This is a genomic window from Ornithinibacillus contaminans (genome assembly GCF_001038425.2).
Classification (GTDB): domain Bacteria; phylum Bacillota; class Bacilli; order Bacillales; family Amphibacillaceae; genus Ornithinibacillus; species Ornithinibacillus contaminans.
This window is the reverse complement of the sequence record NZ_LDPV02000018.1, coordinates 57,672-108,589: the sequence shown is the minus strand read 5'-3', so window position 1 is coordinate 108,589 and position 50,918 is coordinate 57,672. Positions and strand designations below refer to the sequence as shown.

Below are 50,918 nucleotides of genomic sequence, written 5' to 3'. Positions count from 1 at the left end.
AAAAGCTACTTATGTAATATAATATATTTTTAATAGGAGCCATTAGCTCAGTCGGTAGAGAGCCGCCAACATCTTGAATTACTACTATGTGCAGGCTTGCGAGGAGCATTGCTTCAATGGTTTGCAGAAGCGACGAGCACTTTGGAGCGAGACAGCTTCGAATATGCTACGTGAATCACTTAGCTGAATTTTAAAAGCTACTTATGTAATATAATATATTTTTAATAGGAGCCATTAGCTCAGTCGGTAGAGCATCTGACTTTTAATCAGAGGGTCGAAGGTTCGAATCCTTCATGGCTCATCATATTTGATGCAAATGAAAAACAAGGTTGTTAATCGTAGCAACCTTGTTTTATTTGCATTTTGCGCTTTTTTTTAACATAATAGATAGAGTAATTCATTTTATTGGCAATGAAATTGGAACATTTTTTTGTTCATAACAATGTGTTTAATCATAGATACTATAAAGGGATGGTTGGTATGAAATCTTCTAGGATTCCTGGATTTTATAAGAAGACAGTAGAAGAACGAAGAGAGTTATTGAATGAGACAATTGGTCTCACAGAGGATGACTTAGCGGTATTATCTTCGCGACAAGCATTGCCAATCGAAACTGCAGATAAGATGATTGAGAATGTGGTGGGAACATTTCCACTACCTTTAGGTTTAGGATTGAACTTCTTAATTAATGGGAAAGAATATATTATACCAATGGCGGTTGAGGAGCCATCTGTGGTAGCCTCTGCCAGCCATATTGCGAAACTTGTTCGTGATGCTGGAGGATTTACAACTGAAGCAACGGAAAGAGTTATGATTGGGCAAATCCAGGTTGTTGGATGCGCTGATTATGATGTTGCAAAACAAGCAGTATTGGAAATGAAGAATGAACTAATGGAGGCTGCCAATCAAGCATACCCAAGTATCGTTCAAAGAGGTGGCGGAGCGAAGGATTTGGATGTGCGGATTCTTAATGATTCTCCTGAATCCAATTACGGAAAAATGCTTGTGGTTCACTTATACATTAATACGTGTGATGCAATGGGTGCCAACATTATCAATACGATGGTGGAATCATTGGCACCTACCATTGAAGAAATTACATCTGGAAAAGTTTATTTGCGTATCTTATCGAACTATGCTGATCGATGTGTTGCACGAGCAAAATGTGTTATACCCCCAGAATTATTAGTTACTGGCGAATATTCTGGTGAGGCGGTTCGTGATGGTGTCGTGCATGCATTTGAATTTGCAGATTCAGATCCTTACCGAGCTGTTACACATAATAAAGGGATTATGAATGGGATAGACCCAGTGGTAATCGCCACAGGGAATGACTGGCGTGCTGTGGAAGCAGGCGCACATGCCTACGCATCCCGTTATGGAAGCTATCGCTCAATGACGAAATGGTCTGTAGATAAGGAAGGAAATCTGGTTGGTGAATTGGAATTGCCAATGTCCATTGGGACGGTAGGTGGTGCGATTCGTGTTCATCCGATTTCACAAATTGCGCATAAAATATTAGCAATAGAATCTGCGTCGGAGCTAGCGCAAGTGATTGTAGCTGTAGGTTTGGCTCAAAATCTTGGTGCATTGAAGGCGTTAGTGACAGATGGAATACAAAAGGGGCATATGGCTCTGCATTCCCGTTCTGTCGCAATAGCTGCAGGCGCAACTGGGGAGATGATCGATATTATAGCTGAGAAATTAATAAGCGAAAAAGAGATCCGTGTAGGTAAAGCTAAAGAACTGGTGGAACAATATACAAAATGAGTGCAGAAAAAGTAACAATAACCGATAAATTAATAACAGCAGAAAAAAATGGAATAGGTATTGCCCATAGCAAATTAATCTTAATTGGCGAGCATGCAGTTGTACACGGACAACCTGCAATTGCAATCCCTTTTCCGTTAGTAGGTGTCGAGTCAGTAATCGAGCATAAGCCAGGTTCGATTACCTTTGATAGTACCTTTTATCAAGGGCCAATGGACTCAGCACCACTTGCATTAGAAGGAATTGTGAATAGTATTCATGCCACATTACAGTATTTAGGACTACCAAAGCGAGATATGCTTATTCGCGTGACTTCTTCTATCCCACCAGGAAAAGGGTTAGGTTCTAGTGCGTCAGTAGCGATCGCCATTATCCGATCACTATTTTCCTATGCACAAGTAGACTATACAGAACAAGAGTTATTGCAATTTGCTAATATAGCGGAGAAGTTTGCCCATGGTTCACCGAGTGGAATTGATACACTAACCATTACTTCAGAATCACCGGTTTGGTTTGAAAAAGAGCAAGCGATTAGCTACATCCGACCGAATGAAGATTTTCATTTTATTGTGGCTGATTCAGGTCGTATTGGTGATACTCGTTCAGCGGTGGAATCTGTTGCACACTTACTGAAAAAAGCACCGAAAAAAATCCATTCGAAAATGGAGCGGATTGGTGAGCTTACGCATCTTGCCAAACATGCATTAGAAAAGGCAGGCAAGAATCTCTTGGGTCAAATGCTTAATGAGGCACAAAAGGAATTATCGGCACTTGGTGTAAGTGATGACGGGTTAGACCGATTAATTAATTTTGCCCGAAAAGAAGGTGCCTTAGGTGCCAAGCTAACAGGCGGTGGAAATGGTGGTTGTATCATTGCCCTAGCAAAGAATGAACTTCACTCAAGTCAGTTAGCAGAGAAGCTAAAAGAGTTTGGTGCGCATGCTGTTTGGCCGTTTGTATTGAGAAAACAGGATTAAAGAAAAACGGCATCGCAAAAAGGGGAACAGGAATGAAAGCGACAGCGAAAGCGAAAGCACATACGAATATTGCCCTAATTAAGTATTGGGGTAAGCGAAATGAGTCATTAATTTTACCAACAAATAATAGTCTATCTGTTACATTAGATGGGTTTTATACAACAACAAATGTTTCGTTCGATGAAGGTCTTACGCATGATACGTTCTATTTAAATGATGAGGTAGTAGAGGGAGAACAGTATCATCGTGTCACTCAATTCTTAGATTTAGTCCGTCAGCTTGCTGGAAAACCTATTCATGCCCAGGTTCGTTCGATAAACGCAGTGCCAACAGCTGCTGGCTTTGCATCATCTGCCTCAGGCTTTGCTGCACTTGCTGCTGCATCCAGTCGTGCAATCGGGCTGGATTTATCTGATTCTGAATTATCACGATTGACTCGTCAAGGCTCAGGATCTGCTTGTCGTTCGATATTCGGAGGCTTTGCTGAATGGGAAAAAGGGGAGAAGGAGGATGGTTCAGATTCATTTGCCATCCAAATAGCGCCTAAGGACCATTGGGATATTCGTGTAGCAGCAGTTGTTTTATCGTCGAAAATGAAAAAGGTTTCCAGTAGAGCAGGAATGCGAAGAACGGTTGAAACATCACCATTTTTTAATGGCTGGATTGAAAGCATACCAAGTGATCTGGAAGCGATCAAACAAGGGATTGCTAATCGAGATATCGAACAGGTTGGTGCAATTGCAGAGGCCAATTGTTTAAAAATGCATGCAACAACACTAGGTGCTAGCCCGCCATTTACGTATTGGTTGGATACCACTGTTACTGTCATGCAAACCGTCCAGCAATTACGAGAACAGGGAATACCAGCATACTTCACTATTGATGCTGGCCCAAATGTAAAAGTCTTATATTTGCCAGAACACGAGCAGCTAGTACAAACGACACTACGGGAAGTTCCAGGTGTAACCGATGTGAAATTAAGTCGCGTTGGACAGGGGATAACCTATTTAGGGGATGAGACGATTGTCTAATTCCATGCTGACCATTCAGGTTCCAGGTAAGCTGATGATTGCTGGGGAGTTTGCTGTCCTAGAACCACATCATAATTTAGCTGTTATGGCCGTTAACCGATTTATTGAGGTGACAATTGCTAAAAGCGAGCGGAATCTCATTTCCTTGGAGAAATTTCAACTGACAGATTTACAGTGGGACTTTGAAGAAAATCAAGTAACGATCCGTTCTGCTGATAATCGGGTGAATTTTGTTCAGGAAGCCATGACAGTAGCGTGTATGTACCTAGAGGAAAATGCTATTCCGTTAACACACTTTTCGATGCAGGTAAACAGTGACTTAGATGATAAAGGAACAGGCAAAAAATACGGACTTGGTTCCAGTGCGGCTGTAGTAGTCGGAGTTATCACCGCTATTCTACAGCACCATCTATATGATAAGCCAGATCCGTCACTAGTATTTCAGCTAGCTGCTATTTCCCATGTGAAGGCACAGGGAAATGGGTCGGGTGCAGATGTTGCTGCCTCAACCTTTGGTGGAATCTTAAATTATGCCTCATTCCAGGCAGAATGGCTACGAACGCAATATAAGCAAGCGAATTCCATTATGGAATTACTACATATGGATTGGCCTTATTATCAAGTAAAACCGATTGCGTTATCAGAAGATGTACACCTCTGTATCGGGTGGACAGGTAGTCCGGCCTCAACCGGTAATTTGGTAGAGCGTATTTTACGCTTGCGAACGAGTAAACCAACAGCCTATCAGGCATTTCTGCAGTCTAGTGAAGCGGCTGTGATGATGTTTCTAAACGGTTTAGAAAATAATGATTTTACGGCAATTAAGCAAGGTATCAAACAAAATAGAGCAGCATTAGTAACGGTTGGAAAAGAAGCGCACACGGAACTAGAAACAACCGTTATTAAAACATTATGTGATTTAGCTGAAGAATTTGGTGGAGCAGCCAAACAATCAGGAGCCGGCGGCGGAGACTGTGGCATTGCTTTTATGCCTTCAGCAGAAAGTGCCAAGAAATTAGCAGAAGCATGGCGCCAACAAGGAATCATCCCGTTAGATCTACTTCCATACCCTAATGGAGCAAAAGCCATATAGAGTAGAAAGCAGGTATCGTCCAGGATGACGATACCTATTTTTTTATGTGTAGATGCATACACCATGAAATGAATAGAACGCTAAATCAGTGAAGTCTATTCCCGAAGCGGGTAAAAAGCTTCTTAATTCCATTTTTCACATGTATAAATATTCAAAAAAATGTCGAGTTGAGTCGTTCAACTATTTTAAGTAAAATAAACTTGGAGGTGGCAGTAAAATGAAACGCAATATTTCTTTAATAGGTGTCCCAATGGATCTCGGCCAAAGCCGTCGAGGAGTAGACATGGGGCCAAGTGCACTCCGGTATGCTGGCGCTATCGAAAAATTAGAAAGCCTAACATATAACGTACATGATTTAGGGGATATCCCAATTAATCGTCCTGCGCAAGTAGACGATCAAAGTAAACTAAAAAACGTAGAACAAGTAATAGAAGCTAACGAAAAATTAGCACAGATGGTCGATGATGAAATACAAAAGGATCAATTTCCAGTAATTTTAGGTGGAGACCACAGTATTGCAATTGGTAGTTTAGCGGGAATCGCGAAACACTATACAAATCTCGGGGTTATTTGGTATGACGCACACGGTGATTTAAATACTAGTGAGACCTCGCCATCTGGTAATATTCATGGCATGCCACTAGCGGCAAGTCTTGGTATTGGTCACGAAAAACTAACCAATCTATTTGGCTATGCACCAAAAATTAAGCCTGAGAACATTGTCATTGTTGGTGCGCGTTCCTTAGATCCGGGTGAGCGGGAATTAATTCGCGAAAAAGGAATTAAAGTGTATACCATGCATGAAATCGATCGCATGGGCATGTCTGCTGTGATGGAAGAAACGATTTCCTATTTAAAAGAAAGAACGGATGGAGTACATCTCAGCCTTGACCTTGATGGATTGGATCCTAGTGAGGCACCTGGTGTTGGGACTCCAGTGTTAGGTGGAATGACATATCGAGAAAGTCATTTAGCAATGGAAATGCTAGCCGAATCTGAATTAATCACTTCATTAGAAGTTGTAGAAGTAAATCCAATTCTTGATGAAAAAAATAAAACAGCTACATTAGCTGTTGGATTAATGGGCTCGTTATTTGGTGAAAAGCTGAAATAAGCCTATAAAAACGAAAAGGCATTAATTTTATATTGATGTCTTTTCTTTCTTTAATTATTGGTAATGTTACGGACGCGATATTCGTTAAGCAGTTTATCCAATTTCCTGCTAGCTTCCACCATGACATCTGACGTCAAATGGTGCGATACACTTAGTGCAATCAGTTCTTTTCGGCACTGTTCTATTTTTTGCAGTAAATGCTTATCCATTATATATTCCCCCTATTTCTATACACTAAACTATATTACCCGAATAAATTGTTGCATTGCAACTGTAAATTTAGAAAAATCGATATTTTTTACGAGAAAATACGTTATAATGGAATGGAAAATGTTTCTATTTATGAGTAACCATATATTTTAAAAATTTTTCTAGAAAAAAACGAAACCTTTTTCTCACTAAATCGTAAGGTTAAATACCGCATCAGGCGGAGGTACATGTGATGGAATTAATAAGAGAGAAAATTAAACAGGTTAAAAAAGGGGATCAGGCTGCATTTGAAGATGTGGTAATGTTTTATCAGGATAGGATTTTTCAACATTGCCTACGAATGCTGGGGAATGTGCATGAAGCAGAGGATATTGCACAGGAGGCATTTATCCGTGCGTATGTCAATATCCACTCCTATGATGAACACAGAAAGTTTTCAACCTGGTTGTATCGGATTGCGACGAATTTGACGATTGACCGACTGCGTAAACGTAAACCGGACTATTATCTCGATGCTGAGGTAAAAGGTACCGATGGGCTAGACATGTATTCACAATTAGCTGCAGATGAAAAGCTTCCAGAGGATGAAGTGGAAGGGATTGAGCTACAGTCCTATATTCAACAGCAAATCGCACAGCTTCCACCAAAATATCGTAGTATCATTATGCTGCGTTATTTAGAAGACTTTTCTCTTCAGGAGATAAGTGATATATTAGATATCCCACTTGGGACGGTAAAAACAAGAATTCACCGCGGTAGGGAAGCTTTGCGTAAAAAGCTTCGTCATGTGTAAAAGGAGTGAATCCAGTTGGATTGTAATAAAGAAGCATTGCAGTTAATGCATGGTCATCTAGATGGCGATATTACACGAGAAGAAGAGTCTCGTTTAAAAACGCATCTTGAAGGTTGTTTGGATTGCCAAAGACATCTCCAGGAATTAAAACGAGCAATTACCTTAATTCAAAGCACAGAAAGAGTCAAGGCACCAGATGATTTTGCGAAGAAGGTCATGCAGCATTTACCAGTTGAGAAGAAAGCAATGAGATATTTGCGATGGTTTAAAATGCATCCTGCACTTACTGCAGCGGCAATCTTTTTCATCTTCATGTTTACAGGGTTATTCTCCGCATGGGAGCAAGATACGAAATTAACCGTATCAAACCCTGAGAATCTAATTATTAAAGGTGATACGGTAATCGTTCCAGAAGGTGTGACCGTCGATGGCGATCTGGTTGTGCATAATGGAAACTTAAAAATAGAAGGTACGGTCAATGGGAATGTGACGTTAATCAATGGTCAATTAGTAGAAGACAAAGGTCTGGATAGTGAGGGACTGATGGCTTCGGTAGGAGAAGTGAATGGAGAACTGAAGGAAGTAGACCGCATATTTGAGTGGGTTTGGTACCATATTCAAAACTTGTTCGAAGGGATATTTTCATTTGGTGATTAAAAAACCTGGTTACTGACCAGGTTTTTTGTTCATCTTAAGAATAGAAAGATGGACTCATTTTAAGTAAAATACAATCGTGCGACTAACGTATTACGATACAAAATGTGATATAATAATTACGGTATTTTGTATAGACGGGAAGAGAAATCGATGTATAAAAGGAAGTGCAGACATGCCTAATGGGGATTTCGGGATTTTAGACCTACTAAGAATTGGCGTAGATATAGGTCTCGTCTGGTATGTTTTATATAAATTAATCATGTTAATACGAGGAACAAAGGCAATTCAATTATTAAAAGGTATTGTCGTTGTTTTTGTTGTTCGTATGTTTGCGATGTTATTCAATTTGAAGATCTTAATCTGGGCGACCGATCAGATTATTGATTGGGCATTTTTAGTGATTATTATTTTATTCCAACCAGAGCTGAGAAGGGCACTAGAGCAGATTGGTCGGGGTAATTTATTTGCAAGAGGCACGAGGTCAGAAGAAGAGAAGTTTGATAAGCTTATCACCGACATCGTACATTCTTGTAACTATATGGCCAAACGTCGTATTGGTGCGCTCATCACGATTGAACGTGAGACGGGAATCGGCGAATACATCGAAACAGGTATCCCAATTAACGGGAAATTAACACACCAGCTACTTACAAATATTTTTACGCCAAACACACCACTGCATGATGGTGCAGTTATTATAAAGGAAGATGAGATTGTTGCAGCTGCTTGTTACCTGCCATTATCCGAAAGCCCTTTTATCTCAAAAGAGCTTGGAACGAGGCACCGTGCTGCAATGGGAATCAGTGAGGTTACCGATGCGTTAACCATCGTAGTATCCGAGGAAACAGGTAGCATCTCAGGGACGAAAAACGGTGAGCTTCGCCGGGATTTAGATCAAGACGGGTTACGAGACTTTTTGCTGGAAAATTTATCGCCAGGTCATAAAACTTCCGAAAAGAAACCTTGGAAACTAAGGGGGAAACGACATGGATAATTGGTTTAAAAGCAAATGGTTTATCCGAGGACTCTCCTTAGGGATTGCAATATTATTATATGTGTTTGTTTCGATTGAGGAGGCTGACACGTCCAATGATAGCAACATTCCGTTTGGTGGAACGAGTCAAGCAGAGACAATTGAGGATGTTCCACTAGGAATTCGAATAGATAGTGAAAAATATGTGGTTAGTGGTGTTCCCGAGACGGTTACGGTTTCTTTAGAAGGGCGTACAAGTGACATAACACCAGTTGCGAAACAGAAGAATTTTGAAGTCTTTGTTGATTTAACCGGTTTAGGTGAAGGTGAGCATGAGGTTGAAATCCAATACGAGGATATTTCCGATGAGATAGCCGTCTATATTGAACCGAAAACAATCAATGTCATTATTGAGGAACGCGCTTCTAATGAATTCGAGGTTAGTGTCGATTTCATTAACGAAGACAAGCTACCAGAAGGGTATCAAATTGGTGATTATGAACTAAATACCGATACAGTCACCATTACAAGCTCTAAAGAAGTTATTGATCGAATTGCGATTGTAAAAGTTTACGTGGATGTGGCGGGATTAACCGAATCAATTAACAATCGGGAACTTCCTGTTAATGTTTACGATAGCCAAGGAAATGAACTTGGAGTACGAGTAGATCCGGCTACGGTTGTGATTTCAGCGGAGATTGAAAATCCAAGTAAGACTGTTCCGGTCAGTGTGGCTACCACAGGTACATTGCCAGAAGGCTACTCCATTATTTCCATGGAAGCAAATGTGGAAGAGGTAGAAGTATTCGCTGTGTCGGAGGTTTTAGAATCGATTGAAGAGGTTGCGACAGAGCCAATTAATTTGAATAATTTAACCGAGTCTGGCACGTTGGAGTTGAGTTTGGCTTTGCCAGATGGGGTACAAGCTCCAGGTGTTGATCAAATTGAGGTAGCTGTTCAGCTCGAGAGAACGAGAGACGTTGATAGTGATACAATTGAAGTTGATAATTTAGAGGATGGTCTCTCGGTTAATTTTTTGGAACCAAACGACCAGAAGATAAGTATAACAGTTAATGGAAATGAACAAGATGTTAGTGACTTAACTGCTAACGATTTTCGTATATATATTAATGTAGATGGACTTGATACGGGGGAGCATCAAGTCCCTCTCATTATTGAAGGACCAGACAATGTAACATACAGTTCAGATACAGAAGAGGTAACTATTCACATAGAAGAAGCGTAGAGAAACGACAGGATCGTTTCACGTACTTAAATAACGTCCAGTCAGGATGTAAAGGAGAGGTACAAATGGGTAAATATTTTGGTACTGACGGTGTAAGAGGAGTAGCAAATACAGAGTTAACACCAGAATTAGCATTTAAACTAGGAAGATTCGGTGGCTATGTGTTAACGAAGGAAACAACGAAACCAAGAGTGTTAATCGGACGTGACACACGTATATCAGGAAATATGTTAGAGAGTGCTTTAGTAGCTGGATTGTTATCAATCGGTGCAGAAGTCATGCGCCTTGGCGTCATTTCAACACCAGGAGTTGCCTATTTAACGAAAGCAACCAGTGCACAGGCTGGGGTTATGATTTCAGCATCCCATAATCCAGTAGCGGACAATGGCATTAAATTCTTTGGTCCGGATGGCTTTAAATTACTGGATGCACAAGAAGAAGAAATCGAAAAGCTGTTAGATGAGGAAGAAGATAACCTACCACGCCCATCTGGCGCTGATATTGGTGTTGTAGCGGATTATTTTGAAGCCGGTCATAAGTACCTCTCTTTCCTAAAAGAATCCATTGACAATGATTTTGATGGTATACGAATTGCACTGGACTGTGCACATGGTGCGACATCTGGTTTAGCCATGCATTTATTTGCCGACTTAGAAGCGGATATTTATACAATCGGAGCATCCCCAGACGGGTTGAATATTAATGAAGGTGTAGGATCAACACATCCGGAGACCCTACAAGCGTACGTCTTAGAAAAAGGTGCGGACATTGGTCTTGCATTTGATGGTGATGGTGATCGACTAATTGCGGTTGATGAAAAAGGAAATATCGTGGACGGCGACCAAATCATGTTCATTTGTGCGAAATACATGAATGAAAAAGGATTCCTACGCCACAGCACCGTTGTTTCAACGGTTATGAGTAATATCGGTTTTTATAAAGCACTTGAAGAAAACGGCATGCGCAGTGATAAAACGGCAGTAGGTGACCGTTATGTGATGGAAGAAATGCGCAAAGGCGGCTATAATCTTGGTGGTGAGCAATCAGGACATATTATTTTCCTAGATTACAGCACAACTGGTGATGGCATGCTGTCAGCCATTCAATTAGTAAACGTGATGAAGGAAACAGGCAAAACCTTGTCTGAATTAGCGAGTGAAATGACTGTCTTCCCGCAAGTCTTAAAGAATATTAAAGTAACCGATAAGGAAAAAGCATTAAATGACCCAACCATCAACCAAGAAATCGAAAAGGTTGAACAGCAATTAGGAAGCAACGGCCGCGTACTCGTACGCCCATCCGGCACAGAGCCACTCGTTCGTGTCATGGTCGAAGCACCAACCAAAGAAGAATGTGAACAATACACCGAACAAATCGCGAAAGTAATTGAAGATTTATTAGGCGTGTAATAATTGCGGAAGCCGCTCTCTGTGGAGGGTGGCTTTTTTTGTCTTTGAGCACCGTAAGAGCCCCTGTCACTTAAAGCCAAACCGAAACAATCACAATCAGCCTCGGGACCTAGATAAAACCCAACCTCCGCCCTTCGCGTTTCCCGGCTCAAAAAGGTATGCTAAATGTAAGTAATTGAAGCTGTCAGAAAATAATAAATTACGCTATACTATGTAACAAGTATCATTTTTCAAACAGCTTATAAATTCGAGGGGGAGTATGATGTTAAATTTTTCGAAACCAACAGTTGAGCAATTCTTGCGTACGTATGTCATTTCTGATTTTGCGGTGAGCCGTGATGAGAAGCGGCTAGTATTTAATACCAATTTAAATGGGAAAATGAATCTTTGGGCAATGGATCTTCCGGGTACATTTCCGTATTTATTTGCGCAAAAGGATCAAGGGACGAATTTTATTAAAATTGATCCGAAAAATCGTTATGTGTTAACTGGTTACGATAATGATGGTGATGAGAACTACCAAATTTATGCTGTCCCGACTGAGGGTGGGATTCCGCAAGAATTAATCACCGGTGATGCATCGGAGAAGTACTATTTCGCGCATTTAAGTGAGGATGGAAATCGCGTCTATTATTTAACGTCTGAAGGCAATCCGAACTTCTTAAATACTCGTGTTCGTAATTTGGAGGATAACTCCGACACCCTACTTAATGAAGGGGAAACTGGCCCTACTTATTTGGCTGCTGTGTCAGATAAGGAAGATGTGTTTGTTTATATGCGATTGCTTGCCAATACATATATCCAGCTGTTTGTAAAAGACGGGGAGGAACTGGTTAGTTTAACGCCGGATCCAGAAAAAGTGCATGTTGCAAGCAGCCCTGTGTTTGTTGGGGAAAATGACATCTATTTTACAACAAACTATGAGAGCGAATATAGCTATGTCGCAAAGTATGATCTAAAGGCGAAGAGCTTCACGAAGGTCGTTGAAATTGCGAATGAAAGTATTGAATCAGTACAGTACAATAAAGAAACTAATGTGCTTTATGTTGTAACGGAAAAAGGTGTAGAGGATGTCCTTTATCGTTATGAACTAGCTACAGAAAAGCTTGAAAAATTAACTCCTCCTGTGGATGTCATTGAAAAGCTAGTCGTGACAAAAGCGGGCAACCTCTATCTATTAGGGAGAAGTGCAACGATTCCATTTAACATTTTCAAATCTACAGATGGTGCGGAGTGGCAATCGTTAACAAATAACCGAGTGCTTGGGGTTAGTCAGGAGGAAATGGTCGAGCCGGAAGTGGTGACGTACAAGTCGTTTGATGGGATGAAAATTGAGGCACTGCTCTTTAAAGCAAATCCGGAAAGCGACAACGGCCACACGATTTTCTGGCCGCATGGTGGACCACAAGCATCAGAACGTAAAATGTTCCGTGCCATGTTCCAAAGTGCGTTAAACCGTGGGTACACGATCTTTGCTCCGAACTTCCGGGGTAGTACTGGATACGGTTCATCATTTGTAAAATTAGTGGAGCAGGATTGGGGACATGGCCCACGTCTAGATTGTGTGGCAGGTATCGAATGGCTGTTTGAAAATAACATTACTAATCGTGAAAAGTTATTCCTCGTCGGTGGTAGCTATGGTGGCTATATGGCGCTATTATTACACGGACGCCATCCAGAATACTTTAAAGCCGTTGTAGATATTTTCGGTCCATCTGATTTATTTACTTTTGTAAACTCGGTTCCTCCACATTGGAAGCCGATGATGGAACGTTGGGTTGGCGATCCCGAGCGTGAAAAAGAACGATTTATCAAGGATTCACCGATTACGTATTTAGATACGATGGTAAAACCAATGCTCGTTATCCAAGGGGCAAAGGATCCACGTGTTGTAAAAGAAGAGTCAGACCAAATTGTTGCCAAGTTGAAAGAAAAAGGCCGCAATGTGGAATATCTGGTTCTGGAAGATGAAGGACATGGATTCTCGAAGAAAGATAATGAAATTAAAGTATATAATTTAATGCTTGATTTCCTAGAGAAGCATCAGGGTTAATTTAATTGCTAGTTACGGAGCACACGAGAAACAATCGTGTGCTCATTTTTTTATGAAAAATTGCCAAGGCAGTCTTATACAGAATAGAATTTTCGAATGTATATATGCCGAATTAATGATGGCATCAATGTAGCGGAAAAGCAGGCTAACCAAGCGGTTTAAAGCCAAAAGACACGAATGAAATCAACACGCCATATACTATTTACATCCCCTCCATTTATTTAATGATTGCCAGAATAATTAACTTCGGTTAAAATAAGTTGGTATCCTTTTCGGCGGATAAAATGTTACAGTATTTTCCAAATGTAATGGTGTAATGAAATTTGATTGCATGATTTTTACTGCCAGAAATAGGGTAACAGCGGGATATAAAGGAGGATAGCAGCTAATACTACTAAAAGCGCCAGGACTATTTTCTGAACGGAAAAGGAAAATAGTTGACGAGGTGAAGGTTATCGAAGTTTTCGGCGGATACCTTCCGATTGCACACTCCAATCGTCATGCTTTTTCTTTAAAACAATAGGGTGACCTATTGCACAAAGGGAAAAAGATGAGTGTTACCATAAACACGAGAAAGGGGCTATGAACGCCCCTGAAGAATATTTATTTCAATAGGTCGTTTGTGGCCCCTTCAAACGAGGAGGAACACAACGAAATGTGTGGAATTGTAGGTTATATTGGACAACAGGATTCAAAGGAAGTTTTATTAACTGGACTAGAAAAATTAGAATATCGCGGCTATGACTCCGCAGGTATTGCGTTATTGAATCAAGATGGTGTAAATCTTTTCAAGGTTAAGGGTCGTATTGCGGCACTAAAAGAAGAAGTTGATCAAGATGTTCATGCAACAATGGGTATCGGTCATACTCGTTGGGCAACACATGGGGAGCCAAGTGTAGATAATGCACATCCACATCAAAGTACTTCTGGAAGATTTACCCTTGTTCATAACGGGGTTATCGAGAACTACCAAGATCTTAAACGCGAATATCTTCAAGATGTTACGTTCAAAAGTGAAACAGATACCGAGGTAGTCGTTCAGTTAATTGAAAAGTTTTACCAAACGAATCAGGATACGTTAGCGAGCTTCCGTCAAACAATGGAGCTTCTTAAAGGGTCTTATGCGATCGCTATGATCGATAATGAAGATTCGGATACGCTTTATGTGTCTAAAAATAAGAGCCCATTATTAGTTGGCTTAGGTAATGACTTTAATGTCGTCGCAAGTGATGCAATGGCAACGTTAAAAGTTACCGATCAATACCTTGAAATTCATGACAAGGAAATTGTTATCGTTAACCGCGAGTCTGTTACCATTCAAAAGCTTGACGGTACCGTTTTAGAACGTAGTCCTTACACAGCACAAATTGATGCAAGTGATATAGAAAAAGGCACATACCCACACTTTATGCTAAAAGAGATTGATGAACAACCAATCGTTATGCGTAAAATCATCAAGGAATATCAAAACGATAATAACGAATTGAAGCTTGATGAAAATATTCGTACGGCCATGAAAGCTGCCGACCGCATTTATATCATTGCGGCTGGAACGAGCTATCATGCTGGCTTGGTTGGAAAAGAATTCATTGAAAAATTAGCGAAGATTCCAGTGGAAGTTCACGTTGCCAGTGAATTTTCCTACAATATGCCACTGCTTTCCGAAAAGCCATTGTTTATTTTCATTTCACAAAGTGGTGAAACAGCGGATAGCCGTGCCGTATTAGTAAGTATTAAAGAAATGGGACATCCAGCACTAACGATTACAAACGTGCCAGGATCCACCCTTTCTCGTGAAGCGGATTACACCTTGCACCTATATGCAGGTCCAGAAATTGCCGTAGCTTCAACCAAAGCATACACAGCACAAATTGCTGTACTTGCGATTCTAGCTGTTGATACGGCAAGAGCGAAAGGATTAGAACTAGACTTCGATCCAATGCAAGAGCTTGCCATTGTCGCAAACGCAATGGATGTATTAACCGCACAAAAAGAAGAAATTGAACAGCTAGCTACTGATTATTTAGCGACGTCACGCAATGCGTTCTTTATCGGACGTAGTGCAGACTACAATGTAGCCCTTGAAGGTTCATTGAAGCTAAAAGAAATTTCTTATATCCAAGCAGAAGGATTTGCTGGTGGGGAATTAAAACACGGAACCATTGCCTTAATTGAAAAAGGAACACCTGTTATTGCCCTTGCAACACAGGAAAATGTAAACTATTCAATTCGCGGTAATGTTCAAGAAGTAGTAGCACGCGGCGCAAATGCCATGATCGTCAGCATGAAAGGCTTAGAGCAAGATGACGATGCATTTGTGTTACCTAAAGTACACGAGTTACTAACACCACTTGCAAGTGTCGTACCATTACAATTACTGGCATACTACGCAGCATTACACCGTGGTTGTGATGTTGATAAGCCAAGGAACTTGGCGAAGAGTGTGACGGTGGAATAAGTTTAGTTTTGATATGTCTGAAGTGTTTTTTTGAAAGTAAGTTGTTTTTTGTTGGAAGTAAGTTGTTTGTTTTGAAAGTAAGTATTTCATTTTAAAAGTAAGTTGTTCGTTTGTGAACAAAGAGATACTAATTCGAAATTAATATTGGGCAAAAACACTCTAGAGACTGCCCAGTAACATTGTAGTTAGTAAATTTCAATTGAAAGCTTAATATTACTTTTCACCCTCTGTTCTAAAATAGGAACAGAGGGTTTTTATATGGTTAAGCTGTTGCGATATATTATCTTAAGATTTTTGGAGTCAATTGTTGATGAAGCTAAGAATTAGACATTGATTTTAAAATGCATATAGGATTCTAAATATTAAGTACTTCAACTAACGGGACAGTATTGTGAAATAAGAAAATCATATTTTTTTATGCATAGTTGAAATAAGTTGTGTATAAATGCTTAGTATGAAAAGATTACAATCATTAGCACAATTGATGGAGATTAAACAAGACGACTTCCGTCTGAAACGAGGTGCCCTGAGATCCCTTCATAAGGTTGTCCATTTTAGGGTTATGGATCACTTTTCTTCGGTCCTTTCATCTTATACCGATTTTACAAGGATTTAAAACTCGGAACCAAAAGAAAAATGAATCCCGTTTTATTCTACAACACGGCATTTTTTAGGCGGCAATATTATTTGAGCTCTCTATTATTTCTTCGAATAGAATTTGGCAACATAACGTCTATTTCATGTTCTGAGAAGGTTTGCTCTTCTTCAGTTTTTAATGCTTTTTGAGCTTGGGCGTAGCTTTTGGCATCTGTCCTTGGTGAATTACTGTACACTTCAGCTGTCCTATCCTGTAATTCATCGCGTTTCTTCATTATTTCCTCCATTTCAAGCACCTCAAAATCAATGAGTAAAGAAACATATTCTTCTCTGATTTTCCATAGTAGGTCAGAGGATTTTTGATGCTCCTGAACGGATTCAATCAGATTGAAATTTTTTGCATATGTGTTTAAAATCAACAAAAACAATGAAAGAATTCCACCCACTATCCCAGTGACTTTGTCAGAAGAAATGATTGTTACTAAGAAGCCGCCACTTAAAAGGGCTGATAAGACAATTTGAGCAATTTTAATCCAATCATTTTTTCTTTTTAACCTATGGATTATTTTATTATGACATGTTTGAGTATAGGTAATTCTTCCATACGCTTCCCTTATTTGTGATTCTAGTTTATATCCTTGACTAGCTTGGGAATTTCGTTCCATAAATTTCTCTCCATTTTTGTTTAGCTGAATATGAATTACCTTTATCTTCACTATTAATAGCTTCCAATGACGTATTGTATGCTTGTTTTGCTTTATATTGAAAGCTTCTATCTTTCCATACATAGCGATTACTACCTGGTGCAAGCCAGTAAAGCTTATCTGAATCTATATCCTTTAAGTATTTAAAAAAGTCTCTACTTAGCCAGTCAAAATATACTAATGATTTATCTTTATACTCCCAGTCTTTTAAAAATTTATAGGCAAGAGTATCAATTAATATTCCACTCATAGGAACATTACATGTGTTTTTCCACGCTCTAGCCATTCTACATAATTTTTTAAGGTTTTTATTTGTATCTTTATTTAGCTTATTTATGGCTTCAATCTCTTTTCTAGGGTCAGTTGTTTTCCAGGAGCCACCGCTGTTGGTGTCAGGGTATGTGAAACTATTATTATCATTTAAAAAGGCTGGAACAATTTCAAAATTAATATCATCTGTAAAGTTAATACCAATTACCTGACCATCTCCCTTTAAAAAAGACTTGCTATATGTTTTTTGTAAAACACCTTTTACCTCATTTAATAAGGAATGAATCGGCTACACTTAACTGGACAATAAAAATAAGGTCAAGTAGACTAACCACCAAATTTGGGCATACTGCTTACTGTCATAAGAGATCCATTCTAGAAACTTTACGTGGAGAAGCGGGTATGCTAGCCTTGTCGGCGGGGCCAGGTGTACTTATCAGCTGGCTTCCTGGTCGGGAAAGCATGTCCGCAGAGGCTCCATGTCAAGTTTCGGCATTATTCCACTGTTGTTGCAGTCTACGTTACCCCTATTTAGTTAAGGAGAGACTTACATGAGAGAAAGAAGAACTTTTACTTCCGAATTTAAAGCTCAAATGGTCAAGTTATACGAAAGCGGAAAGCCCAGAAAAGATATCATTAGTGAATACGATTTAACGCCTTCGGCATTGGACAAATGGATTAAACAAAGCAAAACATCTGGTTCGTTTAAAGAGAAGGATAATAGGACACCAGAACAAACAGAGTTGATCAAACTTCGTAAAGAAAACCAACGTTTATTGATGGAAAATGATATTTTAAAGCAAGCTGCGCTGATACTAGGACGAAAGTAAATGTGATCAAAAATAACCGACACAAATACTCGATATCAGCAATGTGTGACGTCCTACAACTCCCAAGAAGTACCTATTATTACGAAGCAAAAGAGCAATCAAAATCAGAAGATGAACTCGCATTTGCCATAATTGATATATTCAATAAAAGTCGCCAAAACTATGGCACACGCAAAATTAAACATGAATTAAAAAAGCTTGGCATAGTTGCATCCAGACGACGTATTGGCAGAATTATGAAAAAGAATGGGCTAGTATCTAAATATACAGTCGCTCAATTTAAGCCTCATGTAGATAAATGTAATGAATCAAAAGCTAAAAACGAGTTAAATAGGGAATTCAATCAACAAAATGAATTATCTGTGGTAGTGAGTGATTTAACATACGTAAGAGTCGAAAATCGATGGCATTACATATGTTTATTTGTTGATCTTTATAATCGTGAAATTATTGGTCACAGTGCTGGGCCTCATAAAAACGCAGGCCTAGTATATCAAGCCTTATCGACTATAAAAGCTGATTTACGGCAAATTCAATTGTTTCACACGGACCGAGGAAATGAGTTTAAAAACAGGATGATTGATGAAGCATTAGAAACATTTAAAATAAAGCGTTCATTGAGTATGAAAGGTTGTCCGTATGATAATGCGGTAGCTGAAGCCACCTTTAAAATTATTAAGACAGAGTTTGTCAAAGGGAAACATTTTGAAAATTTAGAACGGTTGAAATTAGAATTAGATGATTATGTTCATTGGTTTAATCATATCAGAATTCACGGAACACTTGGGTATTTAAGCCCTATTGAATATAAAAATGAACACCTTAAAAAAGTTGTCTAGTTTAGTGTTGACATACCAGAAGATTGACCATTACCTATATAATTATTAAACTTATTATAAGTCGCTAGAGGTAACCTTACAATTATATCTATATCGCTAGAGAAAATTTCTGTTCCTCTTCCATAGGAACCGACATAAAGACTGTGGTTCGTTTCAGATGTACTATTCCAATAATCTAAATTAATTCTTTTTGTGATTTGGCGATACCTTCTTTGTATAGCTTCAATAGTTTCATCACGCATTCTTAAATTACTACAGAAGGTTTCGAAATTTGTACTTACAGACATTGACTCTCCCCCTTAATTTCTGTGAATTACAAAAACATACTTATCTATAATCATATCATACCAATATTATAGATTATAAGATACTCTCTAAAAATATTGTCTTATTCAACTAACGGGTGCAATAGTGAAACTAGGGTGGACCAATTGTGATCGCCTTTTTCTATGGCTAAAATTATGGTTTTATTTTCTGAATATTATGTTATTGTTTAATTAGATGCTATTATGCTAACGGGGCAGGATAGTTGTGCGAAATGTTTCTAGCTTAAATTGAGAATGGATACATTACTCTGGTAAAGGCTAGACGGTTCCATTTCGGAACCGAAGGATTATATCAAAGAATCAAATGAAGAGGTAACGCTCGGAAGGGTTCTCTCTTAGTCGATTAGCACTGGAGTTAGTAAGAATGACACTGTTAAAAGCTCGGTGAAAAGGCGTAAGAATTTACCGTAATAGCGTAGTCTAGCTGTCGAAAGCCTACCCGATGGGGTGGTGTAAATCATGATGCTTGAGTTGAATGAATATGGTGAGTATGCAAATAAACCTACAAGAAAAAGGTTAAGCTGACAAACTTCTGAATGTACGGGTCTAGACCTGCAATACATAGAAATGTGTATATCACCAAATTGTGAGGTTAGATGTGGGTGAGTAAGACTAACTAATATGAAAATCCATGATACGTTACAGGCGTATGAATGCTAACAGGCTTACAGGAAGCACCTAAGTTCATTCTATAATAGATATAATTCAACGTTGTAAGCTGATAACGTGGAGGGCTTACTCCCAATGAAACGGTGACAAGGAAAACAATAATGACAATAGTTATTGTATAACTTCCCTTTATGTCAGTGAAAGTGGTGGTACAGTACCACTGAAATGTCTAATCAACATGGAGGGATAGCCACTAGACTAATGAAGAATCATTCAACCATGTAAGGCAGATCTTTATCGGTTAATAAGGTTCTCGTGAGACTAAAAGAGGTTAACTCCGAAAGGGGTTACCGACTTATTGAAACGGAAGAAGCTGAGACATAATGAGTATTATAATTTACAAGAGTGTTTCGACAATCTCTATGCTCGTAGTGTCGATGGTGAAAAGTTTTATGGATTAATAGAATTGATGAGTTCTAATGAAAATATACGTCTTGCCTATCGAAATATCAAAAGAAATACCGGAAGTAGAACGGCAGGAACAGATAAATTAACAATTAAAGATATTAGTCATTTATCGGTGGAAGATGTAATAGTTACAATTCAAAATATGTTTAAATGGTATGAGCCACAAGCAGTAAGGCGTGTGTTCATAGAAAAGGTAAATGGAAAATTAAGACCTTTGGGAATACCAACCATTTGGGATAGGATTTTTCAACAGTGCGTTTTACAAGTTTTAGAGCCAATCTTTGAGGCAAAGTTTCATAAGCATAGTTATGGATTTAGACCTAACCGAAATACTCATCATGCGAAAGCACGATTTGAATTTCTAATCAATCAATCTGGACTTCATCACTGTATTGATGTCGATATTAAAGGCTTCTTTGATAACGTCAACCACAGTAAACTTTTAAAACAGATTTGGTCGCTAGGGATTAGAGATAAGTCATTAATAGCCATTATTTCTAAACTATTAAAAGCTGAAATTCATGTTGAAGGCATACCGACAAAAGGAACACCGCAAGGCGGTATCCTATCTCCATTATTATCAAACATTGTATTAAATGAACTGGATTGGTGGATAAGTAATCAGTGGGAAACATTCGATAGTGACTTTAAATATAAGACCAGCGGCATTAAATATCAAGCGTTGAAAAAGTCTGGGTTAAAAGAGTGCTTTATAGTCCGCTACGCGGATGATTTCAAAGTCCTATGTCGAACACGTACACAAGCAATCAGAATGAATTATGCCATTAAAGACTTCTTGATGAATAGACTACACCTTGAAACTAGTGAAGAAAAGTCTAAAGTAATAAACCTAAAGAAAAACTCTTCGGAGTTTCTAGGCTTCACCTTCAAAGCAGTGAGAAAAGGAAAGACTAGGTTTGGTTATGTAGCGAAATCGAATATGTCAAATAAAGCAAAAGTTAATGCTTTCAACAAAATCAAGAAGGCTGTTAAAACTATACAGAAGAATCCTAGTAATAAGACCGTTTGGAATTTTAATACGGTAGTCATGGGAATTCAGAATTACTATTCAGCAGCCACTAGAATTACAGTAAATCTTAATGAGTTAAACTCTTATCTGCGAAGAATCATGTATAATCGCCTAAAATTTCTTAGAACAGATGCCAATTTTCATGATATGACCAGAACTTTACAGAAGAGGTATAAAGGATATAAATGCAAATTGTATAAAATAAAAAACATGGTATTTGTACCTATTCATGCCCAAAGACATAAAACAAATTTATGTTTTTCCCAAGATACGTGTAACTATACTCCCGAAGGGAGAGAGAAGATACACAAAGGGTTAAAAGCCATAAGTAAAGAAATTCTATCCTATATCATGAATAGTTTTATTCCAAATCGAACCATTGAATATAATGACAATCGAATAAGTAAATTCATCGCCCAATATGGCAAGTGTGCTATTTCTGGAATGGAGCTAGGTAAAAGCGATTGGCACTGCCATCATAAGAATCCTTACCATCTCTCAAAGGACGATTCATTTTCAAACCTAGTAATACTACATGAATCGGTCCACAGACTTGTACACATGAAAAATAACGATAAGATAACAGCATTAATAAAAATCTTAAATCTATCAAGAATGCAAAAAGATAAGCTTAACGAACTTCGATTACAATGTCATAATCACACAATATGATTTCGGAAGAAAGCAAAATCAAATCTAGAGATACATAAGATTGAATGAATTGGATTAGTTGGAACGCCGTATGCGGTGAAAGTCGCACGTACGGTGTGAACAGGGGGAAAAGGGAGCGATAACTTCAAACCCTTACCTATCTGTATGAGTAAGGAATTTCTAGTTTACCTATATATAGTGTTAAATCATATGATTAACATAGAATATGTGACGGAATTAATTTCGAAGGATATATCATTGAAAAATACTTACACATCAATGAGTGAATGGTTACAAATGCTAATTGTTTTTCTTTTTATTTATTCTCTTTTCTAAGTGTCTTTGTCCTAATATGGATATAAGAATACTAAAGAGATTTAATATATGAAATAATGTTGTATTGCCCTTAGCAATTATAAGCATAACAATTACTAAAGGGACGTATATTTTTATGCCGGTTAAAAATCTTTTTGATATACTCATTTTTTATAGTCAGATACAGTTATTGTCCATGGACTAAGAAAAGGGAAGAGTGCTGCAAGAGTAACTCCGGCAAGGCCTGCACCAATACTAGTTAAATTGTTGACCACAGATTTACTCAAATATATGTCAACTGCCAACCCGGCAAACACGATTTTTGTAACACCCTCTTTAGAGGAAAGTTGATAGCCGCTTCCTTCTATTTGCTCATAATCATCGGGAGTATAACTTGATAGATCAACGTTAAATCCTGCTTCTTGTAGCCTTCTCTCTGCTTCTTCATCAGTTATTTCAAGTACAAATGTGTTGTCATCTTGTACAAGTCCTTCAGTTTCTGCTTCTGCTAATAGTTCGTTTGTTTGTTCTAATTGCTTTTTAACCATTTCTAGTTCTTCTTCAGATATGATTTCTCTTAGTGCAGATATATCATTAATTACAAAAGAACCATTTTCAATTTCAATAAAAGGTGCAGCCAATCCCAATAGCTTATCATCTGTGATAACGCTGTTAGCATAGTCGTCGTAGATAGGTTCTGTTATGTCACCACTACTGCTATTGTTTTGTGCAGAGATGCTAGGGGCTAATAAACTAAATACCATTAATATAGACATAAAACTAAATAAAAATTTCTTCATATCATTTCTCCTCTTTAACTTTTTTTGAAATTACCCCCTAAATAATATGTAGATTAAGGGTAACAGGAGAGGATGACAATATTAAATAGTTTCGCAAATCTACTAAACTCACCCCCTTTGATAATTTATTTGAAACAAATACTATACAACCCGATTGAATAGTTGTTAATATTATCATTATAGTAAATTGTAACACTAGTTTAGTGAATTATTAATGAGGAAAGATAACTAACTTTGAAATGCTTTTTGGCATTTTTTAACTAAGTATGTATCAACGTGTCGAATACACCAAACTTAATACCTATGAATTTGGTGAATACAGTGATGTATATGTGGTCGATAAAGGGTTTAATTGGACTTACGTTATTCCGCACGAAAAAGGGGTATATGGTCCGTATTTTTATCGAAAATAATAATGGAAGAGAAAGCGAAGCCAATTTCCTCATAAAATTCCTTATATAGGGGAAAATTATTCCGACTTTATTATTCGGGAGGTTGCTGCATGAGAAACACAAGACAGATTTTAGTAATAATGATGGTACTTTCATGGCTTTTTCCCTTTTATTTGTAGGAAGGCAGTCCATTAAACGCTTTTTGCCTGCATCACTACTTATGGTGATAACAGTGCGAATCGTAAATGTTATAGCGAAAAAGAGAAGATGGTGGTGGTGGTATACTAAGATCCATCCTTCTGTGTCGGGTTCATTTCCTTTTGTCTATGGTCCCTTTTTTGTAAGTTCTTTCTGGCTTTTGAAATATTCCTATGGTAAAGTAATGAAATATTTCGGTTTGAATTTATCTGCACATTTACTATTTACATATATCTTAGAGCCAATTTTAAATAAATTGGGTATTGCATCCTTGGTGCGTATGAGGAAGATAGAGTTAATGTATGTTTTTGTGGCATTAGCAACATTATTATATGGATTTCAGTTTGTAAGTGAAAGTGTGGCAGTGACTAAAGAGCGATCTCAGTAAACGAAGATTGAATCCAATTTCTGGTGTAAAACTAATAAATACCCTTAAGTCCAGGTAGCGGTAAGCGTTATCTGGGCTTTTTGCTAAGGTATCTTTTCGTATACCAAGATACACTAATGTGCCTACTTCCAATATTGATTCCTAGTAAATATAATGAACCATAGGAGCACATCGAAAATATAGGAGGTAACAGATTGAATCCATATCACAGCAAGCCGAACACATTTGTAAACCATGTTCATTTACACGTTCAAAACCTTAATCGTTCACTGACGTTTTACCAGGAGATGATGGGGTTTCAAATTATAGAACAAACCGATAAACAAGCCGTATTAACAGCAAACGGTGTAACGCCGCTGCTTACGATTGAAGAACCAGAAGGTATCACGCCCAAAGAAAGCCGTACAACAGGTTTGTATCATTATGCATTGTTGTTTCCTACGCGTAAAGATTTAGGCAAATTAATCATTCATCTTTTGCAAGCACAGTATCCCTTGCAAGGTGCTTCGAATCACGGAATCAGTGAGGCGCTTTATTTCGCAGACCCGGATGGCAATGGGATTGAAGTTGCCGTCGATACGGATCCGTCAACTTGGCGGACCGAAACGGGTGAAATAGACTTTTCGAATAATGGTCCGATGGATGTGGAAGGCGTGATTGCCGAAGCGGACGGGGAAAGCTGGACTCAAATCCCGGAAGAAACCATTATCGGACATCTTCATTTGCATGTAGCGGATTTGGAAAAAACAAAGGAATTTTATCGTGATGGTTTAGGATTGGATATTATGTTTGATTTTCCGAATCAAGCGGTGTTTTTCTCAAGTGGTGGTTATCACCATCATATTGGAACGAATATATGGAACGGCAAGAACGCCCCGAGACCTAGTTCCAATAGTGTAGGAATGCGCTATTATAATCTAGTATTGCCGAGTGAGGAAGCAAGGAAATCGGTAGTGGCCAAATTAGAAGCATTGGGTTATCCCGTAACAGAAGAGAATGGGAAATGCTTTACAGAAGATCCATCTGGAAATCGACTTTACTTGGACTGATATTCTTCCAATCCCTTATCGAAACCGAGAACAGGTTCGTGTAAAATAGAAGTAATTATACAAATGCATATACGTAAGGGAAGAAGCTAACTTGAACGAGAATAAAAAGATGTTATCACAAGAACAACGTGACGAATTATTCCGGGTATTGGAAGCCCGTTTTGAAAAACATAAGAACCGTCATGAAGATGTTGAGTGGGCGAAAGTCCAAGCACGGCTTGCAGCAAATCCGGAGAAACTGTGGTCGCTCCATGAAATGGAAAGAACTGGCGGTGAACCGGACGTTGTCGAATATGATGAAAGGACGGACGAATACATTTTCTGTGATTGTTCTGCGGAAAGTCCTAAAGGTCGCAGAAGTCTTTGCTATGATCGAGAAGCACTGGAGGCAAGAAAAAAACATAAGCCAGAAAATAGCGCGATGGATATGGCAGCTGCCATGGGGATTGAGATGTTAACAGAAGAAGCATACCGGGAATTGCAGAAACTGGAGAATTTCGATAAGAAAACATCAACATGGGTGCAAACCCCTCCGGATATTCGAGAACTTGGTGGTGCGCTTTATTGTGATTATCGTTTTGGACATGTCTTTGTGTATCACAATGGTGCGGACTCTTACTATGGCTCTAGAGGATTCCGTGGTTCGTTAAGGGTTTAAATTTTTCAATCAAAGTTCAACCGTAAAAAGAGGCGATCATCCAATTGATGATCGCCATTAACCATTGTAACAATAGTAAAGAGGATAATATTCTTGCTAGTATGCACTAAGTAGTTAATTAGAAGACGAAACTATTTCGCGTAGCTACACCTTTTGACTCAGCTTCCTTTTTTCACGCTTAAAATCTACCCGTGAAAATAAAATAGCATACATGATTGTGAAGCCTATATAGATACTCCCCACCATTAAACTTAACGTTCTCGGTTCAAAAACTTCTAGAAGTAAACCTGCTACTCCCATGGAAATACCTAATCCCGTATTGGATATCATTGTAGTTAATCCGAAAAAAGTCCCATGCATTGATTTCGGCACAATTTTCATTATGAGTGTAGCTAAGCAGATGTTACTTATTCCACCGACGAAGGTAATCAATAATGCAATTAGTAGTGCCAATGAGAATGTTGGTGTAATACTTAAAAACAGGTGTCCCATTCCTTCAAACGCGATAAACATTACAACAAGTGCCACTAGATTTCGCTTAAGAAAATTAGAAAAGAATGAGCTTAGAACAAACCCCAATCCTAGAAAAGCATAAATCATTCCAACACCAAGATCGCCCTTTTGGAAAACATCAAGCGCATATACACTTACCAGCACATTATCAATGCCGTTGGCCAATGGCATTGTCAATTCAATGATAAGAAATACGATCAGTGCAGAGGATCCGAAAATCAGTTTCCATGCTGATTTCTTAGGTGGAATTACCTCTTGATAATTTACATTAATACTTGGTTTTCCTGCTGCTGTCATCGAAATTCTTGATAAAAGAAAGGCGGATAATAGGAAACTAATTCCATCTAAAAGAAAAGGTATATGTAATCCGAATAGATAGGAAATAACCCCACCTGAACCAGAACCTAAAACAAGGACTCCACCAACCAAAATTTGTTCAATTGCATTAACATACAGTAATCTTTCCTGCTTTACAATTGCTGGTATTGTAGCCATTCGGGTAGGTGCATGCAATGCTTCTCCTGCAGCTAGACAAAATGAACTAACAAAGATAATCCATAAATGCTCTGGACCCTGCACGAAGATAGGGGAGATAGCAAAGGGAATGCGAACCAAATCAACGGTTAGTAACAACCTTTTCTTTGAAAATCGATCAGCTATCATGCCACCAATCGGTGCTAGTAATAAAAACGGTGCCATGCGTATGGCGAAGTAAAGTCCAATGGCAAAGCCAGATCCGGTTAGTTGGTAGAGTAATGCCAGTATCGCAACCTGTGAGAATCGATTTCCAATGCCACTAACAGTACCAGCCCAAAATAATTTTTGATAACTTTTCTCCTGCTTCCATGTTTTCCAGTTATTCAAATCCCCCTACCTACTTTCATATCCATCTAATTAGTTTCGTTAGAGAAAACCTTGACTTTCGAGCGGAAAGTCAAGGCTCTGATTGTTTTACTATGTTAAACCAGCCATAATTCTTTCGGATTTAGTTGATATTCCCCGTTTTCCCGATTCATAAAATGACAAGTAATGAACTCTCGGCGAATCGTTGCATAATCCTCATGGAATTGTTTAATGTATTCATTTATTTCTTTTTCTGGATAGATTTTGCCAACTTTTAATCCTTTAACAAGATGCTCGAGGACAATGAGCTTTTTCTTGTGTTGAGCAGGAATGTTTTTAAGTCTGCCACGCTCATCAAAGAAATTTGTAATGACCTTGTACTTCTCATCGTTTGAAATAGTCATTGATTCCATTTTCTCACCCCTTATTTGCAATATTGCAGTAGCCATGGATTCAAGCTTTTTTTCATTTAGATGAAAATAGATGGTGTTCTTATCGCGTCGTTGATAAATGATATCTATTTCTCTTAACTTTGTTACATGGTAAGAAATAGTGGGGGGCGTCAAGCCCAATTTCCCCGCTAATGCCTGCCCGTGTAATGGACCATCTTTTAATAATTCGATTATTTGAATCCTGGTTTTATCCCCAATTGTTTTATGGAAATTTACAATCCGATCTAACTGCATGAAGGTAACCACCCATCTAATTAGATATATTTCTAATTAGATTATATTCTAATTAGAGTTTTATTACAATAGAACAAAAACATGATGTCGCTAAATAACAGAAATGATGAGGACAAAATCAGAAAACCTAGTTTTAGTTCTTTTTAAATAACTACAAAAATAAGAAAATTGTCGTATATTTATGGTATAATATTCCATGTATTTGGGACTTGTGTTTCTATAATATTATTATATTTGATTGGGAGGAAGTAAAATTGAAGAAGAGAGTTTTGAAAATCGTCGTTGCTTTAGGGGTAATGATGTTCCTAGCAGCATGTGGTTCAAAAGCGGAATTATCAGATTATGTAGAAGTTCACTTTGAAGGGTACGACACAATGGGAACAGCCACATATGAAGTTGATGAAGAACAATTAGTTAAAGATACTTTCGAGGTATCAGAAAATGTTTTCGACCTTGATCCAGAGACGCTTAATGAGATAGATGATATGCTGTCTTCTTATAGTGTGGAATTAGATAACGACACAGATTTATCTAACGGGGATGACGTCATTGTTAAACTGAAGGTGAATGATGATAAAACGAAAAAACTAAAAACAAAAGATGAACTAAAGGTTACTGTTTCGGGTCTTGAGGAACCAGAAAAGTTAAGTGATGAAGAAATTGAGAAAAACGTTGTCGTTAATTTCAATGGCGTTAGTGGAAAAGGAACACTCAAGATTGATTCTACCTTTAGTGATGATTTAAGTGGATTATCGTTTGAATCGACTCAAGATGGTGAGATAAAAAATGGTGATACTGTCGTCGTTGGTTTGACTGAAACAGCTAGAGACTCTTTAGCATCACTTGGTTATGTGCTTACAGGTGAAGGAAAGGCGGAATTTAAAGCTACCGGTTTAGATGTTGTCGCAGAGAAACCTTCTGATATCGTGAATTTAGAGGATATAGAACGATTAATAAGTGAAGGGATAAACAGAGAATATCAAGATTCATCATATGGTTTCTATAAATACGAAATTATTAAGGGAAATACATACTATAGACAATTCGAAAGAGATGAAGATTCGAGTTCTTTCTGGGGAAGCTCACCTAGTAATGGTACATTAGTGAATGTATATACAATTAAGAAATACGGATCAAAAGGGGAATTAGAAGATACATTTACTGCAATTTATGGATACACAGATATTATTCTTGATGGGGATAATAAGGCGAATGTTGCGGATATAAATGATTATTCGGATACGTATGATAATACATATTCATTAGAATCTGTAGAAAAACTCTTAGAAGGATATGGTTATCAGTTAGTAGAATAAGGAAGACTATAAAAATCTTATGAAAAAATAACACGGAACCAAATTGAACTGCTTAGCCTTGTTTTGAAACACTCATTCTAAAATAGCCTAGACTATTCTAAATGAGTGTTTGTTTTTGTTAGGCTGTAGTTTACCACCAAAAAACCCAAAAAATAAATATTTAAAAAAGTTGTTGACATTAATTTAAATAGCCACTATAGTAATTATCATAACTTACCAAAAAGTGAATATGAAAAATTTCTTCTTATCCAGAGAGACCGAGGGACAGGCCCTACGACGTCTCGGCAGCGGGTTAATTTCGATTAACACTGTGCCAATTCCTGCAAATGTTTTACACATTTGAAAGATGAGAAGGAAGTCGTTTCTTACATACTTGGAGACCTTCCTTTTTTCTTATGGATAAGAGAAAAAGGGAAGGTCTTTTTCGTTTGATTTTTTAAAGGGAGTTGAGAAGTATATGATTGAATTTCGGAATATATCGAAAACATTCAAGGTTGGGGGTCGTGAGGTTAATGCGGTGAAAGATGTTTCCCTAACCATTGAGCAAGGTGAGATTTTTGGAATCATCGGGTTTAGTGGAGCAGGAAAAAGCACCTTACTACGACTTGTTAATTTGTTGGAGAGTCCAACGAATGGGAGTGTTCAGGTGCAAGGAGTGGACGTTGGGTCACTCTCACAAAAAGATGTCCGCAAGTTGCGGAGAAGAATCGGAATGATTTTCCAAAACTTTAACTTATTCTCTTCTAGAACGGTTGCTGGGAATGTGGCGTATCCATTGAAACTTGCCGGAATGCCGAAAAAGGAAATTAAGGAGAGAGTTGCGGAGCTTCTTCGCTTTGTTGGTTTGACAGATAAGGCGAGCGATTATCCAGAGCAATTATCTGGTGGACAAAAACAGCGGGTAGGCATTGCAAGGGCGCTAGCTACCTCACCTGATATTTTAATTTGTGATGAGGCAACCTCAGCACTGGACCCGGATACAACAGGCGAAATTCTTCGCTTGTTGAAAAAGGTAAATAAGGATTTAGGGATTACCATTCTACTCATCACACATGAGATGCATGTCATCCAAGCAATATGTGACCGAGTAGCGGTTATGGAAGAGGGAGAGGTAATTGAATCGGATTCGGTATTTGATGTATTTACCAATCCACAGCATCTTACCACCCAGCGCTTTATTCAATCGGTGCAACAGGATAGACCATCTGCCGCGCTGCTAGAGGAATGGAGAAGAAAAGGCGGGAAGAATTTATATCGGGTTATTTTTAAAGGGGAAGTGGCAAGTGATCCGGTGCTATCTCGTGTTACACGAAAATTTGATGTCGATGTCAATATTGTTTACGGATCTGTTCGAGAGCTTCAGGAGAAATTATATGGAAATCTGCTTGTATCATTTGAAGGACCTAAAAGCAATGTTTCTAATGTGCTTTCGGCATTAGAAGAAATTGTAGCATTAGAGGAGGTGATGATTTCATGAAAGTAGACTGGAGTACATTTTGGCCGAGGATCGTTGAATCCACCGGTGAAACAATTGTGATGGTCATCATGACCCTTATATTAGGTTCTATTCTCGGAATAACGATTGGGTTACTATTATTTGTTACACGAAGAGGCAACATTTTAGAGAACAAATTTTTGTTCCAATTACTAAACTTATTGATTAATATTATTCGCCCGGTGCCGTTTATCATTTTCTTAGTGGCAATCAGTCCATTAACAAGAGCGGTAATCGGTACAACAATAGGGACATGGGCAGCCATTTTCCCGATGACCATTGCCGCATCATTCGGCATTGCGAGGGTAGTAGAGAATAACCTAGTAAGCATTGATGCTGGCGTAATTGAGGCAGCGAAGGCAATGGGTGCCAGCCCACTAAGAATTATTTTTACCGTATTGATTCCAGAAGCGCTTGGGCCATTAATCTTAGGCTTGACCTTTGTAACTGTAAGTCTAATCGATTTCTCCGCCATGGCGGGTACGGTTGGTGGCGGCGGTTTAGGTCATGTTGCAATGACCTATGGCTATCAACGATTTGATGGAAGCGTGATGCTAGTAACCGTCATTATACTTATTGTTTTAGTACAAATCGCACAGTGGATTGGAAATACATTATCGAGAAAGATCATGCGAAGGTAAAACTAGTTATCTAAAAATTTAACAAAAAAGGGAGACAGAATGATGAAAAAGTGGATTAGTATTTTAGTAGTTTTAATTGCAGTGGTGACACTTGCTGCGTGTGGAAGTGATTCCGCATCAGGTGATGGGGATGTCGTAAAAGTGAAGATCGGTGTAACTGGGACAGATGGTGAAGTATGGCCGATTCTAAAAGAAAAAGCGAAAGCAGAAGGAATTGAAATTGAGCTAATCGAGTTCTCTGATTACACATTACCGAACCAAGCATTAGCAGATGGCGAAATTGATATTAATTCGTTCCAGCATATTGCGTTTCTATCGCAGTTTAACGAAGAAAATGATCTTGATTTAGTTCCGATTGGCGCGACTATCATTGCTCCGATGGGGTTATATTCCGAAAAAATTAAGGATGTCAGTGAACTTAAAGATGGTGACCAAATTGCAATACCGGATGACCCCTCTAACCAAGCACGTGCGTTAAAGTTATTGGAATCAGCAGGCTTAATCACATTGGCAGATGATTTTGGACTTTTTGGTGACCCTAGTAAAATCGTAGAAAATCCGAAGAACTTAGACATTTTACCGATTGTTGCCCAACAAACGCCGCGTGTATTACCGGATGTAGCGGCATCTGTTATCAATAATGGTGTTGCCGGGCAAGCAGGATTTGATCCAGTGAACGATCCAATTTATGTAGAAGATGGAAACGATCCAAATACATTACCTTATGTGAACATCTTTGCAGCACGTGCAGAGGATAAAGATAATGAAATCTATCAAAAGCTTGTTGAGCTGTACCATGACGAGGAAGTTGTGAAGGCAGTCGAAGCTGATACAAATGGTGGTTCCATTGTGGTTGAGTTATCAAAAGAAGAGCTATTAGAACAATTTAGCGGACTATAAGGAGGAGATTAATGTGAGTAAAACGTTAACTGGAATTGAATTAATTCAGCAATCGATTGAATCGAATAAAGCATCCTATATCGAAACGAGCCAGGTTATCCATGCCAACCCAGAAATAGGGAATCAGGAGTTTTTTGCGAGTAAACAGCATGTAGAAACATTAACAAATGCCGGGTTTAGCGTAGACACGGCTGTTGCCGGACATGAAACATCTTTTTATGCGGTAAAAGACAGTGGGAAACCTGGTCCGGCTGTAGCCTTTCTGGCGGAGTATGACGCACTTCCTGGATTAGGGCATGCGTGTGGTCATAACATTATCGGCACAACAAGCGTAGCAGCAGGGATTGCACTTGCCGAGACGTTAGAAGAAACTGGCGGAAAAGTTATCGTGTTAGGCACTCCTGCTGAAGAGGGTGGTCCAAATGGTAGTGCGAAGGGTAGCTTTGTGAAGCATGGATATTTAAAAGGAGTCGATGCTGCTTTAATGATTCATCCATCGGGCAAAACCTCCCTGACCGGTGAATCACTTGCTGTTGATCCACTTGATTTTCACTTTTACGGAAAAGCTGCCCATGCATCTGGTTCTCCTGAAAAAGGGATCAATGCATTGGATGCCGTGATTCAGCTTTTTGTTGGGATTAATGCGTTACGCCAGCAGCTTCCTACTAGTGTTCGGATTCATGGAATCATTACCCATGGTGGTGACGCACCGAACATAATTCCTGAATATGCAGCAGCAAGATTCTATATTCGTGCGGAATCATGGAAAAAAACCGAGGAAGTTTCCAACAAGGTACGTGCCATCGCAGAAGGTGCCGCACTAGCAACTGGTGCAACGGTGAAAATTGACCGATTCCAAAATGAAGTAAAAGACTTTGTGTTGAACCCAGTTCTGGATAGCGTTTTAAAAGAGGAGCTAGAAACTGTGGGCGAGAAAGTTTGGACAGAAAAGGGAAGAGGTAAAGGTTCAACAGACGCTGGCAATATCAGCTATGAGGTGCCAACAGCTCATCCACACATTAAAATCGGCCCAGACGATCTTATCGGCCACACGAATGAATTTAGAGAGGCTGCGAAATCCCCGGAAGGTGACGCCGCGCTTATCAAAGGTGCAAAAGTACTTGCCGCAACAGGCTATCGCCTACTGACGGATAGTAATTTGTTGAAGCGAGTGAAGGATGCTTTTGAAGAGGCAAAGGCGGAGAAGGATTAATTTTTGGGGTTCGAGTTTTGCGAAGTAAATAGTAATGCTAAACATACACAAAAGCTTGGGGATGACCTCAAGCTATTTGTGTTACCGCACGTAATGAAACTTAATTTAGTCCGGATTTCAACCATTCCTCTTTAGGAATATCCCTATGTTTATACTCAACAACCTTAATATCGCTGCCGTTTATTTTAAATGTTATTGTTTCTTCCCCGTATGGTGGATTATGAGCACCTTCAAAGGTTTGAACTTGAACGGTCAATAGAAAAGCATTGTCACTTTCATCCTCAGCAATTTGAAGGATTTTTTCTAGCCCTCTATACCAGAGCTTATCTTCACCGTAATAATTGTGAATAGCTTGACTTATCGGATCTATTAATCGTTCAATCAATACATTTTTTAGTTGTTTTTTAGTTACTGGGATACTTTCAGGCTTTTTTCGATCTGGTTGGTTTAATTCGAAGCTCAACTGGGATATTGGATTTATATTATTACTAAGTTGATTAAGGGAGTCGAAATAGTATAGTTCGTCTAAATTATTGTCTTCATCAGCTTGAACTGTAATGGACAAATAAACACTTATAAAACTAACGAGAATAATAGTTATTGAATTTCTCATGATATTCACCTCAACTATATAATTACACGGATTGAGATGATTTATTAAATTGTCTGTGTCTATTTGATAAGTGTTGTTCACCTGTTTACGGAAGGAACTAAACTTTTATTTTACCTCAATAGAAAACGTATAACCGACGTTCCCTTGCTCCCAATTAGCAAATACATGATAGACATATATTCCTTTTTCTGCTGGAACAACCATTGTATTATTTTTTATTTCCACCTGTTCTACGTTATCTTTATCAATCCATTGTTCTACTTCTAGAGTCCCTAAAATTGGTTCCTTTTCAAAAATAATGTTGATTTCCTCGTTTGGAGATACGAGAGTGGGCTTATGTTCTTTGGCCATGTCCAGTGGACCTGTATAAGCTTTATCTACACACTGGGCTGATAAAAACTCATCCCAACAATAGGAACCCTGTGTAGTTGGAATTTCTGTATGTCCTACTGTTACAGTTGGTATTGGTGGTTCTAGGTCTGGGTCTGAAAAAAATGGTATAAAGACAACCAAACCAATAATAATCACTAAAAGGATAATGATTGAAATAATAATTTTTCTAATTGTACTCACCCCTTTTAATCAAATAGACGTATCAAAGCGATGAATAGTTTCAATTGACTCACGCTAAGTCCAAATATCAAAAGCACTGTTTACCATTTCACCAACTAGAGTATTCGGTAGTCCGAATGACAGGAATGGATTGTTCGTTCTATACTATCGCACTAGTTAATAATTGTTAGTTCTTATCCTATTTACTGCGTGTTTTTTACTGGACATTAACAATAAACCAATACCCAACAGCAATAACAAAATCCCGAACCAGGAAGTAACCGTTAAGTATTCGCCTAATACGAACACACCTAATACTGCTGCGGTTAACGGTTCAGCTAGCGAAAGCGTGACGGCAGTTGAGGAAGAGACCTGGACGAGCCCTCTGGCAAAAAAGAAATAGGCAATTCCGGTTGCTGTAATCCCAAGATGCAGACTCACCCCCACCCCTCGAAAACTCATTAGCCAAGACATATCAAAGATGAATAGAAATGGCGCTAATAACATAGCACTAAGCGTAAAAACAACTGCTACTACTGCTAATGAGGAATGGGTTTTTACTAGTGTTCTGCTTACAAGGGTATAACAAGCAAATGAAAATCCAGCACCAAGAGCCATCAGAATGCCAACAGGATTTACCGAAACGGATTCTTTATTAACAAATAGCATGAGGCAACCAATTATTGCTAGAGAAGTAGAGTACCACCAAATTTTAGATGGGCGGATCTTTACATATACCCATTCTGCAAGACCAGAGAAGAGTGGTGCACTTCCAATCGCCACTACTGTTCCAATGGCAACGCCAGTTATAGAAACAGCGGAGAAAAATAATGGCTGAAATAAAGCCATACATAAGGAAGCAATAAATGTTGACTTGATGGACCAATTTTGAAAATTGAATTTCCCTGTTACCAGAACAATTCCTGTTAAAAATAACCCACCTATTGCCAAGCGAGTTGCCCCGATCGCGAATGGATGTGCAGCTTCTGGAGCGAAATCTTGAGTGGTTCCCGTTGTGCCCCAAAGAATTGCAGCAAATAAGACGAAAAAAGGAGCCCATCTTCCGTTCATGTCATCACCTCAATAAAAAAGATAAAAAGAATAACTAGGCCAATAATAGAAAATTTGATAAGAATTTTCTTTACCGAGTTTAATATCCTTTTTATCTATTATTAAGATTTCTGTATTTTTGTGGCGAGATGCCCGTACATTGGACAAACCACCTTGTGAAAGATGAAGAATTCTCAAATCGAAATTCCTCGCTAATATCTGATATGGACCAATTTGTTGAGGTTAATAAATGTTTCGCCTCTTTCAGACGAAGCTCAGTGATATATACTTTAGGGCTTTTCCCTGTTTTTTTCTTAAACCATGCTGAGTAATACACAGGATGGTAATGCTCAATACTGGCTAACGTTTCGATTCTAATAGCCTCCTTATAATGTTGATGAATGTATTCTATAGAAGGAGGATTAGAAGTTTGAAGCTTGTCCGTAACATATCGAGTTAAATTTACTAAAGAGGACATGTTATCATGGTTCTCTGTTTCTTCTAATAACAAGTAACGGATAGCATTCCACTGCTTATCCAACCGTATATACATGTCGCTGGTATTGTCAGGCAAATAGTGCAGCGGTATATCTACTATTAAGAATTCATTCCGGTCCATCGAACGATAGTTGTGTTCTAGGTTCGGAGGAATATAGAAACAATAATCGGCATTCAGATTTATTTCTTGCCACTGCATTTGGATATCTAATGATCCCTGTAATGGAAAAAGAAATTGTCCAAACGCATGATGATGAGACTGGAAATCTCGAGTATAGGATCTTTTCTCGCATGTAATGTGGTTTACGGTTTCCATTTTACGTCCCCCTTGTAATAATCTAAGGCAGTTGTTGCGTTAAGTACAATTGAAACTATGGACCTTACTCGGATTGCTTAATCCAAATTTTCCAATCGTCAATTTCCTCTATTTCAATAACATGTAAAGAATCATCAACGGGGACATTGCCATCCATATATCCTACTTCATAGCCAAACTCATTATTACTAATTACTGTTTGCGTTTCACCCATTCCTTCAAATGGACCATTCATTTGAACGATTCCATTTGCTTTCCATTGACCATCCTCTTTATGAATATCGGCAACCCAAATATCCTTATCGTTCATGACTCCTCTAAAGACGAATAAGACTAACGCTTCATTCACTTTATGAGAACCATATACTATAATTTCCCTTTCTTTATTCCCTACCTCGATCGCCTTTAAAGCATCTTCTGGATTGTTAGCCGTTTCGTCATTAATTTCATCACAACCAACCAGTAAGATAAAAAACGATAAAATTATTAGGTGTACCGTTGACTTCATTTTTTCACCTGCTCCGCCAATAATTCATTCCTACTATTCTATAACATTGAAGAAAATTATAATGAAAATTAATGTAAAGAAAATCCCTCGTATAATTAAAGATCGCTTTACTACTTTTTCATCTACTTTCGGTTTCTCAATAAATGCTGGTCTAAACCATAATTTAATTGCCTTTGTTGGATTGAAAAATTGCCAAATCGAAATTCCATAAAAAGCAATAACTATGATTATAAATAAGATTATTTTAGACATATATCCCCCGGTTCCTTTAGTTCAACAATAAATTGGAAAGCTCTACCAATAAGTTAGTTGTTTCCTATAAATCACGCCATCATAAAAATAATCTACCCATTAAATGATTAACTAAATAATGAATTAGAATCCCAAAAACTAGCAATATGTTTATCATTTTTCATATCATCTACTGTTTTTTCAAAGACCGTGATTACCTCATCTAGCTTTCCTGCATATATGACTTCAAAAAAAGAATTTGTATCGCTTCTCCCTGTACTTGTACAAGGATAGACGTAAATGATGTAAGGTTCCTTGTAAAAATGTGTGCTCACTACGATTTCGATAAACCAATGTGTTGCAAATGGGTAGTCGAGGTCATATCCCTCTTGATCTAATCGTGATTTATCTTTTTCACCTATCGGTATAAGCGCATATTCTATATGTCTCATTCCTTTTCGCTTTTGTTTTTGTCGTTGAGCACGTATTAATAAATTATATCGATTACCTAACTTTTTCTTTAGTCTTTTATTCATCATTTTCCTCCCGGATCAAGGAACTAAATATTCTAAAATATTCAACTTTAGTTTACCACATTAAAAACACCAATTGGAAACCCTGATAGAAATCTCCCGCCTAAAGCGTATCCATTACTGCTAGGAGAATATACGTTAGATATGCGTCCGTATCAGTGGTATGCGGATATGTTGAGAAGAGTGCCTAAAAGAAGAGTTTTTAAGAGGAAATTGTCAGCGCGTGTGGTCTTCCTCCGATTGTTGGTGATAAGTATATAGCAGAATCCTTGTCTCCTGAAGAGGTAGCAGCAGTACGAGATTATCCAACAACACTAGCAACTCCGACAATAAATGATTTAGAAATATGATTCGCCATGGTTATGGGGTCACTAAAGGAATAAGCTTACGTGTGACGGCATGATAATTAAACTGTTTCTGAATTTTGTCTGGGAGCGGTTTTGGATAGAGTCTGACATAATTAACTCAGCGTTTCCTGATGAGCCACTATAACTAGAAAATGCCGCATAATCCCGGCATCTTCTAGTTAAAGCGGTTAGATGTTTTGCAGCTCCTCTAACAGTCCAGCTAATTTATCCCATGTTTCGCTTACTCCTTGAAGTGCACCCATATCTATCACGGCTTGGATTGCTTCTTCTGATCCATATTCAGAGCGACTAATCAATTTTGTTTTTCCATCCTCTTCAAGGAACAATAATGTCATTTTAGTAGATGGCATTTCTTCTGAGATATTACCGTCAGCATCTGAGAAAGAGTCAATTAAGACGATGCGATTGGGCTCCTCAATTTCCTGATAAACTGCTTTACCCCAAGATTCCATTCCGTAATATTCCTGATTCTCATCCGTACATTTCATGCAGTAGTGCCACACGCCACCTGGACGAAAATCAACGTTGCATACTGGGGTTTCCCAGCCCTCTGTTGCCCACCAGCGCTTCAGGTGATCAGCTTTAGAGAAAGCTTTGAATACAAGTTCACGGGGTGCGTTAAAAACACGCTCTAATACGAGTTCGCGTCCCTCTACCTTCGAAATAATTTCTTCCTTTTTTTGCATGTACTTATCCTCCTTGGTTTATATGTTTTTACAGCGATCATCCGAATTGGCTGATGCTGGCTATCAAGAATCCGATTTTCTTTCTTGGTTTTCACTATCCTTTTTCATTACTTCTAGATAGTTCTCTAATCGGTCTAGTCTTTCTTCCCATATCCGTTGGAAGGTCAACAGCCAATTGTCTAATTCTTCAAAAGGCTCATGCCGAAGCTTATAGATTCGCCGGTTTGCAACCGCCCGCACTTCCACGATTCCAGCATCACTAAGGACGCGGAGGTGTTTAGAGGTTTGCGGCTGTCGTAACGCCAGTTTCTCAGCGATTTCTCCTACTGTTAGTGGACCATTGCGTAAGAGCTCGACAATCTGTAATCTGTTAGATTCGGAAAGCGCATTGAAGGTGTCTAATTTCATTTCATTCGCTCCCTTTAAATCCGTTTCATGTTAGTTAGTACGGCGTTTGGATTAGTGTGATTCCTCATTAAATTTATTAGTTGTTTTAAATATACCAATGCAGGAATATTCTTGTCAAGGAATATAAAGAATTTCATAAATAATTTGACTTTATACAATCCGTTCGTTACTATTAAGGATAATTTAATAACTAATTCGATGACGAGAAAGAGTAGTTAGGCATGTCTTATCCACAGAGAGTTGACGATTTGCTGAAAGTCAACGGTAAGCGCGTAATGAAAATCCTCTCCGAGAAGCAAAGTTGAACAATCGTTAGACTTTGACGGCATCCTACCGATATCCAGGACGCGTATGATAGTACGTAGTGTCATGAACGAAAAACCACTACTATGGTTTTTTTATTTTGTTCTAAGCGAGATATTAAACTCGGTTCCTACGTTATGGAATCCGAGTTTTTTTAATTTAATGAGGTGATGATGGTGAAAGAGACAAGTGCTGAAAGGGAATTAAGAATACGGAAACAATGGGAGGAAAATGGGACGTTTGCACGTTCTATCGCGAACCGAGAAGGAAAAGAGTCATTTGTGTTTTATGAAGGGCCGCCAACGGCAAATGGGTTGCCTCATGCTGGTCATGCGCTCGGAAGAACCATCAAAGACTTTGTAGCCAGATATAAAACGATGTCCGGATATCAGGTATTACGAAAAGCGGGCTGGGATACACATGGCTTACCGGTGGAATTAGAAGTTGAGAAACAGTTAAATATTCGTGGGAAAGATGAAATTGAAGCATACGGTATCGAGAATTTTATCCAAAAATGTAAGGAAAGTGTCTTTGCCTATGAAAATGAATGGAAACAATTTACCGAAGCACTAGGGTATTGGGTCGATATGGAGAATCCGTATATCACATTAAACAATGACTATATTGAATCGGTCTGGAATATCTTGTCTACGATTCATGAACAAGGTTATTTGTATAAAGGGCATCGGGTTGTTCCGTATTGTCCACATTGTGAGACATCTCTTAGTTCGCATGAGGTTGCCCAAGGCTATAAGGATGTTACCGATTTATCCGCAACAGCGAAGTTTCGCTTAACAGATACGACAAATGAATATTTCTTAGGGTGGACCACGACACCATGGACATTACCGGGAAATGTAGCCTTAGCAGTGAATCCTACCATGAATTATATCCGAGTGAAACAAGGTTCCGAGATTTATATTCTTGCAGAGTCCTTAGCTCGAAGTGTTATGAAAGAAGACTATGAAACATTGACTGTCATGAAAGGCGCAGACTTAATCGGTCGTGCTTATGAACCGCCGTTTGATTATGTAGCGGTAACGATTGGTCATAAGGTTCTCGGGGCTGATTTTGTTACTGATACAAGTGGAACGGGAATTGTGCATATCGCACCTGCCCATGGGGAAGATGACTACAAGGTGATTCGGGATAATGGGTTTGATTATGTGAATGTCGTCGATTCCAAAGGATGCTATACGGAGTCTGTCACACCACTTGCTGGACGATTTGTGAAGGATTGTGACGTGGATATCATCAAGCTATTAGCGAAGAGAAATTTATTATTTGAAAAGCAAAAATATGAACATAGTTATCCACATTGTTGGCGTTGTGATAGTCCATTACTTTACTATGCAATGGAAGGCTGGTTCATTAAAACAACTGCAGTTAAAGAAAAAATGCAGTCCAACAATCAAGCAGTCGATTGGTATCCCTCCCATATGAAAGATGGAAGGTTTGGAAACTTTTTAGATAATATGGTCGATTGGAATATTGGTAGAAGCAGGTACTGGGGAACACCACTAAATGTTTGGGTTTGTCGTGAATGTGGGAAGGAAAAATCACCGCATTCGATCCAACAGTTACGAGAATTTGCTGTAGAAGATGTTCCCGAGGATATTGAGTTGCATAAGCCATATGTAGATAGTATCCACATGGCATGTTCCTGTGGCGGGGAAATGGTTCGAACAAGTGAGGTCATTGATGTCTGGTTTGATAGTGGATCAATGCCATTTGCACAATACCATTATCCATTTGAAAATGAGGAGATGTTCAAGAAGCAATTTCCTGCCGATGTTGTCATTGAAGGAGTGGACCAAACGAGAGGGTGGTTTTACAGCTTACTAGCGGTATCTACGCTGTTTACAGGCGAGTCACCTTACAAGCGAGTCCTTTCCTTAGGTCATATTTTAGATGAAGATGGCCAAAAAATGTCTAAAAGTAAGGGGAATGCGTTGAATCCAACAGAGCTCATTCAGGAGTTTGGTGCTGATTCCCTAAGGTGGGCGCTACTAGCGGATAGTTCACCATGGAATAATAAGCGGTTTTCGAAAAAGACCGTCAGCCATGCGAAGTCGAAGGTAATCGATACACTTGTAAATGTCTATTCCTTCTACAAGATGTATGCTGAAATTGATAATTTTAATCCAGCTAACGACTTAGGAGGAGCGAAAACTACACTGGATAACTGGATACTTTCACGACTGAATTCAGTTATTAAGGAAGTGACACAGAGTCTAGATGACTATGATATCACTAAAGGAGCAAGAGCAATCTCGGAGTTAGTTGACGAAGTAAGTAATTGGTATGTTAGACGATCCAGACAACGTTTCTGGAGTAGTGGTATGTCAGCGGATAAACGAGCCGCATTTAGTACCTTATATGAAGTGCTTACAAAACTAGCGCAGCTAATGGCTCCATATGCTCCGTTTGTGACAGAAGATATTTACTCCAACTTAGTAAAGAGCAGTGTACATGTATCCGATTATCCGAAGTCAGATGAAACGCTGATTGATGAAAAATTGGAACAAGAGATGGAAGCTGTCTTAGAAATAATCGAATTAACGAGATCTGTTCGGAACACAGTAGGAATCAAGACGAAACAACCGTTAGCTAATTTAGTGGTCGTTCCGGCGGAGGAATCTAACACGTCTAATCTGGCGGTCTATTCCTCTATTATCCAAGAGGAAGTGAATGTTAAAGAGGTAACCTTTAAGGAAGCATATCAAGATATGCTCCAGATTGATCTCAAATTAAACTTTGCAGTAGCCGGACAAAAGTTTGGAAAATTAGTAGGAGAAGTTAAAAATAAAGTCGAGAATTTGGACGAAGCGGAGAAAGCAATCTTCATGAAGGATGGCAAGGTACGGCTTTCGCTAAGTTCTGAGGAAGAAATAACCCTAACAACAGAAGATGTACTAGTTGAGAAAAAAGGTAGAGAGGGGTATGAACTCGCGGAAGGAAGTAATTTCTTAGTCCTCCTTGATACGACTTTAACCCAAGCATTAAAAGAAGAAGGGTTAGTGAGGGAGTTCGTTCGGGCTGTCCAAACGTATCGAAAGGAATTAGATCTTCCAGTTGATTTACGTGTAGACCTTTTTGTACAGGCTGAACCATGGTTTGAAAATGTACTACGCAATTATGATGATTTAGTACAGCAGAATCTTATTTTGAATGAAGTGCATTTCGAGAGTAAGCCTGGTATGAAAAGTTTTGTGGTAGAAGGAAATTTAGTGGAGCTATTTATTGAGTCATAATGTCGACCCCTGTTGAAACGCAGGTATCCTTTCTCTATCTAAAATTATAAGTGGAAAACAAATAGTAAAGGGTGAAGGAAATTGATGTTGGCTAGAAAACTGTATCCAGAACGTCTAATTCTCCGTGCATTCACAATGGAGGATGCTACTAGAGTTCAAGAATTGGCAGGAGGCAAAGAAGTAGCGAAAACAACTTTGGGAATACCTCATCCATATTCTATTGAAGCAGCAACGAGCTGGATTGAAAATCATCCTGCGATGATGGCAAATGGTATATTTCCATTTGCGATTGTATTAAAAGGTGAAAACAGCTTAATCGGAACGATGGCCTTACGTATCAATCAAGCTCATAATAAGGGTGAATTGGCATTTTGGGTGGGGAAGGAATATTGGGGAAATGGGTTTGCGACGGAAGCGGCACGTGAAATAGTTAGATATGGATTTGAGGAATTAAAGCTCAATAAGCTTTGGGCAATGGCGATGTCGAAATATCCTGCTTCATCAAAGGTTATGGAGAAAGTCGGAATAAAACGGGAAGGCGTGTTAAGACAGGGTATTCTAATGCAAAATTAAAGGGAGTTATTGACTTAAGTCAATAACTTATTCGTTTCGTCTTAATTACGTCAAAACCCACTATGAAGGATAATGAACCAGCATAAAAAAACAAAAAACTTGAAGTGAATAAAATTCATTCCTCAAGCATTTTGCGAGTGATTTACCTGATAATTATTTAGCAATTACATATATTATTTATTCAAATCCTATTATTCTCATGCATACCTATTTCTCTCAGTTTTCCATCTCTCATTTCAAATACACAATCACCATGTTTTGAGAGCTCTATATCATGTGTGACTAAAACTATCGTGACCCCCTGTTGTTGAATATCCTTTAAGATATTCATGACACGGTCTCGATTTTCTATGTCGAGATTTCCTGTGGGTTCATCACATAATAATAAATTAGGCTCACTTATTAATGCTCTAGCAATTGCGGCTCGTTGTTTCTCGCCTCCAGAAACCAATCTTGGTTTATGGTGTATTCGATCGGTGAGTTGAACTAAATGGAGTAACTGCCGAGCTTTTGCTTCAATAATTTCCTTCTTTTCAAAAGGTAGGAGAGGAATCATTACATTGGTCAGTAAATCAAACTGTTCAAATAGCTGAAAATCCTGAAAGATATATCCAATATGGTTTCTACGGAATTTTCTTATTTCCTCTTGATTTGCTGTCATCATATCTATGTTACCGACTTTTGCTTTTCCAGAATCTGCACGTTCTAGCCCTGCAATACAACGTAGTAGTGTGGTCTTTCCAGAACCAGAAGGGCCAGTTATAGTTAGCCATTTACCTTGGTCTAGTAATAAATTGGCATGAGTGATCGCGTGAACAGTTTCCGATCCAGATGAATATTTTTTACTAATATCATGTAGTTGGATGTACATGGCTTTTACCACCTTTATTGAAGTATCTGTTAATAGATAACACTGCAATTACAACTGTAACTAGTACAATCGCTATACAAGCTAGGATTCCATGAATTGCACTTTGAACAGATAAATCTACAAATATTACGATAAATAGCAAGCTGATTAGCCAGCCGATGATGGAAGAAAGGCCACTCCATAAAAGTACTTCCTTCAGAAAATAGGTCCGAACATGATTATTTCCCCAACCGACAACATGGAATAAATGAATCTCACCTGCACGCTTTTGCCATAACCGTGCTAAGGTTTGATAGATTGTAAGAAAACTCATCAAATATAAAAGAGAAATAATAATGATAAATATCCCGTTGATATCTCCATGTATATACGTGCCAAGTCGGGTTTGTGTAACAACGCCAACATGTTGAATTAGAAAAAATGGTAAAAAACAAGTTAATAGTGTAACAAGAAAAATTTGGACGCAGGCTGCGATTATTTGATGATAATAAAACCCTATATTCTCCGTTATCATCGTTTTACCATTAAGGTGTCGTTTCTGCTTTTTTCTACTGGATAACTTCTGAATACCCAAAAATAGTATGAAAGTTACAATGCTGATTAAGCTAGAAATGTAAAGTGATAACCAACTAGAAGTAAAGTATCCATTTAGGAAAAATATTGAATTTGTTACCATTATTGGTATGCCTAAAATCCATTTCCATTCTTTATATCGTAATTTCCTAATGTCTTTTTGTGCCCAACCTAAATGGTCTAATAATGTTTCTTCTCGCTCTCTGTCTTGTAACAAATTATAAAAAACAAAGGCAATAAAAATAAATGCAATCAAACAGTAAAGTAGGGTGATAAGCAATTGTAATGAATTCCAGCTTTCTACAATGGTACCCGCTGCACCTAAAGTCGTAAAAGGCTGTAAAATTTCGCCTATTCCTTCTACATCAACTAAAACTTCTTGTAAGGAAGCCCCTGCAACAATATCTATGGTATAACCTTCTTTTTCCCATTCACTAGCTAAGTTTTCAATTTTATTAGCTGCTTCTTCATCATATCCGTTTAGACCTGAAACCTTAACCCGAATTGCATCGATTGGTGCTTTCCCCTTTATTTTCTCTGCCCAATCTAATGCGATTAAACCATGTGCAGGTGTAGTAATATAACTACCGGGAACAGCTGATGGATGTACAGTAATACTTGGGTCGGTTGCTAAATGTGGAGCCTTACTTCCGTATATACCTAAAGGGGAAGAGGCTAGAGTGTCAACATTCTCTTTAATAGAGAAGGTGCCATTCAAAACAAATCCAAAGTAATCCTCGTCGTTAATTGGATTGCCACTTTCATCAATGTCATAAATCGTTATTTCATTCATCTGCCGATAAACTGGTGAATCATATATCTCGTCAGTTGCAATTTGTTCTACAAAAAGTGACTGATCCTGCTTGTTTATTTTATACGTGACAGGATCTAATTGGTAACCGATGCGTTGTGCGTGGAAATTAAATGCACCACCCCATGCCCCATCAGGCTTTCCTAAATGAAGTTTATTTTCAGATACATAGAGAAAATCTTGTGAAAATGGAGAGTGACTTTCCTCTAACTCTAAATCATAAACTTTCTCTTTATGGGCTCGTTTAGGTTGAATATAACTTTCCACAATTTCGTTATAGGCTTCTTTGTTCTCCTCCATGGTTCGAAGCGGGTTACCTTCAATAGAAACTTCTTCAATTGATAGTATCTCTTCTTCCGTTATTTGTTCCAAGTCATCTATCGTTAGCCTTATGGACACAGGTACAGTAGCATCTTTTAAACTCATAATAGGTGTAGATAACTTTCCGTCTAAATATGCCTCATAGTCAATTATCTGTTCAGTAAGAGGGCTAAAATCATAGTTCGTTAACTTTCCTTCTTCAACTGGATCAATTGCAACGACTTGATGGAAGGTGTCGGGAAAGGTAAAAGAAGCTATATCAAAGCCTACATAATTTTCAACAACCTCTAGACTAGAGGGGAATATCGTATCAGTAAAATCAAAGACAAACGAATTATCTTTATTTGGGTATGTTTTATATCCGTCGTTTGTTATATATTGGACTTCATAATATTGGGCAGAATTTGCATCTTTTTCAATCATCCAGGTTCTATCTCTTGCTTTAAATAACCCGATTGAGGCAACTGGAGCAGCAATTTCTACATTTGGATGATTTTTAATAGTCTCCCACTCGTCGATTGTAATACCACCGTTGCCTACTCCTAAATAGTTTTCTTCTACTATGTCTAGTTGGCTCTCTAAAGTAGTTCTTGCATCGGGTGGACGGATTAAAATATCATAAGTCCCTCTAGAGAAATTTGTTATATTCTGCTCGACTTTCTCGTTAGCTTCATAGGTCTTTGAAAAACTATAAGTAACAGTACTAATCACCAGAATCAGTACTGTTATTAATAGTGTTATATTTCTCCATCCGTGTAGGGTTAGTTTTTTCATGGTTTTCCCCTAATAAGTTACGGTTGCAGTGCCATAAAACCAAGGGCTAGGACCATATTCTTCGCTTATTGCTCTACCGCTTGTTGTAAATGTAGTTAAAGTTCTTACACTCCACCTATGACTAAAGTCTCTTCTACTAACTGCGTTTCCTGATTTTATAGATGAACCATCGCCGGGATTAAAATAAAAAGTAGAAACTCCTCCAACATTTGTGCCTACTCTTATAGTTTCCCACGTTAAATGAGAAGTAGAAAGCTTAGATGGACTTAGATACGCTTCAACTCCTGCTTGTATACTAACTTCTTTCTTTGAACTAGTTGAATCTAGTTCACTTTCACTGGCAAATGTTATAGTTCCATAAAATAAAACAAAACCAGTAGCACATAGTAATGTAAAAAGAATCTTTTTCATGAAAACTCTCTCCTTTTTATATTTATATACTTGAAATTATGACTGATTTTGTAAGTGATTTTTTTAGTTAATTCTAGAAGTTTACGGTATTTATATCCTTCTTTCTTATTAAACAAATATTAACATTTTTTAAATAAATAAACAATAGTAAATTTTTAAAAAATAAAAAATATATATTAGATTTATAGATATTACCAAATGAATTATCTAAAATAGTTATAGTTCACAAATATAATTGAGGAACAATTTAAAATAGTATTAGTAAGCAAGCAGAAGTATACTTTCGTGTTTCAATTCAAGTAATAACTAGGTAAGAATTTTATAGCGTAGAAAGGCGGTAAGGTAATGGAAATTTCAAATCAATGGGATGCGCAGTGGGAAGTATCAGAAGAGTTGGCATATCAATTAATTAGTAATCAATTTCCGGAACTAGGATCGAAAATAATACAAAAACTCGGGAATGGATGGGATAATACGGTTTTTACTGTCGGCAACGAATATGTATTTCGCTTTCCGAGAAGAGAAATTGCCATCAACTTGTTAAAGGTGGAGGGGAACATTCTACCGAAGCTGAAGGATTTTCTATCGATTCCTTATCCGATACCGTTATTTTTTGGACAGGCGGATGATGGATATCCTGCGCCATTTTTAGGGTATACCTATTTACCAGGAGAATTTCCAATTGGGTTGACTGACGCGCAACGTACAGCTTCTTCCAAAAAACTGGCTAAATTTTTACGAGGGTTACATTCAGTCCCCGAGCAAATTGCTGTAGAAAATGGTATTCAACAGGATCATCGAAATCTTACGGATATTGCGGCGCGTAAAGAGAGATTACAGCAATTCATTTCTGATATCGGCACTCATTTTAGTGAAGAAGTGTATAACGAACTAACCAAATATTTAGATGAGCTTAATGTAGACCGTGTGAAACCAAAGAATGTACTCCTTCATGGGGATCTCCATTTTAAAAATATGCTGGTTGATCAGGATGGCATAATTTCAGGGATTATTGATTGGGGAGATGTGAATATTGGGCATCCTGCATGTGACTTGAATGTTGTGTATAGCTTTTTACCGCCAGAAACGCGTGCGGATTTTTTCATGGAATATGGTGAGATAGATGAGGAATCGAAGCGATTAGCTCGATTGATTGCTATCTATATTCCTATATTGATTATGATGCAGGCAATCGATGAACAAGATGCGCGGGTGGTAGATGAGGCAAGAGCGACTATAGAGCGTGCGCTAGCTGACTAAGACACTTATTTATGAGGAATTAGAGAATAGTAGTGCATTGTTTTTTTTCTGTTGAAATGATAGAATAGCTAAAATTACCAATTGAAGCTAAAATGCGATGAAGAGAAGAGTAAATGAACCGGATTCATAGTAGAGAGCCCCGGATGGTGAAAAGGGGTATGAATTAATTCATTGAAACAAGCCTCTGAGCATCACGTTGGATTTGATAAATGATGGCGTGACAGGTGCTCCTGTTATAGGGCTAGAGTATTAGCGAAATGTTCCTTTTGCAGTACTTGAAGAGATTAATATGGTGACATATTAATAAACTAGGGTGGCACCACGATACTAGATTCTACAAAATCTCGTCCCTAAGACTTAAGGTCTTGGGGGTGAGATTTTTTTTATTTTGTTCATTTACAGTGATTAGAATGGAGGAGAAATACCATGAGAGAAAGTGCAGCTACTTCATGGCGATATCCATCGCTTTTATTATTAATTATTGGGATATCTTCAGTCGGAGAATGGATTTATTTTATAGCTTTGAATCTAATCGTGTTAGATATGACGGGTTCACCAATTGCGGTAACGGGTCTTTATATCGTTAAACCGTTGGCTACGCTGGTAACGAATTTTTGGGCGGGTAGTATTATCGATCGCTCTAATAAGCGAAAATTAATGATACTACTTAACTTAGCCAGAGCTATTTGCATCGCATTATTGCCTTTTATGGCTTCTATTCCATTAATCTATTTGGCTGTGTTACTAATAAACATGGCTAGTTCCATGTTCGATCCAACCTCCATGACTTATACAACAAAATTAATACCGATAGAAACTAGAAAACGATTTAATGCATTTCATAGCTTAATAAATTCAGGGGCATTTCTAATTGGACCTGCGGTTGCTGGGGTATTGTTTCTTATTGGTACACCAACAATTTCCATCTATACAAATGCAGTAGCATTGTTGTTAGCTGGAGCCATTATGGTGTTCATGCCCGATTTGGAAAACCAAGGGCCAGTTTCGATTCCTAGTAGTAAATTTTCCATTAGGGACATGAAGCGGGATTGGCGTTTAGTGCTTATATTTAGTCGTAAACATCGTTATATTGTGACCATTTACTTTTTGTTTAGCTTTGTGATGGTGATTATGGCAAGTGCAGTTGATTCACTTGAAGCAGTATTTGCTAAACAGGTGTTGTCATTAACTAACAGTGAGTATGGTTTCCTGGTGGCTATTGCTGGGGCAGGCATTTTAGCTGGAGCGATTGTGAACGCACTATTCATTCATAAGATGAGGATATCCTTTTTGATTGGAATGGGGACATTATTGGTATCGATTGGATATAGTATCTATGCCTTTTCACATTCGTTTATAGGGGCGGGAATTGGTTTTTTTGTTCTAGCGTTTTTCACCGCTTTTGCTAACACAGGATTTTTAACATTTTATCAAAATAATATACCTACTAATATAATGGGTCGAATTGGAAGTATATATGGTTTTATCGAAGCAATATTTATTATCGTAGCAACAAGTATTTTGGGGGCAGCCACTAATTTTATTTCTGTTAAGGGCGCTGTAATACTGGGGGTTTTCATAATGATCATTTTTTCTATTATATTATTGATCGTTAGCTTCTCTCCTGCTCAAAAAAAGATATTTCGGGATCAGCGGTAGATACTTGAATCTATGCGCAAGAAATTTGAAGGGTTTCTCTTAAACATGTCGAATTCTTTAAATAAGATATGTTTAGAAGAGGAGAGATTATAATGAATAAGACAGCACTATTGATAATTGATGTGCAAAATGGCATGTTTGATGAATCGTTTCCTATTTATGATGGCGAACAACAGCTAAAGAATATTCAAGTCTTAATTCGTAAGGCTCGTGCAGCGAATGTGCCAATCTTTTATGTGCAGCACAATGACGAAGAATTTATTGCTGGAACGACGCCTTGGGAAATTCATTCTTCTATTGCGCCAAATGAGGGCGAGGTTATTGTTCAAAAGCGTACACCAGATTCTTTTTGTGAAACGGATCTACAGGAAAAACTTCAGGCTGAAGATATTCGACATCTCGTGATTGTTGGAAGTCAGACAGAGTATTGTATTGATACGTCAACTCGCCGTGCCTTTAGTCTTGGCTATGACGTTACACTGGTGAAGGATGCCCATCGGACGTTTGACACGGAAACATTAAGCGCAAAACAAATTATGGAGCACCATAATAGCGTGTTGGGCAATACCTTTGCTACGCTTAAGGAAACAAAGGAGATTGAATTCGCTAAAATAGCGGTGGATTAACATGCAAATTAGATAAGTAATGTAAAAAGCGCTGGCTGCATCATGTGCCAACGCTTTTTACATTAAATAGTATTTTCCCAGGATATCGTGGACGGGCAAATACAAAGAAAATTTGATGGGCTGAATTCGCTATGGATTCAGTTCTTTTTTTGGATGAATGTCCATGTGAGACTTCTGAAAAGGGTGTTGACAATTACGAAAAAC

The 50,918-nt window shown here is 38.3% G+C and carries 45 protein-coding genes, 1 tRNA gene, 2 pseudogenes, 1 riboswitch and 1 other annotated feature; of the genes and pseudogenes, 29 read left to right on the top strand and 19 right to left on the bottom strand.

Annotation, left to right across the window (positions count from 1 at the left end; genetic code table 11):
* Positions 1-228: 228 nt before the first annotated feature.
* From JF53_RS03885 to rocF, 6 genes are all read left to right on the top strand, one after another.
* A tRNA-Lys gene (locus JF53_RS03885) sits at positions 229-301 on the top strand.
* Positions 302-480: 179 nt separating this feature from the next.
* The gene (locus JF53_RS03880; protein WP_047980540.1) at positions 481-1,770 is read left to right on the top strand and encodes a hydroxymethylglutaryl-CoA reductase, degradative; all 1,290 of its coding nucleotides are present in this window, start codon (positions 481-483) and stop codon (positions 1,768-1,770) included.
* On the top strand, positions 1,767-2,747 hold the full coding sequence (gene mvk / locus JF53_RS03875) for a mevalonate kinase (protein ID WP_047980539.1): 981 nt from the start codon (positions 1,767-1,769) through the stop codon (positions 2,745-2,747). The genes JF53_RS03880 and mvk overlap by 4 nt, the downstream gene beginning before the upstream one ends.
* Positions 2,748-2,779: 32 nt before the next feature.
* Positions 2,780-3,778: a diphosphomevalonate decarboxylase gene (mvaD, locus tag JF53_RS03870; protein WP_047980538.1), complete on the top strand. Its 999-nt coding sequence runs from the start codon at positions 2,780-2,782 to the stop codon at positions 3,776-3,778.
* Entirely contained in the window at positions 3,762-4,871 is a 1,110-nt protein-coding gene (locus JF53_RS03865) for a phosphomevalonate kinase (protein ID WP_407944455.1), read from the top strand. Before mvaD ends, JF53_RS03865 begins: the two co-directional genes overlap by 17 nt.
* A 217-nt stretch (positions 4,872-5,088) precedes the next feature.
* Positions 5,089-5,985, top strand: coding sequence for an arginase (rocF, locus tag JF53_RS03860; RefSeq protein WP_047980537.1), 897 nt, complete (start codon positions 5,089-5,091; stop codon positions 5,983-5,985).
* A gap of 50 nt (positions 5,986-6,035) precedes the next feature.
* Here the strand turns inward: rocF and JF53_RS17165 are convergent, their stop codons facing one another.
* On the bottom strand, positions 6,036-6,194 hold the full coding sequence (locus JF53_RS17165) for an aspartyl-phosphate phosphatase Spo0E family protein (RefSeq protein WP_083443537.1): 159 nt from the start codon (positions 6,192-6,194) through the stop codon (positions 6,036-6,038).
* A 233-nt stretch (positions 6,195-6,427) separates the two neighbouring features.
* Here JF53_RS17165 and sigW point away from each other — a divergent pair, with 233 nt between their 5' ends.
* From sigW to glmS, 7 genes are all read left to right on the top strand, one after another.
* The gene (gene sigW / locus JF53_RS03855; protein ID WP_047980536.1) at positions 6,428-6,988 is read left to right on the top strand and encodes an RNA polymerase sigma factor SigW; all 561 of its coding nucleotides are present in this window, start codon (positions 6,428-6,430) and stop codon (positions 6,986-6,988) included.
* 15 nt (positions 6,989-7,003) lie between these two features.
* Complete coding sequence (locus JF53_RS03850) at positions 7,004-7,645, top strand: zf-HC2 domain-containing protein (protein WP_047980535.1); 642 nt, start codon at positions 7,004-7,006, stop codon at positions 7,643-7,645.
* A 172-nt stretch (positions 7,646-7,817) separates the two neighbouring features.
* The gene (gene cdaA / locus JF53_RS03845) at positions 7,818-8,639 is read left to right on the top strand and encodes a diadenylate cyclase CdaA (RefSeq protein ID WP_047980534.1); all 822 of its coding nucleotides are present in this window, start codon (positions 7,818-7,820) and stop codon (positions 8,637-8,639) included.
* On the top strand, positions 8,632-9,864 hold the full coding sequence (locus JF53_RS03840) for a CdaR family protein (protein ID WP_047980533.1): 1,233 nt from the start codon (positions 8,632-8,634) through the stop codon (positions 9,862-9,864). Before cdaA ends, JF53_RS03840 begins: the two co-directional genes overlap by 8 nt.
* A 65-nt stretch (positions 9,865-9,929) precedes the next feature.
* The gene (gene glmM / locus JF53_RS03835) at positions 9,930-11,273 is read left to right on the top strand and encodes a phosphoglucosamine mutase (RefSeq protein WP_047980532.1); all 1,344 of its coding nucleotides are present in this window, start codon (positions 9,930-9,932) and stop codon (positions 11,271-11,273) included.
* A 262-nt stretch (positions 11,274-11,535) separates the two neighbouring features.
* The gene (locus JF53_RS03830; RefSeq protein ID WP_047980531.1) at positions 11,536-13,326 is read left to right on the top strand and encodes a S9 family peptidase; all 1,791 of its coding nucleotides are present in this window, start codon (positions 11,536-11,538) and stop codon (positions 13,324-13,326) included.
* Positions 13,327-13,981: 655 nt separating this feature from the next.
* The gene (gene glmS / locus JF53_RS03825; protein ID WP_047980530.1) at positions 13,982-15,784 is read left to right on the top strand and encodes a glutamine--fructose-6-phosphate transaminase (isomerizing); all 1,803 of its coding nucleotides are present in this window, start codon (positions 13,982-13,984) and stop codon (positions 15,782-15,784) included.
* Positions 15,785-16,467: 683 nt separating this feature from the next.
* Here the strand turns inward: glmS and JF53_RS03820 are convergent.
* From JF53_RS03820 to JF53_RS17825, 3 genes and pseudogenes are all read right to left on the bottom strand, one after another.
* Positions 16,468-17,097 carry an SLATT domain-containing protein gene (locus tag JF53_RS03820; protein WP_236686901.1) on the bottom strand — a complete coding sequence of 210 codons (630 nt, stop codon included), beginning with the start codon at positions 17,095-17,097 and terminating at the stop codon, positions 16,468-16,470.
* Positions 17,024-17,371 (bottom strand): hypothetical protein, encoded by a 348-nt coding sequence (locus tag JF53_RS17830; protein ID WP_236686900.1) that lies wholly within the window; start codon positions 17,369-17,371, stop codon positions 17,024-17,026. Before JF53_RS17830 ends, JF53_RS03820 begins: the two co-directional genes overlap by 74 nt.
* Before the next feature lie 48 nt (positions 17,372-17,419).
* Positions 17,420-17,641: pseudogene (locus tag JF53_RS17825) on the bottom strand (SMODS domain-containing nucleotidyltransferase); the annotation flags it as partial.
* Between the two features lie 265 nt (positions 17,642-17,906).
* Between JF53_RS17825 and JF53_RS03805 the strand changes: the two are divergent.
* A protein-coding gene (locus JF53_RS03805) for an IS3 family transposase (RefSeq protein WP_087946637.1) occupies positions 17,907-19,024 on the top strand; the annotation gives its coding sequence in 2 pieces (ribosomal slippage) (positions 17,907-18,150 and positions 18,150-19,024; 1,119 coding nt in all).
* Here the strand turns inward: JF53_RS03805 and JF53_RS03800 are convergent.
* On the bottom strand, positions 19,021-19,311 hold the full coding sequence (locus JF53_RS03800) for an SMODS domain-containing nucleotidyltransferase (RefSeq protein WP_047980528.1): 291 nt from the start codon (positions 19,309-19,311) through the stop codon (positions 19,021-19,023). The genes JF53_RS03805 and JF53_RS03800 overlap by 4 nt on opposite strands.
* 1,006 nt (positions 19,312-20,317) lie before the next feature.
* Here JF53_RS03800 and ltrA point away from each other — a divergent pair.
* On the top strand, positions 20,318-22,129 hold the full coding sequence (gene ltrA / locus JF53_RS03795; protein WP_047980527.1) for a group II intron reverse transcriptase/maturase: 1,812 nt from the start codon (positions 20,318-20,320) through the stop codon (positions 22,127-22,129).
* A 458-nt stretch (positions 22,130-22,587) separates the two neighbouring features.
* Here the strand turns inward: ltrA and JF53_RS03790 are convergent, their stop codons facing one another.
* A complete protein-coding gene (locus JF53_RS03790) occupies positions 22,588-23,223 on the bottom strand; it encodes a hypothetical protein (protein ID WP_047980526.1) in 636 nt (211 codons plus the stop codon).
* 266 nt (positions 23,224-23,489) lie between these two features.
* Here JF53_RS03790 and JF53_RS17160 point away from each other — a divergent pair, with 266 nt between their 5' ends.
* From JF53_RS17160 to JF53_RS03775, 4 genes are all read left to right on the top strand, one after another.
* The gene (locus tag JF53_RS17160; protein WP_083443535.1) at positions 23,490-23,636 is read left to right on the top strand and encodes a DUF4275 family protein; all 147 of its coding nucleotides are present in this window, start codon (positions 23,490-23,492) and stop codon (positions 23,634-23,636) included.
* 82 nt (positions 23,637-23,718) lie between these two features.
* Positions 23,719-24,201, top strand: coding sequence for a hypothetical protein (locus tag JF53_RS03785; RefSeq protein ID WP_047980525.1), 483 nt, complete (start codon positions 23,719-23,721; stop codon positions 24,199-24,201).
* Positions 24,202-24,395: 194 nt separating this feature from the next.
* Positions 24,396-25,250 carry a VOC family protein gene (locus JF53_RS03780; RefSeq protein ID WP_047980524.1) on the top strand — a complete coding sequence of 285 codons (855 nt, stop codon included), beginning with the start codon at positions 24,396-24,398 and terminating at the stop codon, positions 25,248-25,250.
* Between the two features lie 109 nt (positions 25,251-25,359).
* Complete coding sequence (locus JF53_RS03775; RefSeq protein WP_047980549.1) at positions 25,360-25,908, top strand: DUF4256 domain-containing protein; 549 nt, start codon at positions 25,360-25,362, stop codon at positions 25,906-25,908.
* A gap of 144 nt (positions 25,909-26,052) precedes the next feature.
* On the opposite strand, the gene JF53_RS03770 is transcribed toward JF53_RS03775, so the two are convergent.
* Positions 26,053-27,285, bottom strand: coding sequence for an MFS transporter (locus JF53_RS03770; RefSeq protein ID WP_047980523.1), 1,233 nt, complete (start codon positions 27,283-27,285; stop codon positions 26,053-26,055).
* 95 nt (positions 27,286-27,380) lie between these two features.
* Positions 27,381-27,950: a DUF2087 domain-containing protein gene (locus JF53_RS03765; RefSeq protein WP_047980522.1), complete on the bottom strand. Its 570-nt coding sequence runs from the start codon at positions 27,948-27,950 to the stop codon at positions 27,381-27,383.
* 254 nt (positions 27,951-28,204) lie between these two features.
* On the opposite strand from JF53_RS03765, the gene JF53_RS03760 reads away from it, so the two are divergent.
* The 5 genes from JF53_RS03760 (at position 28,205) to JF53_RS03740 (ending at position 33,515) form a co-directional block, all read left to right on the top strand.
* A complete protein-coding gene (locus JF53_RS03760; protein WP_053071863.1) occupies positions 28,205-29,266 on the top strand; it encodes a hypothetical protein in 1,062 nt (353 codons plus the stop codon).
* 241 nt (positions 29,267-29,507) lie between these two features.
* A riboswitch (SAM riboswitch) is annotated at positions 29,508-29,619 on the top strand.
* A 104-nt stretch (positions 29,620-29,723) separates the two neighbouring features.
* Positions 29,724-30,743 carry a methionine ABC transporter ATP-binding protein gene (locus JF53_RS03755; protein WP_047980521.1) on the top strand — a complete coding sequence of 340 codons (1,020 nt, stop codon included), beginning with the start codon at positions 29,724-29,726 and terminating at the stop codon, positions 30,741-30,743.
* On the top strand, positions 30,740-31,402 hold the full coding sequence (locus JF53_RS03750) for a methionine ABC transporter permease (protein WP_047980520.1): 663 nt from the start codon (positions 30,740-30,742) through the stop codon (positions 31,400-31,402). Before JF53_RS03755 ends, JF53_RS03750 begins: the two co-directional genes overlap by 4 nt.
* 42 nt (positions 31,403-31,444) lie before the next feature.
* Positions 31,445-32,302 carry a MetQ/NlpA family ABC transporter substrate-binding protein gene (locus JF53_RS03745; protein WP_047980519.1) on the top strand — a complete coding sequence of 286 codons (858 nt, stop codon included), beginning with the start codon at positions 31,445-31,447 and terminating at the stop codon, positions 32,300-32,302.
* Positions 32,303-32,315: 13 nt separating this feature from the next.
* A complete protein-coding gene (locus JF53_RS03740) occupies positions 32,316-33,515 on the top strand; it encodes a M20 family metallopeptidase (RefSeq protein ID WP_047980518.1) in 1,200 nt (399 codons plus the stop codon).
* Between the two features lie 100 nt (positions 33,516-33,615).
* Here the strand turns inward: JF53_RS03740 and JF53_RS03735 are convergent.
* From JF53_RS03735 to JF53_RS03695, 8 genes and pseudogenes are all read right to left on the bottom strand, one after another.
* Positions 33,616-33,951 (bottom strand): annotated as a pseudogene (locus JF53_RS03735) (DUF3888 domain-containing protein); the annotation flags it as partial.
* Between the two features lie 282 nt (positions 33,952-34,233).
* Positions 34,234-34,701, bottom strand: a complete 468-nt coding sequence (locus tag JF53_RS03730) for a hypothetical protein (RefSeq protein WP_053071861.1) — start codon at positions 34,699-34,701, stop codon at positions 34,234-34,236.
* A 156-nt stretch (positions 34,702-34,857) separates the two neighbouring features.
* The gene (locus tag JF53_RS03725; protein ID WP_047980517.1) at positions 34,858-35,751 is read right to left on the bottom strand and encodes an EamA family transporter; all 894 of its coding nucleotides are present in this window, start codon (positions 35,749-35,751) and stop codon (positions 34,858-34,860) included.
* Positions 35,752-35,842: 91 nt separating this feature from the next.
* Complete coding sequence (locus tag JF53_RS03720; protein WP_047980516.1) at positions 35,843-36,544, bottom strand: helix-turn-helix domain-containing protein; 702 nt, start codon at positions 36,542-36,544, stop codon at positions 35,843-35,845.
* 64 nt (positions 36,545-36,608) lie between these two features.
* On the bottom strand, positions 36,609-37,052 hold the full coding sequence (locus tag JF53_RS03715) for a hypothetical protein (protein WP_047980515.1): 444 nt from the start codon (positions 37,050-37,052) through the stop codon (positions 36,609-36,611).
* A 359-nt stretch (positions 37,053-37,411) separates the two neighbouring features.
* Complete coding sequence (locus JF53_RS03705; protein WP_047980513.1) at positions 37,412-37,819, bottom strand: hypothetical protein; 408 nt, start codon at positions 37,817-37,819, stop codon at positions 37,412-37,414.
* Between the two features lie 532 nt (positions 37,820-38,351).
* The gene (locus JF53_RS03700; protein WP_047980512.1) at positions 38,352-38,870 is read right to left on the bottom strand and encodes an SRPBCC domain-containing protein; all 519 of its coding nucleotides are present in this window, start codon (positions 38,868-38,870) and stop codon (positions 38,352-38,354) included.
* Between the two features lie 63 nt (positions 38,871-38,933).
* Positions 38,934-39,278: an ArsR/SmtB family transcription factor gene (locus tag JF53_RS03695; protein WP_047980511.1), complete on the bottom strand. Its 345-nt coding sequence runs from the start codon at positions 39,276-39,278 to the stop codon at positions 38,934-38,936.
* 476 nt (positions 39,279-39,754) lie between these two features.
* Between JF53_RS03695 and ileS the strand changes: the two genes are divergently transcribed.
* Together ileS and JF53_RS03685 are read left to right on the top strand one after the other, a co-directional pair.
* Complete coding sequence (gene ileS, locus JF53_RS03690; protein ID WP_047980510.1) at positions 39,755-42,835, top strand: isoleucine--tRNA ligase; 3,081 nt, start codon at positions 39,755-39,757, stop codon at positions 42,833-42,835.
* Between the two features lie 84 nt (positions 42,836-42,919).
* Positions 42,920-43,408 (top strand): GNAT family N-acetyltransferase, encoded by a 489-nt coding sequence (locus tag JF53_RS03685; protein ID WP_047980509.1) that lies wholly within the window; start codon positions 42,920-42,922, stop codon positions 43,406-43,408.
* 181 nt (positions 43,409-43,589) lie between these two features.
* Here the strand turns inward: JF53_RS03685 and JF53_RS03680 are convergent, their stop codons facing one another.
* Genes JF53_RS03680 through JF53_RS03670 form a run of 3 tightly spaced genes read right to left on the bottom strand, consistent with a single transcriptional unit; the run spans position 43,590 to position 47,169 of the window.
* A complete protein-coding gene (locus JF53_RS03680) occupies positions 43,590-44,279 on the bottom strand; it encodes an ABC transporter ATP-binding protein (RefSeq protein ID WP_047980508.1) in 690 nt (229 codons plus the stop codon).
* Positions 44,260-46,758: an ABC transporter permease gene (locus JF53_RS03675; RefSeq protein ID WP_047980507.1), complete on the bottom strand. Its 2,499-nt coding sequence runs from the start codon at positions 46,756-46,758 to the stop codon at positions 44,260-44,262. The genes JF53_RS03680 and JF53_RS03675 overlap by 20 nt, the downstream gene beginning before the upstream one ends.
* 9 nt (positions 46,759-46,767) lie before the next feature.
* Positions 46,768-47,169 (bottom strand): hypothetical protein, encoded by a 402-nt coding sequence (locus JF53_RS03670; RefSeq protein ID WP_047980506.1) that lies wholly within the window; start codon positions 47,167-47,169, stop codon positions 46,768-46,770.
* 345 nt (positions 47,170-47,514) lie between these two features.
* On the opposite strand from JF53_RS03670, the gene JF53_RS03665 reads away from it, so the two are divergent.
* The 3 genes from JF53_RS03665 to JF53_RS03655 all read left to right on the top strand — a co-directional run bounded on the left by JF53_RS03665 (position 47,515) and on the right by JF53_RS03655 (position 50,714).
* A complete protein-coding gene (locus JF53_RS03665; protein WP_047980505.1) occupies positions 47,515-48,429 on the top strand; it encodes a phosphotransferase in 915 nt (304 codons plus the stop codon).
* 88 nt (positions 48,430-48,517) lie between these two features.
* Positions 48,518-48,784, top strand: a binding site (T-box leader).
* A gap of 71 nt (positions 48,785-48,855) precedes the next feature.
* On the top strand, positions 48,856-50,088 hold the full coding sequence (locus tag JF53_RS03660; protein ID WP_047980504.1) for an MFS transporter: 1,233 nt from the start codon (positions 48,856-48,858) through the stop codon (positions 50,086-50,088).
* A 92-nt stretch (positions 50,089-50,180) separates the two neighbouring features.
* Positions 50,181-50,714 (top strand): cysteine hydrolase family protein, encoded by a 534-nt coding sequence (locus JF53_RS03655; RefSeq protein WP_047980503.1) that lies wholly within the window; start codon positions 50,181-50,183, stop codon positions 50,712-50,714.
* Positions 50,715-50,918 lie beyond the last annotated feature (204 nt).

Coding starts and splice junctions, on each gene's coding strand:
- JF53_RS03720 (WP_047980516.1), bottom strand. CDS start 36,544: ATGGAAACCGTAAACCACATTACATGCGAGAAAAGATCCTATACTCGA.
- JF53_RS03750 (WP_047980520.1), top strand. CDS start 30,740: ATGAAAGTAGACTGGAGTACATTTTGGCCGAGGATCGTTGAATCCACC.
- JF53_RS03765 (WP_047980522.1), bottom strand. CDS start 27,950: ATGCAGTTAGATCGGATTGTAAATTTCCATAAAACAATTGGGGATAAA.
- ileS (WP_047980510.1), top strand. CDS start 39,755: ATGGTGAAAGAGACAAGTGCTGAAAGGGAATTAAGAATACGGAAACAA.
- JF53_RS17165 (WP_083443537.1), bottom strand. CDS start 6,194: ATGGATAAGCATTTACTGCAAAAAATAGAACAGTGCCGAAAAGAACTG.
- glmM (WP_047980532.1), top strand. CDS start 9,930: ATGGGTAAATATTTTGGTACTGACGGTGTAAGAGGAGTAGCAAATACA.
- sigW (WP_047980536.1), top strand. CDS start 6,428: ATGGAATTAATAAGAGAGAAAATTAAACAGGTTAAAAAAGGGGATCAG.
- JF53_RS03755 (WP_047980521.1), top strand. CDS start 29,724: ATGATTGAATTTCGGAATATATCGAAAACATTCAAGGTTGGGGGTCGT.
- JF53_RS03660 (WP_047980504.1), top strand. CDS start 48,856: ATGAGAGAAAGTGCAGCTACTTCATGGCGATATCCATCGCTTTTATTA.
- JF53_RS17160 (WP_083443535.1), top strand. CDS start 23,490: ATGTATCAACGTGTCGAATACACCAAACTTAATACCTATGAATTTGGT.
- JF53_RS03865 (WP_407944455.1), top strand. CDS start 3,762: ATGAGACGATTGTCTAATTCCATGCTGACCATTCAGGTTCCAGGTAAG.
- JF53_RS03680 (WP_047980508.1), bottom strand. CDS start 44,279: ATGTACATCCAACTACATGATATTAGTAAAAAATATTCATCTGGATCG.
- JF53_RS03670 (WP_047980506.1), bottom strand. CDS start 47,169: ATGAAAAAGATTCTTTTTACATTACTATGTGCTACTGGTTTTGTTTTA.
- JF53_RS03745 (WP_047980519.1), top strand. CDS start 31,445: ATGAAAAAGTGGATTAGTATTTTAGTAGTTTTAATTGCAGTGGTGACA.
- JF53_RS03705 (WP_047980513.1), bottom strand. CDS start 37,819: ATGAATAAAAGACTAAAGAAAAAGTTAGGTAATCGATATAATTTATTA.
- JF53_RS03790 (WP_047980526.1), bottom strand. CDS start 23,223: ATGAAGAAATTTTTATTTAGTTTTATGTCTATATTAATGGTATTTAGT.
- JF53_RS17830 (WP_236686900.1), bottom strand. CDS start 17,371: ATGGCTAGAGCGTGGAAAAACACATGTAATGTTCCTATGAGTGGAATA.
- JF53_RS03800 (WP_047980528.1), bottom strand. CDS start 19,311: ATGTCTGTAAGTACAAATTTCGAAACCTTCTGTAGTAATTTAAGAATG.
- cdaA (WP_047980534.1), top strand. CDS start 7,818: ATGCCTAATGGGGATTTCGGGATTTTAGACCTACTAAGAATTGGCGTA.
- mvk (WP_047980539.1), top strand. CDS start 1,767: ATGAGTGCAGAAAAAGTAACAATAACCGATAAATTAATAACAGCAGAA.
- glmS (WP_047980530.1), top strand. CDS start 13,982: ATGTGTGGAATTGTAGGTTATATTGGACAACAGGATTCAAAGGAAGTT.
- JF53_RS03840 (WP_047980533.1), top strand. CDS start 8,632: ATGGATAATTGGTTTAAAAGCAAATGGTTTATCCGAGGACTCTCCTTA.
- JF53_RS03775 (WP_047980549.1), top strand. CDS start 25,360: ATGTTATCACAAGAACAACGTGACGAATTATTCCGGGTATTGGAAGCC.
- JF53_RS03665 (WP_047980505.1), top strand. CDS start 47,515: ATGGAAATTTCAAATCAATGGGATGCGCAGTGGGAAGTATCAGAAGAG.
- JF53_RS03655 (WP_047980503.1), top strand. CDS start 50,181: ATGAATAAGACAGCACTATTGATAATTGATGTGCAAAATGGCATGTTT.
- mvaD (WP_047980538.1), top strand. CDS start 2,780: ATGAAAGCGACAGCGAAAGCGAAAGCACATACGAATATTGCCCTAATT.
- JF53_RS03830 (WP_047980531.1), top strand. CDS start 11,536: ATGTTAAATTTTTCGAAACCAACAGTTGAGCAATTCTTGCGTACGTAT.
- JF53_RS03675 (WP_047980507.1), bottom strand. CDS start 46,758: ATGAAAAAACTAACCCTACACGGATGGAGAAATATAACACTATTAATA.
- JF53_RS03685 (WP_047980509.1), top strand. CDS start 42,920: ATGTTGGCTAGAAAACTGTATCCAGAACGTCTAATTCTCCGTGCATTC.
- rocF (WP_047980537.1), top strand. CDS start 5,089: ATGAAACGCAATATTTCTTTAATAGGTGTCCCAATGGATCTCGGCCAA.
- JF53_RS03715 (WP_047980515.1), bottom strand. CDS start 37,052: ATGAAGTCAACGGTACACCTAATAATTTTATCGTTTTTTATCTTACTG.
- JF53_RS03725 (WP_047980517.1), bottom strand. CDS start 35,751: ATGAACGGAAGATGGGCTCCTTTTTTCGTCTTATTTGCTGCAATTCTT.
- JF53_RS03880 (WP_047980540.1), top strand. CDS start 481: ATGAAATCTTCTAGGATTCCTGGATTTTATAAGAAGACAGTAGAAGAA.
- JF53_RS03695 (WP_047980511.1), bottom strand. CDS start 39,278: ATGAAATTAGACACCTTCAATGCGCTTTCCGAATCTAACAGATTACAG.
- JF53_RS03700 (WP_047980512.1), bottom strand. CDS start 38,870: ATGCAAAAAAAGGAAGAAATTATTTCGAAGGTAGAGGGACGCGAACTC.